Raw genomic sequence first — 57671 nt, forward strand, 5'->3', positions numbered from 1 at the left:
GCCCGCATGCTGGCCGGGCTCGGCTGGGAATTCGACGTGATCACCCCGGCGGCCCTGCGCGAGGAGGTCCTGGCCCTCGCGGACCGCCTCCGGGTCAGTGCCAGCCGCCACGTCCAGGAGTAGCACCGGCCGAGGCGTGCGGTGACCCCGTGGAGGCGGCGACCCGTGCTCCCCAGTCTGGTCCGGCCGGCCTAGCACCGCGATGGAAGGTGAGCTTGCCCCCAGGGAGGGTCTTGGTCTCGTAGGCGGGGTCGTGGGCTCTGGCGTGGTGTCGGGGGCAGAGGAGCCGGCCGTTGGCGACGCTGGTCGCACCGCCGCGGGACCAGGGCTGGTCGTGGTGTGCGTGGCACAGGCCCGGGGGCCAGTCGCAGCCCTCGGCGGTGCAGCCGCCATCGCGCAGGGCCATCGCCACCCGGTGAGTCTTGGTGTGCAGGCGGCGCTTACGCCCGACGTCGAGGGGGCGTCCTTCGCCGTCGAGGACGGCGGGGACGATCCCGGCCTGGCACGCCAGCCGCCGGGCCTCCGACGCGGAGATGGTCTCTCCTGTGTGCAGGTGGGCGGCGCGCAGCCCACCGAGGAGCGATTCGAGCGGCATGGTGATGACGATGGTCGCGGCGATGCCGCCGGCGTCGGGGAGCCGGTCGGCGGGATAGCGCTCGAGGTAGTCGCAGAACGCCTGACCGAGCCGCTCGGGCCCCGGCCTGCGCTCAACTGTGCCGGCACCGTTCACCGCGTGCTGGTGCTTCGGTGCGGCGATCGCCAGGAGTGCGGCGCGGAGCATGGCGGCGTGGTGGGTGGGGATGGTGAACCGGCCGTGGGTCTTGCCGTGCCCGTCGTCGCTCATGGTGAGCCGGGCGGCGGCGCGGGCCGCGGCTTCCTCGCGCTCCAACCGGGCGGCCTCGGCGGCGTCGGCCTGCTCAGGGGCGGCAACCTCGACGAGTCGCTTGGCCAGGCGGCGCAGGGTGATCGCGTCGTGCTCGCGGGCCTGATCGAGCAGGAACTCCTCGGCGCGGACTCGGATGCCGTCATCGACGAGGTCAGCCGGCAGGTCGTCGACCGCGTCGATGATGACCTGCGCCTGGTCGAGGTGGATCCGCCCCGCGGCCAGGGCCTCGCGGGTCGGGTCGTGGTGACCAGTGTCGAGGGTCCGGGCGATGCGCATCAGGCGGTGCGTCTCCGGGCGGGTGATCCGCGCCTGGTGGGCCCACCAGTTCGCGGTGCTGGTCGCACCCACGGCGTCGCCGACCTCGACCGTGTGGGCGTGGGCCGCGACCCGCAGCCGCAGCTCCTGCAGCCTCGCGATCTCAGCACCCAGCTCCAGCAGGACCGCCCCGGCCTCGGCGGCGCCCATTGCCAGCAGCGAGGAGTCGGCGACCTGATCCAGCGCCTCGTGCACGCACGCCACCGCCGCGCCCACCGGGTGAGCGGATCGGGGTGCGAAGGGTGCCTCCATGGATCTACTCAACCACCGACCACCGACAGTCTCGGATCACTCTCCTCGCAGGTCAGAGCCCCTGTGGACAACCCTGCGGCCGACCGTCGGTGCGGCGCGCTGGCCGGCGCCCTGACCCGTCCTCCCTCCCTGCCCGACCATGCCCTCGAGCTCAGCCCCGAGCCCGCCTCCGCGGCCGCGGTGGTGGCACAGTAGGAGGCGCTCAAGGCCGGGATCACCGGTCGATGACCAACGCGCCGCACGTCACCCTCGCGGCGGCCGTCGGCACCGACCAGGCGGTCGTGCGCGTGGCGCGCGAGACGGTCGTGCGCTGGTGCCGCACCTGCGTCATCCCCCTCTGGACCCCGCACGTCACCGTCGCGCGGCGCGTCCCGAGACGTCTGCTCCCGGAGGCGTTCGCGGTCCTCCAGGACACCGAGGGTCCCCGCGAGCTGGTCTGCGACCGTCTCCGCTGGTGGGACCCGGAGCTCGACCTCATCGAGGACGTCGTGGTCACGTGACTGCCATCGGACCCTTTGGCGACGTCGGACATCGAGCATGCCCTGTCGAGCCGGGTCAGTCCTGCGCGGAGGTGGTCAGCTCCATCATCTGCTGTGCGTAGGTCTGGGCGTCGATCTCGCCATCCTGGTACTGGCGCATCAGCTCGTCGATCTGTGCCTTCAGGTCCTGCCTGTCCGCCCGTTCCTCATCAGGTTCTGGCGCCGACTTAGAACGCTTGAGCCTGGACAGCGCCGCGCCTCGGATGTCGCGGAGAGCGGCCAGCGCGGCCGGGTCATCAGGTACGCCGTCGCCGTCGCGGTCGATCCGTCGGAACGCCCGAGCCGCGGTGGAACCAGCCCCGGACACGGCGCTCCCTGCGTTCTTCAGAGCGGTAACGGCCTGAGCCTCGTCGGGAATGCCGTCGCCGTCCAGGTCGACGTTCCGGAAGACTCGGGTCGCCCTGCCCGCGGTCGACGACATCCACGCTGCCGTCGACTTGGCCGCTTCCTCCAGCGCGGCGTACGCGGCGCTCGCCTCGTCCTCGTCATTGCTCGTGGCCGCCTCGAGGGCGAGGTGACGAGGAAAGTCCTGCGGAGGCGCAGGGAAGGCGACCCGCGTTGCGTTGACAACCTCTCGTCCGAAGACGAAGCGCGTCATCCCGCCCGCGACCGCGCCGACGCCGTGCTCGACGATGGACTTCTGGCCGTCGGAGAGGCCGCTGCGTATCGTCGCGAGCTGGCCGGTCTGCACGGTACGGACGAGATCGCGCGCGGCAGTTCCGGGCAGCTGCGAGGCCAGGGTGTCGGCCCAGTGCGTCCAATCATCTTGGGCGGATGCCAGTTGCTCCCCGAGGCCGCTCGCCGACCGGGTAGCGCGGGCCACGTCGTTCGCCATCGCCGAGATCTGCTTCTGGCTGACGCGGTCGTTCGACAGCCCGTAGACCAGCGCCTTCGCCTGGTCCTGGTCGAGACGCATGTCATGGATCTCCGCCAGCGCCAGCGCGAAGATCGCGGTGATCTCGAACTGCAGGCGCTCGTCGCCGGCGGGCACCATTCGCGCGACTCCGGTGCGTGCCATGTTCGCCGCGGCGGCCTTGGCGGCACTCTTCGCCGCAGCTCTGGCCGCCACCTTCTTGGCGGCGGCCTTCGCGCTCGCCTTACTGGCCTCCTTGCCTACGGAGGCCCCCGGAACGAGGGACAGACCGACGTTTGCGGCAATCGATCCAGCGGTGGTCACGCCTCCTGCGACGCTGATGGCAGTGATGTAGTGGCGCTCGAGGAGCGCGACCACCCCTGCGGGAGAGGTCTCCGGGTGGCGGCGCCGCACCCGTCCGACGTACTTGCGGGCGATCGAGTGACGCGCGCTCACCGCGTCTGCGATTTCCTGCTCGGCGGTCGCAGCATCGACATCGGCGCCCAACGTCGCTCCGTCAAGATCCGCCTCGGCCGTAGCTGGCCCGCCGATGCCCGGGTCGTCCTCGTTGTCCATGCGCGGATCCTGTCAGGGGGTGCCGACAGATGTACGGGGAATCCCGACGGCAGCGAACGAACGCCCCGGTGTTCCGACGGGGGGAGGACCTGAACGCCGGCATCCTGGTCAAGGGATGGATACAGACGCGTATGTGCGCGACCTCGGCGACTTCGAGATCGAGTCCGAGGTTGGCTGAGCGTGCGCGACGTCCACGGTCGTGAGCACGGGGCCACGAGCGTCGAGGCGGGCACCCACCGCGCACAGTGCTCGGCACCGACCTGTCCGAGCCCGACGACGTGGTCCTCGTGGTGGGGTGGGGTGAGTCACGTGACCCCGCGCTCGTTCGCCCGCGCGCGGCCGCCCGGCGGGCGACAATCGGTACGCCGCGGGGACCGCGGCGTTTCCTGCGGCACCGAAGGATGTGGACGATGGTGGACCAGGCGGCTGAGCACACGGATGCTCGTGCGGGGAGCGGCATCCGCTGGCGGCGGATCGCCATCGCCTCCGCCGTGATCGCCGTCGCGGTCACGGTGACCCAGCTGCTCCTCGTTGCCCTGACGGACGACAGCAGCGGCAAGGAGCTGCCGGTCCTCGCAGTGCACCCGAGCGAGGCTGTCATGACGCTCGTCGGCGTCCCGCTGGGATTGTTCGTGTCCGTCTTCGTGATCCTCACCGTCGTGAACTGGTTCCGCCTCCGGCCCCGCCGGTGAGATCGCCAGCGCTCGACCCGACGATCCTGCGGGGCAACCTCGTCTCCGGGGCGCTGTGGCTCCTGCTCCTCGCGTGCCTCGGCGCCTGGCCGCTCGCGCTCGCCCTCACGGCGTACGTCGTCGCGGCCGGCGTGTTCCTCGCGGCGGTCTATGCGCGCGACACGCTGACCCGGGTCCAGGAGGCGGCCGCGTGGGCGGCGCCGTGGCTGGTCGCGGTGGCGCTCGGCGCAGGCCTGGCCGCGACGATCGAGCCGGCCGACGCGCTGTCGCCGTCGTTGCTCTACTTCGGGCTCGTGATCGGCACCCCGGCGTACCTCGCCTGGCAGCTCTCGGCGCTGGCCGTGCGCCAGTTCCTGCTCTGGCGCAGCCCCCGTCCCGGCCTGGGCACTGCGCCGCCGCCTCGTGGGGGAGACCTCGCGCGCGGTCGACCTGGAGTAGCCGGCTGACCGGGTACGGTCCCACCAGCGTCGGTCGAGCAGAGGAGCCAGGCACATGAGCGTGGAAGCCGATGAGCCCGATCTGCCCGAGCCGGCGCCGGCGTTCGCGCGCCACTTCACCGACCGGCCTACGACGACGTCGGCGACGACCTGGCGCCGTTCGGCAGCGACGAGGGCTTCGACCTGATCTGGACGTGGGCGCCGCGTCGCGCGGAGCTCGACGAGACGAGCACCCTGGCCACGGTCCTGGAGTGCGAGCCCGACGAGGTCGCGGAGTACGAGGGCCCCATGACCGGCATCGACGGCGTGCAGACGGCCGGGACGATCATCGGCGCGGCGTTCACCCTGCTGCGCCTCGTCGGTCACGTGGACCAGGACGATCGCGACCTCGCCCTCCGCGCCGTGGAGCACGAGATCGAGATGCTGCCGGCGATCAACCCCGCGATCCAGGAAACGCCCGCGGTCCTGCTCACCCTGCGCGCCGACCTCGCGGCGTGGCGCAACCCGGTCGCCTGAGCGGAAGCGGCGACGTGCCTCGCTCCTGCAATTACCCATCGAGGTCGCGGCCGCCGTGCCTAGGCTGCGCGGGTGGCCGAGCCGATGGATCAGAGTGCAACCGCCAGCGCCGACGCCGGCAAGCGAATGAGACTTCGGTACGCGGGCGTGTGCCGCTGCTGCGGCACGGACCTCCCGCCCGGTGAGCACGCCGTGTACGAGCAGTCGACCAAGGCGGTGCGCTGTGTCGCGTGCCCGCCGAGCGCCTCGACCGGTACGACCACCGACCTCACCGCCGTCCCTCCGCCTGCGCCGGCCGAGGGCGGCGCGGCGGGCGCATCGGCCCGCCGCGAGTACGAGCGACGCAAGGCCAAGGACGAGGAGCGCCTGCGACAGAAGTGGGGCAGGTTCGGCGGGATCGCGGTCGCGCTCGCGGACGAGAAGCAGAGCACGAAGGCCTGGGCGACCGGCGCCGAGGGGGAGGAGCGGCTGGGGGCCCGCCTCGACTCCCTGGCCTCGGAGTCGGTCGGGGTCCTGCACGACCGGCGGATCCCGCGCTCCCGGGCCAACATCGACCACATCGCCGTGACGACGGCAGGCGTCTGGGTGATCGATGCCAAGCGCTACCAGGGGCGCCCGGAACTGCGGATCGAGGGCGGCATCTTCCGCCGCCGGGTCGAGAAGCTGTTCGTCGGCCGGCGCGACTGCACCGCCCTCGTCGACGGCGTGCTGGCTCAGGTCGGTCTGGTGGAGGAGGTCGTCGGCGACGTTCCGGTGACCGGTGCGCTCTGCTTCGTCGACGCCGACTGGCCGCTGATCGGCGGCGCGTTCACCACGCGGGGTGTCCACGCGCTGTGGCCCAAGCGCCTCGCCAAGCTGCTGGCAGGGGCCGAGGGCTCCGTCGACGTCCCGGCCGTCCGACAGGCCCTCGCCGCGCACTTCCCGCCGGCGTGATCCCGAATCAGCGGGCTACGGCGAGACGATGCTCGCGGAGCCGCGGCGCGCGGCCCCCGGCGGGATCGACGCCGCCGGTCGACACGGTCGGCCGCGACCTCGTCGCCCGGGGCGAGGAGGGCCTCCTCGCACCGCAGCGGGTCGTGACCACGGTCGACATCCTGGTGTCCGGACCCGGTGCGCGACGAGCACGTCCTGCGTTTCAGGCGACCACGGCAGGCCGCCCCAGCCGGACCCTCTGGACTCCGTCGGAGTAGTGCACGAGCGCAGGCTCGCCCAGCCCGGGCAGACCGACGGAGTCGGTGAGGTTCTGCTCCAGTGACCGCAGGGTCGCCTGGCGCAGTGGCCACGGCTCGTGCTCGACGGGCGTGACCAGGAGGCGGCCGAGGTGGTGGGTGTAGGCGCGCCAGCGACTGGTGAGCCAGATGTCGAGGTCCGAGGGCGTGATCGTCTCGGCTGGCTCGATCTGCAGCCGGTAGGCCTCGTGCGAGCGTCTTCTGGAGCCGGCGTAGGTGACCGTGCGCTCGTCGTGCTCGACCGACATCCGTGCGCCGTGGTACGGCGCTCCGACCGCCGCCCTGATGGCGGCCGAGAGCGCGGCGCTGCCGGCGTCGATGGTCAGGAACCAGAGGCCGTCACGTCCGTCGGGGCCCCGCACGTACGTCCTGAGGTTGGTCTCCGGAGTGCTCGACACGTCGGCCAGGCGGGGGAGCCGCCTCGCTCCCGGGACGCGGAGGCCACCCGGAAGGTCGGGAACACCCAGAGGACGCATGTTGCCCATCACGAACGGGGTCAGGCCGACCCACGCCGAGCCGCCGTGGACGTCGACCTCCAGCCCGGAGGGAAGCAGCGCCTGGACCCGCTCCGGCGCGACGCGCCAGTGGACGAAGGTCAGCGCGTCCCACGAGGCCCGCAGCAGCGGGACGGAGACGTGTTGCTCGGCGGTGACACTGACCATGAGGCGAGACCCCCTGTCGATGACGTCGGCGCCCCGTGGTCGCCGACCCGGACGCAGAGATCGCGGTGTGCCGGACGGGTCCATCTGCTCCGCTGGCACCGACCTCCTGGACCGAGGTACCGCGTGTACCCGAACCATGCCGATCGCCCACAGCCGGCGTCGACGATGATGCCGTGAACGCCTCTCTCCGCACCTTCGTGTCCGCGCTGGGGTGCCGGCCGGGGCTGCGGTTTCCTCGGGTACGGCTGGCTGTGCTGACCGCGTCCTGCTCCGTGCGTCCACTCGCCGAGTGTCGAGGACAACGACGTGTCGTTCGCCCCGTTGCCCGCGTGAACGACTCAAGGGCCACACCGACGAGCTCGTCCAGAGATTGCGCGCCCTCGACGATGTCATCGCGCCCACCGCCGCTGGCGTTGGGGTCGGCTCACGTCGGATGATCAGGTTTCGGCGGGCGCAGGACGCAGCGGTGCTCTGACGGTCACGGAGGTGCCGCGGCCAAGAGTGCTCGAGAGGAACACCTCGCCGCCGTGCGCGTCGACGATCTGTCGCGCGATCGACAATCCGACCCCCAAGCCTTGGATCGCGCGGTCGCGCGCCGCCGTCGTGCGGTAGAAGCGATCGAATGCACGCTCCTGCTCGGTGCGCGACATCCCGATGCCGGTGTCGACGACGTGCATCGCGAGCGCGTCGCCGACGTCCTCGAGGGCGACCTCGACCCTGCCTCCGGCAGGGGTGTACTTGATGGCGTTGGAGACCAGGTTGTCCACCAGCTGCTCCCAGGCCGCAGGGTCTAGGTGGGCACTCACCCCCGGCTCGACCTTCGCGGCCAATCGCAGACCGGCAGCTTCGGCGGCGACTCGGTGCTTGGCCAGCGCGTCCCGCAGCAGCGCGGAGACGTCCATCGGACGGCGCCTGATCTGCAGGTCATTGGCCCCGGCGACCTCCAGCAGCTGCATGACTCGTGACAGCAGCACCCTGGCGTTGCGCTGGGCGGTGGCGAGCATGGGCGCGATCCGTTGCTCCTGCGGGCCGAGCTCCTCGGCCATCAGCTCCTGGTAGCCGAGGATCGAGGTCAGTGGCGTCCGCAGCTCGTGGGACACGGTGGTGAGGAACTCCTCGCGTACCCGGACCGCCTCGAGGACCTCCGTGACGTCCCAGCCCACGACGACGGTCACGAAGGGGGCGCCGTCGCGGCGGCGGACCTGGCGTGCCGAGACCATGACAGCAACCTGATCCGCCGGAGGTCCGAACCAGTAGGTCTGCGGGTCCACCTCCTCGCCCCGTTTCGCCCGGGCGAGCACACGCTGGTCAGCCGGCACCAGCATCTCCCGGTCCTCGGAGTAGACGTGATGCCCTCGACCGTTGCCCGGCGCGGTCAGATCCACCCCCGCACGGGTGGCGAGCTCGTGCGCCGCTGAGTTCTCCAAGATCAGCTCGCCGTCGCGGTCGTAGCCGAGGATGGCCGCATCGACCGAGTCCAGGATGGCCTGCACCATGAGCAGCCGGTCGTGGGCCAGCTCGAGCGCGCTCTCCACCACCACCGACTGCTCATCGAGCACCTGACGCTTGTGCTGCAGGCGATCCGCGACGTGCCGCGCTCCCAGGCACAGGCCCACTGCGACGCCGGACACCATCACGAGCTGGGCCCACTCCGCACCTGAGGACGGGAGTGACGCATCGCCGAGGTAGGCAACGCACACGAGCGCGGCGACCGAGATGATGCCCAGAGCCGTACCGGTTCGGCCGAACTCGAAGACGAGCCACAGGACCGGGACCAGACCGACCAGCGCCACCGGCGGCATCACGGAGACTGTTCGGAGCTCGATGAGGGCCACGGCGCCCACGGAGACCAGAGGCAGGATCACCTGCCAGCGGTGCGGGAACCTGTCCCAGCGGATCACGGCGGCGACGACGGCAACGGCCGCGACCAGCACGACACCGGCGAGCGCCGACGCGGGCACGTTCGATGCGGGGTTCCCGAGGACGAGTCCGACCGTCACGACCGCCGTGAGGCACAGGGTGGGCAGCTGCCACAGCAGGTAGGGCCGGAACCGCGGGCCGGTTCTCCGTGCCCTCATGTTCAACGCCATTGCACTGCATCCCCACACGGACTCGACGAGTGCGACGTCGCCGGGTCGACGCGTGCTCGCTGCAGAGGGAACACTAGGCGCGGAGCCGGACCGCGCCGGTGCGCGAAGTCGCCCAAGCCGGTCGACATGCGCGCCTCGCACAGGACGGCGCGCGAATCGGATAGTCCCGGCGGATCACGGGACGTCGGTCGCCGGCAGCAGCTCGTGTCTGGCGTGGGGTCAGACGCGACTCAGGTGACCGGCCGTCGCAACGTCACCGACGGATGCTCTCCGTACTCTTTGTGGTAGACGGCCGAGAAGCGCCCCATGTGCAGGATTCCGTGCCGCAGCGCTACCTCGTGCACGGTCGTCTCTCCCGGCACTGCTGACGCCAAGGCTGCGTGGACTCTGCGGAGCCGGATGCGACGTAGGAACGTCATCGGCGGAGTGCCGTGGTGGCGCTTGAACCCGTCTTGGAGCGCGCGGACGCTGAGGTGCACCTCGGCTGCCAGGGAGGGCGTGGACCAGGGGTGCTCGGGGCGCTCCTCGAGCAGGTACGCGGCGCGCTCGATCGGTGCCCGGGGCACGGACGGTGTCGGTCGGACCAGCTCCTCGCTGTAGTTGTGCCGGTGCGCGAGCAGGAAGCTGTCCACGATGAGCGCCTCCACGTGACTCTGCACCGTGGCGATAGCCCTGGCAGGGATCGGGCGGGCGGCCTGGCTTCGAACCAGCTGAACGACAGGGGCAAGTGCCTCGGCCAACCCGTTGGCCCCGGTCTTGGCCTCGGGACGCAGGGGTGCGCGCAGACTGTGCCCGAGCAGCGCTTCCAGCTCGCGCTCGACGATGTCCCGTGCAAGGAGCAGCGTCAGCACCCGGCATCCGCCCAACCAGAACGCGTCGGTGACCACGCCGGGCTCGTAGACGAGTCCCTCACCCGCGACCGCCGTCTCCGCCTCGGCGCCGTTGCGCGCACCTGTGGCGCGCCCCTGGAGCGTGAGGTTGATGTGGAAGCCGCTCGTGGCGCCGGTGAGCACCCGGGTATCGGCTCCGAACGACAACAGCCCGACCTTGGAGGACCCGATCCGGACCTTGGTCATCTGCATGTCGAACTGCCCACGGTGCCGGGAGGGCACCGAGAGACGGTTGGAGATCTGGTACTTCGCAGCCACGGCTGCTTCGGCCGCGGCGGGGTCACTTGTTCGCAGCGTCGAGACCTGGTCGACCTCGCCCACCTCATGCGCCATCGCGACACTGTAGACCGGCGACGTGGTGCCTCCCCGGAGACCCGGCCTGCTCGACCTCTCTTCCACGGTCCTCAGCTCGGATCAACTGGGTCGCGTGCCGGCGTTGACCGTAGCTCGCGGTTCGTGCGGGAGATCGCTCGCCTTCACGTGACCCAGTAGTAGCGAACGCGGTGGCGACCACCGGGGTGCTGAGCCTGGGGCACGGCGTGCTCAACGGGGTGTCCTGAACCCACAGCCGAGCAGCACCCATCGCCGTTCGTCCTGAACCCGGCCACCGACCCGTACGGAGAAGGGACCTGGCCGCGCTCTCCACAGCCTCGACGACGGGCATTGCACGGCTCGTCGGGTGCCCGCAGCCTGGTCCGATGGGCTACCAGACCGACTTCATCGGATACCTCCAGATCGAGCCCCCGCTCGGGAGGCGCGAGATCTCCTTCATCAACCGGATCTCCGGATCGCTGTTCCTGCAGGAGTCCGGAGGCCCTCTCCGGGTGGCGGACGAGGACGACGACGTGCTTCGAGAGCTCCTGGCGCGCGCCCCGCGCGGCTGGTCCAACTGGGCGGTGTGCCCTCAGGGATGCTGTCTGAGCTACGACGGGGGCGACAAGGCGAACCACATGGTGCCGTGGCTCAAGTTCCTCATGGCGACCTTCCTTGTGCCGGGTGCGGCGGCGGAGGGCATCAGGGGGATCACGTGTGACCACGTCGTGACAGGCATGGTCGTCGGTTCTCGTCGCGACACTCGAGAGCTCTTCTCGATCACGGTTCGCGACAATGCGGTGAAGATCGAGCTGCTGTGGCCCGGAAACCCGACGTGGAGCGACTACCCACGCCTTGCCTATCAGATCGAGATCGACAAGGTCCGGGACTGGGTGGCGGAACAGACCGCCCGGACGGGACGTCAGAACCGGTCCCAGCCCACGACGAACCGATGGCCAGCCGAGTAGACGAGGCGTGCAGCAGATCCCGCAGTCGAGGCGTCGGTGATCTGCGCGGAGTCACCACGTCCTGGTCTGGGTGAGGAGGGAGCGGCCCAGGGCGAGCCCGAGGCGCGCGGTGACGCGCCCGTCGCCCAGGCCCAGCTCGACGAGGCCGTCGAAGGCGGCCGGGTCGCGGGCCGCCGCGCTGATCCCGGCGCGCACGACTCGGGGCCGGCGGGTGAGCTGGGAGGCGGTCCAGGTGTGCCGAAGGTGGCGGGACAAGCGGCGGTGCACCGAGGCCCGGTAGGCCGCGCCGGCAGCCGCGGGGGAGCCGTCGGCGATCGCGCCCGCGGCCGCGCGGCCGGCCAGCAGGCCGGTGAGGGTGGCGTAGAAGATGCCCTCGCCCGTCATCGGGTTGACCAGCCCCGCCGCGTCTCCGGCCAGCAGGACCCGGCCGTCAGGCTGGTCCCAGCGCCATCCCGACAGCGGCAGGTGGTGGCCGCGCCAGGCGGTGCCGCCCTCGACGTAGCCGGGGAGCAGCAGCTCGAGCTGGTCGAGCAGCAGCGCGCGCGTGGGCCGCTGCGCACCGTCGCGGTCGACGAGCTCGCCGTACCCCACGTTGGACCACCCGTCGCCCCGGTCGAAGGCCCAGGCGTACGACGGCTGCCGGCGCTCGCCGTACCGGATGAGCTGGCGGCCGGCGCCCTGCGGCAGGGTCGGGGCGTAGCCGCGCAGCGCAAGTGCCCGCCGCGGCGCCCGTGCAGGCCCGAGTGCGGAGCGGACGACCGACTCGGCACCGTCGGCGCCGACGAGCACCCGCGCGCGGAGGGTGCCGTCGAGGGTGACCGCGTCATCCCCGACCTTCACCTCACGCACCCGCTGCCGCCGCAGCGTGGCGCCGGCCGCGACCGCGTGCGCGACCAGGCGGGCGTCGAGGACCTCGCGGGGGATCACCCAGACCGAGCGCCGCATCCTGCCGCTGACCGCGTGGTCGCCGCGGGAGAGCCGCAACACGTCGACGGGCCGCCAGCCCGCGGTCACGGACTCCGCGCCGACCTCGCGCAGCACGTCGCCGACGTGGGGCGCGATCCCGTCGCCGCAGCACTTGTCGCGGGGGAAGTCAGCGCGATCGAGGAGCAGGACCCGCAGGTGCGGCGCCGCCCGCAGCGCCGAGAGCGCCGTCACCGAACCGGCCGGCCCCGCCCCGACGACCACGAGGTCCCAGGTGTCGTCGGAGCTCACCGCCCGCGCCATGACGACAACCTAGCCGGGGTGTCGCAAGTCTCGCTCCGCCCGCGGCCAGGACACTCCAGGCCCGGCTGGTGCCGTTGCCGTCGACGTAGGCGGCCAACCGGATCGCGGTGACCGCAGTTCCGACGGAAACCTACTGCCCGGTCCCGCATCCGCTCGCCTCTTCACGGTCGACATGCGAGCCTCAGACGCCTACATCGCTGTCAGCACTCTGGTGATCGGCGGCATCATCGGCTTGTTCTTGAAGAGCCCGGTGACCTGTGGCCACCCACATTCGGCGGGGCCACAGCCCGCCCCCCCTGCCCCATATCGCCGCGCGAGGCTCGCAGAATCGCCTGACCGCTCCAGCGCGAGGCGCGGCAGATTGGCTACTTCAAGGATCGGTCGTAGATCGCCAGCTCCCCTTAGCGCGACCGGGCAGTAGCGCGTCGTCTTGTCATCGATGGGGCGAGCCATCAGCACCGAGCGACGGTGGCCCTCAGGCCGCGTCGCGCCACCGGAGCATGTCGCCGAAGTCCGCACGAGCGGCGGCAACCACCGCGGGGTCGGCGACGCCGGTGGCGAACCACGGTTCGAGGTCGGGGGCGGTGACGAGGTAGCGGTCGGGGGCGATCTGGTCGATCACCCAGTTGCTGAGGTCACGGGCACGGTCGAGGTGGGCGCCGGTGAGGAGCTGGACGCCGTGGGCGTCGGGAACGGTGTCAATGAGGCGGTCGCGGTGGGTTCGGAACCAGGCGGGCGGGACGTCCATGGGTGGCCCGTTGGCCTCCATCGAGAACCAGTCGACCGCCCACAGCGGGCCGGGTCGGACCATGGCTAGGTCGATCGACTCCGTGTCCTCTCGGAGGAGGGGCAGCAGGTCGTCGAGTCGGTCGCGCCAGGAGAGGGCATCGTCGGCGTAGGAGTACACGCCCAGACCCGGGACGCTGAAGCTCACGACGCGTGCGCGCCGTGTGCGCCGGTGCAGTGCCCACAGGCCACCCTGCCCGTAAGCGGGCACGCCCGTGGCGAGTATGTCAGCGGTCCGGGAGATGTCGGGCGCCTTTCCCAGCCGGCTGGAGAAGGTGCCCAGCATCAGGTGGTGGGCCTGGTCGTCGGCGCGCACCGCCCAGGAAACGCTGGCCCGCATCAGACGGCGGGTCGATTCCGGCGGCACCGCCCACGGGATCGGCCCGCTGCTGGGGCCCTGGGTGTCGCCCTCGGTGCGGTAGGCGATGAACAGGGTCATCTGGTAGCGCTCTAGCTCGGCCGTCCATGAGGGGGGATAGGCCAGAGGTGCCGCCTTGATCTCGCCGGCGTACCCGTGCTGGGTGAGCAGGGTCGCGAAGCGCTGCAGCCAGCGGCGCAGGTTGTCGGTGTCACCGGTTCGGGCCAGGTAGACCGCGACACCGGTCGACAGGTCGATCGAGGAGCCGCCCACGGTGCCCTCGTCCGTGCCGTCGACATCGAGGTCGTCGGTTGCCTTCTCCGCCGCAGCCTCCACCACCGGTAGATCGAGCTCGACCCCCGGCGCCGGCTTGACGAGCAGCCACACATCGGTGAAGTCGCCTCGCCGCCACGCCGCCTGGATCGGCTTCCACACCACGACAACGTCCGACACACGAACCTCCGAACGCTAACGGGCGAGCACCATGCCGAACCCCGCGAACAAGCGAGGCCGCCGCGGGGAAGTTACTGCAGGACCCATCTGCCGGGCGCCGCCTTGACGCAGAGTGTCTGACCCGGACGAGGCAGGTCTGGACCATCGCCGCTCATTCATGTCAGCTCGACGTTCCCGATGACGGGTGCCTGCGTTTCCCGTCCTCCGTCCGGCCGCGGGTCGGAGCAATCGTTCTGGAACACGAGCGACTACCAACGGCAAACGCCGCCGAGCGACCAGCGGTCGCTCGGCGGCGTTCGTACAGATCGGGAGACCTGCCAATCAGATGTCGTAGTACAGCTCGAACTCGTGCGGGTGCGGGCGCAGCTGCACGGGCGCGATCTCGTTGGTGCGCTTGTAGTCGATCCACGTCTCGATGAGGTCGGGCGTGAAGACGTTGCCGACGGTCAGGTAGTCGTGGTCGGCCTCGAGCGCGTCGAGCACGGCGCCGAGCGAGGTCGGGACCTGGTCGATCTCGGCCATCTCCTCCGGCGGGAGCTCGTAGATGTCCTTGTCGATCGGCGAGGCCGGCTCGATCTTGTTCTTCACGCCGTCGATGCCGGCGAGCATCAGCGCGGAGAACGCGAGGTAGGGGTTCGCCGACGGGTCGGGGAAGCGGGTCTCGACGCGCTTGGCCTTCGGGTTGGAGCCCGTGAGCGGGATGCGGATCGAGGCCGAGCGGTTGCGCGAGGAGTACACGAGCGAGATCGGCGCCTCGAAGCCCGGCACCAGGCGGTGGTAGGAGTTCACCGTCGGGTTCGTGAAGGCCAGCAGCGACGGGGCGTGCTTCAGGATGCCGCCGATGTACCAGCGCGCCATGTCCGAGAGACCGCCGTAGCCGGTCTCGTCGTAGAACAGCGGCTCGCCGCCCTTCCACAGCGACTGGTGCACGTGCATGCCCGAGCCGTTGTCACCGAAGATCGGCTTCGGCATGAAGGTGACCGACTTGCCGGCCTCCCAGGCGGTGTTCTTGATGATGTACTTGAACTTCATCACGTCGTCCGCGGCCTTGAGCAGCGTGTCGAAGCGGTAGTTGATCTCCGCCTGACCCGCGGTGCCGACCTCGTGGTGGGCACGCTCGACCTGCAGGCCCGAGGCCTCGAGGTTCTTGACCATCACGTCGCGCAGGTCGGTGTAGTGGTCGTACGGCGCAACCGGGAAGTACCCGCCCTTGAGGCGCGTCTTGTAGCCCAGGTTGTCGCCCTCCTTGCCCGAGTTCCACCAGCCCTCGACCGAGTCGATGTGGTAGTAGCTCTCGTTGACACCCGTGGAGTAGCGCACGTTGTCGAAGATGTAGAACTCCGCCTCGGGGGCGAAGAACGCGGTGTCCGCGATACCCGTGGTGTCCAGGTAGGCCAGCGCCTTGCGGGCGATGTTGCGCGGGTCGCGGGAGTAGGCCTCACCGGTGATCGGGTCGTGGATGAAGAAGTTCACGACCAGCGTCTTCGCGGTGCGGAACGGGTCCAGGTACGCCGTGGTCACGTCGGGGAAGAGCGACATGTCCGACTCGTTGATGGCCTGGAAGCCGCGGATCGAGGAGCCGTCGAAGCCGAGGCCGTCGTCGAAGACCGACTGGTCGAAGGACGAGGCCGGCACCGTGAAGTGCTGCATGATGCCGGGCAGGTCGCAGAAGCGGACGTCGATCATCTCGACGCCCTCGTCCTTGATGTACTTGAGCAGCTCGTCGCTGTTCTGGAACATTCATCCTCCTTGGCTGCACCGAGTACGCAGCCGGCATGTGGGAAAAAGCCGGGCGGCGCGGGGCCCCGTTGCTCCGGCCTAGTGCCCACAATGTGTCGTGGGCCAGTTTCCAGACGGTACCCGGTGTGTTTCCGGCATGTAACAGGTGCTCCCGGTCTGCGGCGCCGAGGCGGTCGCGAGGCGCAGGAGCGCTGCATCTAGCCTAGAGCGGTGAGCATGACGAGTGTCGAGACGACCAGCTGGGCCCGGCGCATCCTCGCGCTGATCGTGGACTGGGCGGCCTCGACCCTCGCCGTGGTGCTCATCGTCGGCCCCACGCGGTACGCCGAGGACCCGAGCTCCAGCTTCTGGGTCCTCCTCGTCTTCGTGATCGAGTCCGCGGTGCTCACCGCCCTCTCCGGCGGCTCCTTCGGCCAGATCGCGACCCGCCTGCGCGTCGTACGCGTGAACGGCGACCCGCGCCCCATCGGCCTGATCCAGGCCTTCGTCCGCCAGGTCCTCGTGGCCCTGGTCATCCCGCCGCTGGTCTTCCGCCCCGACGGGCGCGGTCTGCACGACCTCGCGGTCGGCTCCGCGACCGTGACGTTGCAGACGTGGCGGGGGATGACGGGTCGCTGAGCCCGCTTCGGGGTAGGCCTACCGTTGAACACACCCGAGAAGCCCTCAGAAAGGCCCTACCGATGTCCCGACGCTCCCTGACCGTGCGCAGCGCCGCTGCCGCTGCCCTCATCCCGCTCGCCCTGGGCTCCCTGAGCGCCTGCGGCGAGGACGACGGCGAGCCGACCAAGGCCGCCGCGGCCGAGAGCGGCGAGTCCTCGGAGTCCAGCGCCGAACCCGCCGCGGAGACCGGCGACGGTCCGGACGCCGCCCCCGGCGAGACCGTGGACAAGGACGAGTTCATGGAGCTCTACCGCGCCTCGGTCGAGGACCTCTCCACCGCCGACTACACGATGGACGTCGACGGCGACGGGATGGACGTGACCGCCAAGGGCGTCATCGACTACAGCAGCGACCCCGCCGCGATGGAGATGTCCTTCACGGGCCTCGGCCCCGGCCAGAACATCGAGATGGTCATGGTCGACAACGTCATGTACATGAAGTCCCCCGACATGGGTGAGAAGTGGGTCACCTTCGACCTGGAGGACGCCGCGGAGGGCCTGGGCATGGACTTTGGCTCCCAGATGGACATGCGCCAGATGCTCGAGACCTTCGAGAAGGGCTTGACCAAGGTCGTGTACGTCGGGGAGACCGACGCCAACGGCGACGACGCCGACCAGTACCGCCTCACCGTTGACACCAAGGAGCTCCTCGGCGCGGCCAACCTCCAGGGCCTCGGCGCCCAGGCGAACCAGGTCCCGGCCACCATGGACGTCGAGATCGTCTTGGACGACGACGAGCGGTTCCGCCGCATGGACCTCGACATGGGCACGTCCGGCGCCGTGAGCATGTCGTTCGACAACTGGGGCACCGACGTGGACATCGAGGCGCCCCCGGCCGACGAGACCACCTCGATGGAGGAGCTGATGGGCGGCGGCTCCGCGGGCAGCTGAGGCTCGCTCACCCGCCCCACGACGTACGACGGGCGCCGACCGTGATGGTCGGCGCCCGTCGGCGTATCTGGGGGAGAAGGGGCTCAGCGGCCGCGCAGGTTGCCGCGCATGCCCTTCATGCTGGTCGGCACCGGACCCTTGGGGATCGGGATGGCAGAGCGGTTGGCGTCCATCGCCTTGAGTCGGTGGATGATGTCGGTCAGCTCGGGGCCCTTGACCTTGCGGCCGAGCTTCTGCACCTTGCGCACCAGCTTGGGCAGCGGGACCTCGCCCTCGCCGCGGCCGCACACGATCTCGTGGATCGGCGCCTCGGAGGCGACGCGCTCGTGCTTGCGGCGCTCGGAGGCAAGCAGCTGCCGCACCCGGGTCGGGTTGCCCTCGCCGATCAGCACGATGCCGGGCGGGCCGACGACGCGGTGCACGACGTCCTGCTGGCGGTTGAAGGCGATCGCGGGCTCGGTCACCCAGCCGCGCCGCAGCATGCCGAGGGCCGCCGCGGCGGCGCCGGGCTGGCCCTCCATCTGGGTGTACGCCGCGTTCTGCGCGCGCCGCCCGAAGATGATCATCGCGGCGAGCACGCCGGCGAGCAGGCCGCCGACGATCGAGAGGATCCACTCGATCACGCCGCTGCCGGGCAGGATCTTGAAGACCACGAAGCCGATCGCTCCGAAGACGAGGAACGAGCCGAGGATCCACAGACCGATCCGCGGATCGCTCTTCTTGGTCATCCGGTAGGTCTCGAGCATCTGCTGTCGACGGCTCATCTTGCTGGGGTCGGCCGGAGCCTTCTGCGCCTTCCCGGCCTTGCCGGGCTTGGGTGCCTTGGGAGCCTTCGGTGACTTCGCCATTGCGCTGGGTGTGCCTTGTCTGGTCGTGCGGTTCGGCCCTGGCCGACGGACGGGTGCCGCTCGGTCAGGCCGAGGCGCCCTGGCGGGCGTCCATCGCCTGACGGTACAGGCGTCCGGCGCGGTACGACGAACGCACCAGCGGGCCGGACAGCACGCCGGAGAAGCCGATCTCCTCGGCCTCCTCGCGCAGCTCCACGAACTCCTGGGGCTTCACCCAGCGCTCCACCGGGTGGTGGCGCAGCGAGGGCCGCAGGTACTGGGTGATCGTGATCAGCTCGCAGCCGGCGTCATGCAGGTCCTGCAGCGCCTGGCTGATCTCCTCGCGGGTCTCGCCCATGCCCAGGATCAGGTTGGACTTGGTGACCAGCCCGAAGTCGCGGGCCTGCGTGATCACGTCGAGGGAGCGCTCGTAGCGGAACGCGGGGCGGATCCGCTTGAAGATCCGGGGCACCGTCTCGACGTTGTGGGCCAGCACCTCGGGGCGCGACTCGAAGACCTCGCGCAGCAGGTCGGGCTTGCCGTTGAAGTCGGGGATCAGGTTCTCGACCCCGGTGCCGGGGTTGAGCTCGTGGATGGCGCGCACGGTCTCGGCGTACAGCCACGCACCGCCGTCGGGGAGGTCGTCGCGCGCGACGCCGGTGATGGTGGCGTAGCGCAGCTCCATCTTCTGCACCGACTCCGCCACGCGCCGCGGCTCGTCGCGGTCGAGGGGCTGGGGCTTGCCGGTGTCGATCTGGCAGAAGTCGCAGCGCCGGGTGCACTGGTCACCGCCGATGAGGAAGGTGGCCTCGCGGTCCTCCCAGCACTCGAAGATGTTGGGGCAGCCGGCCTCCTGGCACACGGTGTGCAGGCCCTCGGACTTCACCAGGCCCATGAGCTCGGTGTACTCCGGGCCCATCTTGGCGCGGGTCTTGATCCACTCGGGCTTGCGTTCGATCGGGGTCTCCGCGTTGCGGACCTCGAGTCGGAGGAGCTTCCTGCCTTCGGGTGCGGGCGCCTGAGTCACCCCCTTACTGTACGCCGCGGGCGGGCGCCGTCCGCGACCGGCGGGGCCCACGTCAGGGCACGTCGCGGCGCCGGTGCGAGCCGAGCGACGCCGCACCGATCCCGAGGGCCAGCACGCCGAGGTAGCCGGCGCCCTGGGCCATGCTCACGTGGCCCTCGCCGCTGCAGTCCAGGCCGGCCGGGGGCTCGCGGGGAGTGTCACACTCCGCGGGCGGGGGGTCCCAGTACGTCGAGCCGTTCTGCACCACCGCGGCCAGGTTGTTGTTCGGCATCCAGCGGCCCTCGCCGTCCAGGCCCAGGGCGGCGATCAGCAGCCCGCTGACCAGGCTCACCGCGAACACCACGCCCAGCGTCGCGACGGTGCTGCGGAACAGCATCGTCAGCGCGTAGCCGACCAGCGCCGCGACGGCCGCGACGGCGGCGCCGCGCAGACCCTGCTCGAGCCCGTCGCGCAGCAGGCCGTCGGGGATCGCGAGGTCGCGGCGGGTCGCGACGGCGTACATCGTGAGCCACCACCCGCTTGCCACGACAGCGGCGACGGCGAGCGCCGTGACACTGACGGCGATCGCCTTGGCCAGCCACACGCGGTGGCGGCGCGGCTCGAAGAGCAGCTGGTTGCTCATCGACCCGCTCGCCCAGTCGTGCCCGGCGAAGGTGGTACCGATGAGCATGGCGAGCAGGCCGAGGATCAAGATGACGCCCACGGCGCTGCCCTCGTGCTCCTCGGTGAGGTCGAGGACCGGCGGTCCGTACCACTCGGGCTGGGGGAGGACCCACTCCTCGCACGTCGCCACGGGGTCGTCGCCGGCCTCGACGCCCCAGTCCGCGGGGTTGGCGACACACTCGGCGAGCTGGCGCTGGGTGCCCTTGCGCTGGGTGTCCCTCTCGACCATCGCATCGATGCTGGCCTGCCGCTCCGCCGAGGGCGGGCGGGTGTCCCAGGCCCGGCTGAAGCCGAGGACCGCCGGGACCACGATCGCGAGCCCGAGCAGGGCGACGACCGCACGGCGCCAGCGCAGCCGGGTGAGCTCGACGCGGATCAGTCGCATCATCGGACGGTCTCCTGCGGGATCGTGACGTAGCCGGTCGTGGAGGTGTCGGGGCCGTCGAGGGAGGCGGCGGCCGTCAGGTCGAGGAAGAAGGTCTCCAGGTCCGGGCGCAGCGGGGTGAGCTCGGTGAGCCAGATGCCCGTCTCGGCGAGGGTGCGCGTGATCGTGGTCGGGTCGTCCGTCTCCACGCGCAGGGCGCCATGGCCCTCGGTGGTGACGCCCAGCCCGGCGGCCTCCAGCGCCCGGCCGGCGGCACCGGGGTCCGCGGCGGCGACTCGGTACGCCGTACCGCTGCCGAGCAGGTCGTCGACGGTCCCGGAGGCGAGCAGCCGGCCCTGGCCGATGATCGTGGCCGCGGTGCACACCTGCTGGACCTCGGCGAGGATGTGCGAGCTCAGCAGCACCGTCACGCCGGCGTCGCCGAGGGTGCGGATGGTCTCGCGGATCTCGCGGATACCGGCCGGGTCGAGGCCGTTGGTGGGCTCGTCGAGGATCAGCAGGTCGGGCTTCTTCAGCAGCGTCGCGGCGATCGCGAGGCGCTGCTTCATGCCGAGGGAGTAGGACTTGAACCGGTCGCCCTCGCGCCCGCTCAGCCCCACCGTCACGATGGCCTCGTCGACGTGGGTGTCGGGCACCCCGATCGAGCGGGAGAGCAGCAGCAGGTTGCGCCGCGCGCTGAGGTTGGGGGAGAACTTCGGGGACTCCACGACCGCACCGACCCGGTCGACGACGGCCGGCAGGCGCCGGGGCACCGGCTCGCCGAACAGGCGCATCTCCCCGCGGGTGGCCCGGGCCAGCCCGAGGAGCATCCGGATGGTGGTGGTCTTGCCGGACCCGTTGGGGCCCAGGAACCCGTGCACCCCGCCGGCGGGGACCGCCAGGTCCAGGTCGTGCACGGCGACACGCACCCCACCACGACCTCGGTACTCCTTGCGGAGGCCGGAGGTCTCGATCACCAGCTCACTCACCCGTGCTGCCCTTCGTCACCTGGGGCCGGATGGCCCCAAATGATCCAAGCAGCGGGTGCGGACGGCGTGCGGCGCCCACGCCGCAGGTCTGGACCGGCTCAGCGGTTGCCGGGGGTGAGCAGCTCGATGCGCGGTGCCTTGGCGGGATCGGGGCGCGGCTCGTAGTCCGGGGTGGCGTCGTACGGCGCCCAGGCGAGCAGCTCGGCGACGTGGCGGCGCACCAGCGGCAGCACCTCCGCGACCGGCACGTCGCGGCCCAGCTCGGCACTGAGCGAGGTGACGCCGGCGTCGGCGATCCCGCACGGCACGAAGCGGGAGTACCAGCCCAGGTCGACGTCGCAGTTGAGGGAGAACCCGTGCATGGTCACGCCGCGGCTGACCCGGATGCCGATGGCGGCGATCTTGCGCTCCGGGCCGCGGTCGTCGGCGCGCAGCCAGACCCCGCTGCGGCCGGGGACCCGCGCGGTGGTCACGCCCAGGTCGGCGCACACGCCGATGAGCGCCTCCTCGACCCGACGCACGTAGTCGACGACCTTGACGTGGTCGGGCAGCGCGACGATCGGGTAACCGACCAGCTGGCCGGGACCGTGGAAGGTGATCTTGCCGCCGCGGTCGACGTCGATGACGTCGGCGCCGCCCGGGTCGAGCGGGCGCTCCTCGGGCAGGGTGCGCTTGCCGGCGGTGAAGACCGGCGGGTGCTCGAGCAGCAGCACCGTGCCCGGCTGCTCGCCGGCCGCGACCCGCTCGTGGACCTCGCGCTGGAGCTCCCAGGCGGTCAGGTAGTCGATCGCGTCGGCCCCCAGGCCGACCTCCTCGAAGCGCAGCTCAGTCACGGCGTCGAGCCTACGCCGCGGCCCGGACCCCCCGGCTCCGCGGGCGGGGCTGTGGACGACGCGCCCGCGAGAGGCGCCGTCCCGGGTAGGAGTGGGGGATGAGGTCTGCGCGCTGGCTCCCGGTCCTGCTCGTGGCGGTGCTGCTGCCGCTGCTGGCCGGCACCGCGGTGGTCGTCGTCGCCGAGGCCCTCTCGGGGCGCGGGAGCGACCCGGACCGCCCGGCGTCGGCCGGGACCTCGGCTCCGCCCGTGGTCCCCGTGGCCCGTGAGGTCCTCGCCGAGTGGGACGCCCGACGCGCCGACGCGTGGGCCGCCGGCGACCTGCGCGCCCTGGGCGAGCTCTACGCCCCCGGGAGCGCGGCCGGACGCCGCGACGTCGCGATGCTGCGCGCCTGGACCCGGCGCGGGCTGATGGTGCGCGACCTGAGCACCCAGGTGCTGCGCCTCGACGTACGCCGCGCGCGGCCGGAACGCCTGGTGCTCGACGTGACCGACCGCGTGGTCGGTGGGGTCGCCGCGGGGCGCGGCACCCGGCTCGCGCTGCCCACGGACCGGGCCTCGCGGCGGGTGCTGGTGCTGCGCCGCGAGGAGGACCGGTGGCGCGTCGTGTCGGTCAGGCCCGTGGGTGCAGACGGTCCAGCCAGCCGGTGAGGGTCGGCACCACCACGCCGGGGTGCCGGGCCCAGCGCAGGTGGTCGACCTGGTCGTAGCCCAGGGCGACCGGGTCGAGGTGGACCCGCTCGACGCACCGACTCGGGAACCGCCCGGCCAGGTCGTCGACGGACGCCGGCGGCGCCAGCTCGTCGCCCTCCAGCGACACCGAGAGCACCGGCAGCGCGGTGCTCCCCATCGCCCGGCCGTGGTCGCGGCGCGGCCGGCCGAAGACGAAGCGGCCGGTGCGGGCCAAGCGCGCCCAGTCGGTCATCTGGGTGCGCGCCTCGCGCCCGGCGAAGCCGAACCGGTCGCCCGGGAAGTGGCCGAGCACCCGCGCGATCAGCGGCACGACCTGGGTCATCGCGAGCATCCGCGGCGAGAAGACCCGCCAGTACGGCGTCCCGGACGCCACGTGGATCAGCCCGGCGAGCCGCTCGGGGCGCGCCGCCGCCTCCACCGCGGCGAGCTGGCCGCCCAGGCTGTGGCCCAGCAGGTGGATCGGTGCGCCGGGGAGCCGAGCGGACAGAGCGGTGACCGCCCGGTCCAGGTCGTCGACCAGGTCGGCGTAGCCGAAGTCGCGGCGGCGACCGGCGGGCTCGCCGCCCTCCTCGTGCCCGCGCAGCTCGGTGGCGGCGCCGCTGACGCCGGCGGCCTCCAGCGCGGCGAGCAGCCGCAGGTAGTAGCGCGAGCCCAGCCCCATCGCCGGGACGACCAGCACGGCCGGGGCGTCCTCGGCGGCCGGGCGCAGGGTCAGGTGGAAGCTGGTGCCGTCGGGGCGCTCGACGCGCAGCCGCTCGGGGGTCGTGGTGGTGCTCACGGGCTCAGTTCTCCCACATCGCCTCGCTCAACGTGCGGGCGGTCCGCCGTCCGCACGCAGCGCGGTGCGCAGCACCGCCGCGACGTCGGGGTCGTGAAAGTCATAGCCGCTGTCGAGCAGCCGGGCCGGGCGCACGTTGAGCGAGCCGAGCAGCTCCGGCGCCATCTCGCCGGCGCCGACGCGCAGCAGCGGTCCCGGCACGAACGCGAACGCCGGGCGGTGCAGCTGCGCGGCGAGCTCGCGGGTGAACTCGGCGTTGGTGGGCGCCACAGGACAGGTGAGGTTGACCGGCCCCTCGAGGTCGGGGTGCTCGGCGGCGTGCACCACGCCGCCGACCCAGTCGCGCAGCGAGCACATCGCCATGTGCTGGCGACCGCTGCCCAGCCGCCCCCCGAGCCCGGCACGGAAGAGCGGCACCAGCTGCTTCAGCGGCGCCGCGCGACGGTCCATCACCGGCGCGGTGCGCAGCACGACCACCCGGGCCCCCGCGTCGACCGCCGGCTGCGCGGCCGCCTGCCAGACCCGGGTGACCCGCGTGAGCAGCGCCTGCCCGCGGCTGTCGGAGGCCTCGGTCAGCTCGTGGTCGCCGTGGTCGCCGTAGTAGGAGATGCCGTTGCCGGCGAGGTACGCCGGCCCCTGCCCGGAGCGGGCGGCCTCGGCGACCGCCCGCGCCAGCACCTCGGTGGAGCGCACCCGGCTCTGCTCCAGCTCCTGGGCCCAGCGTCGCGAGTGCGGGTTGCCCAGGGTGGGGGAGCCGGCCAGGTTGACCACCACGTCGGCGGACCCGATCACCTCGGGGTCCACGGTCCCGGCGGCGGGGTCCCAGGTGGACTCCCCGGGCGCCGCCGCGCCGCGGCGTACGAGCGCGGTGACCCGGTGGCCGCGCCGGTCGAGCTCGGCGCGCAGGTGGGTGCCCAGGAAGCCGGAGGAGCCGGCGATCACGACGTGCATGTCGTCAGCGTGCCACCCGGCACCCCCGAAATGCGCGAGTCGGCGCGAACCGCGGAGCCCTGCGCCGGCCGGAGCCGGGAGAGTTCCGCCGTTCGCGCCGACTCGGCGCGACCAGCGAGGGATCAGACGTCGAAGACGCCCGCCTCGAGACGCTTCTTGACGTCGGCGAGGAAGCGGCCGGCGTCCGCCCCGTCGACCAGGCGGTGGTCGTAGGTCAGCGCGAGGAAGACCATGTGACGCACCGCGATCGTCTCGCCCAGGTTCGGGTCGTCGATCACGACCGGGCGCTTGACGACCGCGCCCGGGCCGAGGATGGCGACCTGCGGCTGGTTGATGATCGGGGTGTCCCACAGCGCGCCGACGCTGCCGAGGTTGGTGATGGTGAAGGTGCCGCCACCGAGCTCGTCCGGGCCGATCTTGTTGGTGCGGGTGCGCTCCGCGACATCGGCGATCTTCTTCGCCAGACCGGCGATCGAGAGGTCGCCGGCGTCCTTCACGACGGGCGTCAGCAGGCCCTTCTCGGTGTCCACCGCGAACGCGACGTTCTCGCGGTCGTAGTAGGTCACCTCGCCGGCCTCGGCGTCGATCGTCGCGTTCAGCTTGGGGTGCTGCTTGAGCGCGTCGATCGCGGCCTTGGCGAAGAACGGCAGGTAGGACAGCTTCACGCCCTCGCGGGACAGGAAGTCGGCCTTCACCGCGTCGCGCAGGCGGGCGACGTTGGTGACGTCGACCTCCACGACCTGGGTCAGCTGCGCGGAGGTGTGCAGCGAGTCCAGCATCCGCTCGGAGATGATCTTGCGCAGGCGGCTGATCTTCTCCGTGGTGCCGCGCAGCGGCGAGGGGGTCACCGACGGGGCGGACGGCGCCGCGGCGGCGGCCGGGGCCGCAGCGGCGGGGGCGGCCTGCTGCTTGGCGGCAGCGGCGGCGTCGAGCACGTCCTGCTTGCGGACGCGGCCGCCGACACCGGTGCCGGAGATGCTGGCGAGGTCGACGCCGTGCTGCTGGGCCAGCTTGCGCACCAGCGGGGTCACGTAGCCGTGGCCGTCACCGGAACCGCTGGGCTTCTCGGCGGCGGGCTCGGGCTTCTTCTCCTCGGCCGCGGCCTTCGGCGCGGGCTCGGACTTCTTCTCGGCAACCGGCTCGGGCTTCTTCTCCGGCTCGGGCTCCGGCTCCGGCTCGGGCTCCGGCTCCGGCTCCGGCTCCGGCTCGGGCTCCGGCTCGGCGGCCTTCTCCTCGGCGGGTGCGGCACCGGCGTCGCCGATGATCGCGAGCTCGGCGCCGACCTCGACCGTCTCGTCCTCCTCGGCCTTGATCTCCAGCAGGGTGCCGGCGATCGGAGAGGGGATCTCGGTGTCGACCTTGTCGGTGGAGACCTCGAGCAGCGGCTCGTCGACGGCGACCTCGTCGCCGACCTGCTTGAGCCAGCGGGTGACGGTGCCCTCGGTGACCGACTCGCCCAGTGCGGGGAGGGTCACGGGGGTGCCGGAGCCGCCCGACTTCTTGGTCTCGGCGGCGGGCTTGGGGGCCTCCTCCGCGGCGGGAGCGGGCTCCTCGGCAGCCGCGGGCTCCTCGGCCTTCTCCTGCTCGGGCTCGGGCTCCTCGGCAGGCTCCTCGGACTCGGAGCCGCCGGCGGACTCGCCCTCGTCGCCGATGAGCGCCAGCACGGCGCCCACCTCGACGGTGTCGTCCTCCTGGGCCTTGATCTCCAGCAGGGTGCCGGCGATCGGGGAGGGGATCTCGGTGTCGACCTTGTCGGTGGAGACCTCGAGCAGCGGCTCGTCCACCGCAACGGTGTCACCGACCTGCTTGAGCCAACGGGTGACGGTGCCTTCGGTGACGGACTCCCCGAGTGCCGGGAGGTTGACTTCGGTGGCCAATGGAGGTTCCTTCGCTCGCGTTCTCTTCGATGTGGGTGGTGTCAGGAATGCGTGTGGAGCGGCTTGCCGGCCAGGGCGAGGTGTGCCTCGCCGAGCGCCTCGTGCTGCGTGGGATGCGCGTGGACGAGAGGGGCGACGTCTTCCGGGTACCCCTCCCAGCCGTGGATCAGCTGGGCCTGCCCCACGAGCTCGCCCACCCGGTCACCGACCAGGTGGATGCCGACGACGGGGCCGTCGGTGCGGCGGATGAGCTTCACGAACCCCTGGGTCTTCAGGATCTGGCTCTTGCCGTTGCCGCCGAGGTCGTAGGTGAGCGTCTCGATGCCGTCCTCGCCGTACGCCGCGCGGGCGGCCGTCTCGTCGAGCCCGACCGAGGCGACCTCGGGAGCGGTGTAGGTGACCCTCGGGATCCCGACCTCGTCGATCGGGCGGGGGTCGAGCCCTGCGATGTCCTCGGCCACGAAGATGCCCTGCGCGAACCCGCGGTGGGCGAGCTGGAGGCCGGGGACGATGTCGCCGACGGCGCGGACGCCGTCGAGGTTGGTGCGGCAGCGCTCGTCGGTGAGCACGAAGCCGCGCTCCATGGCGACGCCCTGCTCGTCGTACCCGAGGCCCTCGGTGCGGGGACCGCGCCCGACGGCGACGAGCAGCACCTCGGCCTCGAGGACCGAGCCGTCGGCGAGGGTGAGCGCGACGCCGTCCTCCGTGTGCTTGACGCTCTCGAAGGAGGTGTCGGTGCGCACGGTGATGCCGCGCTTGGTGAAGGCGCGCTGGAGGGCCTTGGAGGACGCCTCGTCCTCGCCGGCGATCAGCCGGGGGAGCGCCTCCACGATGGTGACGTCGGCGCCGAAGCTGCGCCACACGCTGGCGAACTCGCAGCCGATCACGCCGCCGCCGAGGACGGCGACCGACGCGGGGACGCGGTCCAGGCGCAGGGCGTGCTCGGAGGTGATGACCCGCTCGCCGTCGACCTCGAGGCCGGGCAGCATGCGCGGGTAGGAGCCGGAGGCGAGCACGACGTGGCGCGCGGAGTAGGTGGTGTCGCCGACCGCGACCTGGCGCGGGCCGGTGAGCCGGCCGCGTCCCTCGATCACGGTGACGCCGCGGCTGCGGACCAGGCCGGTGAGCCCGTTGAACAGGCGCTTCACGACGCCGTCCTTGTAGGCGTTGACGCCGGCCATGTCGACGCCCTCGAAGGTGGCGCGGACGCCGAACACCTCGGAGTCGCGGGCGGAGTCGGCCACCTCGGCGGCGTGCAGGAGGGCCTTGGTGGGGATGCAGCCCTGGTGCAGGCAGGTGCCGCCGACCTTCGACTCCTCCACGACGGCGACGCTCAGGTCCAGCTGCGCGGCCCGCAGGGCGCACGCATAGCCACCCGAGCCTCCGCCGAGGATGAGTACGTCGTAGTCGGTGTCGGCCACCGTGTTCCTTCCGTGAGTGCCGCGCGAGCGGGGCCCCATCTTCGCACCTTCTGCCACGCTGTCCACACCGGGTCGCGAGGCGTGAACTGCTCCGCAAGTGCGGTGCCAGCAGGCAGACTGTGCCCCATGGGTCTGATGGATCGCTTCCGCCGCCGCTCCGGTGGCCGGATGAGCAAGCCGGCAGCGGACGGGTTCCGCACCGGCTCCACGAGTGTCCGGGCGTCCAGCAAGGTCGACGAGGAGCACCTGCGCACGTGGGTCACCGAGCGCCGCGGCGTCGAGGGCTTCGTCGAGCCACGCACCGCCGTCAGCGACGTGACCCTGTTGCTGGTCGCCCACGACGGCGAGTGGACGCGCCGCCGCGTCCCCTCCGTCGAGTGGGCGCACCGCTTCTGCAACACCTTCCAGGTCCCCTCCTACGACGCCGCCGTCGTCGGCATCCCGCAGCGCATGCGCGACTACAACCGCCGCCGGAAGCAGCAGGGCCTCTGACGCAGAGGGCACTCGTCGGCGTCGGCGTCGGCGTCGGTCGAGCCTGTCGGGACCCAGCAGCCTGGGGAAGGACCCTTGTTCTCGAACGTGCGTTCGAGTAGAATGAGGCATGGCCGACCCCGAGCTCCCCGACTGCGACACCCCAGCCACCGTGCTGGCGTTCGCACAGGCGCAGCGGGCTGCGGCCCAGGCTGCCGAGGCGAGGCTCCTGGAGGCCGCTCTGGTGTGGGCGGCGATGCACCCGGAGGTGTCGGTGTCCACCAGCCCGACCACCGGGCTGGTGTTCGGGGAGCTGGCCGTCCCGCTGGCGGGTGAGGGCGCCCCGCTGGTGGCGGAGTTCGCGCCGATGGAGCTGGGTGCCGCGCTCGGCCTCTCGACCGACTCCGCCAAGTCGCTGATCGGCGAGGCCCTCGAGCTGGCCCACCGGCTGAAGCGGACCTGGGCCCTCGTGCGGGCCGGAAAGGTCCCTGCGTGGAAGGCGCGGCGGGTCGCGCAGCTGACGACCACGTTGCCGCTCTCCGGTGCGGAGTACGTCGACCGCCAGCTCGCCCCCGTCGTGGGCAAGGTCGGCTTCGCCGCGATCGGACGACTGGTCGAGCACGCCCGGGTGCTGTTCGACCCGGAGGGCGCCGAGAAGCAGCGTCGCCAGGCCGCGGACGGGCGCCGGTTCGACGTCCACACAGAGACAGCCGACTTCGACGGCACCGTGCAGGTCGAGGGCACCCTCGACCTCGCCGACGCACTCGACCTCGACGCCGCGATCCGCCAGGGCGCCCAACAGCTCGCGGCGCTCGGCTCCGAGGAGCCGCTGGACGTGCGCCGCTCCCGGGCCGCCGGCGAGCTCGCCCGCCGCCAGCTCACCCTCGACCTGATGACCGAGACCGGCGAGGGGGCAGGGTCGGTGGTGAAGCCGCGGCAGGTGGTCATCCACGTGCACCTCTCCGAGGCGGCCCTCGGTGGCGAGCCCGGCATCGCGCGCATCGAGGAGACCCGCTCCATCGTCTCCACCGACCAGGTCCGCGACTGGTGCACCAGCGACGCCCAGGTCGTCATCAAGCCCGTCATCGACCTCGACGCCCACCACCACACCGACGCCTACGCGGTCCCCGACCGGCTGGTCGAGCAGACCCGTCTGGCCCAGCCGACGTGCGCCTTCCCGTGGTGCGAACGCCCGGCCCGCCGCTGCGACACCGACCACGTCGTCGCCCACGGCTCAGGCGGCCCGACATGCAGCTGCAACCTGGCGCCGCTGTGCCGGCGACATCACCGCGCCAAGACACATACGGGCTGGACCTACGACCGGACCGATCCGGCGACGTACCTCTGGCGATCCCCGCACGGGCTCCACCTGGTCAAGGACCACGGCACCACCCGCCTCGTCGCCGTCCACCCGCCCGACGAGTAGATCTCGAGCGTCAGGACCCCGTCAGTCGCAGCCGGCGGGGCCGGACCTATGCCCGAAGGTCTCGTCAAGCTCGATCAACGACGGCCGTGCTCGACCAATGCAGGCCCTCGCCGACCGACGGAGCCCCGCTCGCAGCCGGTGCTCCGGACGCTCACGCGCAGGCGTGGCTGGCGTCGGGTGCGGGCCGGAAGACCAGTCTCGTGACCGGTAGGAGTGGGCTCGTGTAGATCGCGAGGTCGACTGCGGGACGGCTCAGGGTGCCGCGGAAGGCGCCGACCGGCCAGGTCTGTGGGTTGCCGCTCCCGGGCGGCACCGTTGTCCGCCAGAGCATGCCGTCGATGAGCGTGAACTCGACACCGCAGTGCGGGTAGATCCCGAAGGCACCGATGGCGCCGACCGGGAAGACGTCCTTCGGGGCGGCGCTGGGGGCCTCCGGGTCCGTTCGCGGACCGGACGCATCCTCCGACGCGCAGGCGACGGCGGCCGCGCACAGCGCCACCGCGACGAGCATCGACCGCAGACCCATGACCGGTGGACGGTGCCGGCGGCACGCCGGTTCCCTGGTCCGTCCACCGGTGGTTCTCGACGAGCTCGACCGACGACGGGGTCCCGCGCGGCCGAGGTGGCCGGGGTCAGCCCTTCGTGTCGGCCAGCGTGCGGGCGTAGTCGACGAGGGTGGCGACGGCGAAGCCGGTGCCGCCGGAGGTGACGTGGCCCGAGGGGCCGCCGGAGGTGTACGCCGGGCCCGCGATGTCGAGGTGGGCCCAGGGGAGTCCGGCGGTGAACTCGCGCAGGAAGGCCGCGGCGTACAGCCCGCCGCCCCAGCGGATCCAGTCGTGCTGGGCGAGGTCGGCGATCTTCGAGGAGTGGATGCGCTCCTCCATGACCTCGGGGATCGGCATCGGCCAGACGTCCTCGCCGGCGCTGGCGGCGGCGCTGCGCACGGCGTCCACGATCTCGGGGGAGCCCATCACGCCGGCGACCTTGTCGCCGAGGGCGACCACCATGTGCCCGGTCAGGGTCGCGACGTCGACGACCACGTCGGGCTTGAGCTCGGTGGCGCGCACCAGCGCGTCGGCCAGCACCAGGCGGCCCTCGGCGTCGGTGTTGAGGACCTCGACGGTGGTGCCGCCATACATCCGCAGCACGTCGCCGGGACGGGTCGCGGCGCCGGAGAGCATGTTCTCGGCCATCGGCACGAACGTGCTGACGCGCACCGGCAGCCCGAGGCGGGCGATGGCGACGGTGGCCTGCACGACGGCCGCCGCGCCGCCCATGTCGGACTTCATCTCGTGCATGTTCGCTGCGGGCTTGATGCTGAGGCCGCCGGAGTCGAAGGTGATGCCCTTGCCGACCAGCGCGAGGTGCGCCGTGGCGTGCTTGGGGGTGTAGCTGATCTCGACCAGGCGCGGGGGAGCGGCCGACCCGGCCCCGACCCCCAGGATGCCGCCGCAGCCGAGCTCGGCCAGGCGCTCCTCGTCGAGCACGGACACCGACAGCTTCGGGGCGCCGCGACCGCTGCCGGCCTCGTTGACGGCCGCCTCGACGGCGTCCGCGAACACCGGCGGCGTCAGGTCGCCGGGCGGGGTGTTGACCCAGTCGCGGCACGTGGCGACGGCCTCGGCCACCACCTGGGCGTCCTCGAAGGCCGTCTTGGCCGCGGAGTCGCGCGCCTCGGGGCTGAGGACGACCACCTCGCCGGGGTGCTCGGCGGAGTCCTCCTTCGCGGATGCCGACTTGTAGGTCGTGAACGTGTAGCCGCCGAGGATCCAGCCCTCGGTGACGGCGCGCACCAGCTCGACGGACTCCGCGGGCAGCGCGAGCGCGACGGAGGCGGAGTTGGGGACCGCGCGGGCGGCGGCACCGGCGGCGCGCCGCACCTGCACGGGGCCCGGGTCCTTGCCGAGGCCGACCAGCACGAGCAGCGGTGCGGTGATGGTGCCGCCGGTCGGGATCCGGGTGATCTCGCCCGCACCGCCCTTGACGCCCAGGCTGGACAGCAGCGGGCGCAGCTTGCGTCCCCAGGCGGCCGCGACGTCCTCGGCGCCGGCGGCCAGCTCCACCCCCTTCGGCGTCTGCACGACACCGACCACGACGGCGTCGCAGCGGGTCTTGGCGGGGCTGGCCTTGCGGAGCGTGTACGACGTCACGGTTGCAGGCTAACGCGTGGCCCCGGCGGTAGGTTGACGCCATGGTCGGATCCTCTGCACCGCTGCTCAGGTCCCCGCTGCACGAACGCCACGCCGAGCTCGGGGCCAAGTTCGCCGAGTTCGGCGGCTGGACGATGCCGCTGGAGTACCCCACCGGGGTCGTCAAGGAGCACCAGGCCGTCCGCGACGGCGTCGGCCTCTTCGACGTCAGCCACCTGGGCAAGGTCGTCGTGCGCGGCCCCGGCGCCGCGGCGTACGTCGACTCGGTCCTCACCAACGACCTCGGCCGGATCCGTCCCGGCCAGGCCCAGTACACGCTGTGCTGCGAGGACGAGACCGGCGGCATCGTCGACGACCTGATCGTCTACCTGCGCGACGACGACGAGGTGCTGCTGGTCCCCAACGCCGCCAACTCCGCCGAGGTCGCCCGCCGCCTCGCCGAGCACGCGCCGCCCGGGGTCGCCGTCGTCGACGAGCACCGCGAGCACGTCGTGCTCGCCGTGCAGGGCCCGGAGTCCGACGAGGTCCTCACCGAGCTCGGGATGCCGGTCGGCCACGACTACATGTCCTTCGCGCTCGCGCCGTTCCGCGGCGAGCGGGTCGTGGTGTGCCGCAGCGGCTACACCGGCGAGCGCGGCTACGAGCTCATCGCGCCGTACGCCGTGGCGGTGCCGCTCTGGGACGCGCTCCTCGACGCCGGCCACCGGCGGGGCATCGTCGCGTGCGGCCTGGGCGCCCGCGACACCCTGCGCACCGAGATGGGCTACCCGCTCCACGGCCAGGACATCACCACCGACACCACCCCCGTCCAGGCCCGCCTGGGCTGGGCCGTCGGGTGGGCCAAGCCGTCCTTCTGGGGGCGCGACGCGCTGCTCGCCGAGCGCGCCGCCGGGCCGAGCCGCCTGCTGCGCGGCCTCGTGGCGTCCGGCCGCGGCATCCCGCGCCCCGGCATGGCGGTCTCCCTCACGCCCGACGTGCGCCTCGGCGAGGTCACGTCCGGCACCTTCTCGCCGACGCTCCGCGCGGGGGTCGGCCTGGCCTACCTGCCGCCGTTCGTCGAGGTCGACACCGAGGTGGGTGTCGACGTCCGTGGTCGCCGCGAGGTCTTCGTGGTGACCAAGCCCCCGTTCGTCCAGCCGTCCGTGCGAGAGGTGTAGCCGTGAGTCTTCCCGACCAGCCCCCGACCTTCCGTCCGCCCCTGCCCGCGGAGCAGCCCTGGTGGTGGCGCCCCGAGGACGCCTCCGGTGTCGAGGTGAGCATCGAGGGCGAGCTCGCCGGGCAGCGCTTCGAGAGCCAGGCCGACGCCGAGTCGTGGGTCGGCGAGATCTGGGCCGACCTCGCCGCGGCGGGCGTCGACGCGGTCACGCTCTTCGAGCACGACCGGGTCGTCTACGGCCCGATGTCGCTGCACCCCTGAGCCCTCGCTGACCGGTCCCCCGGTGGGACGCGATGGGTACGGTGCCGGGCATGCACCGCTTCCGCCAGGTCGACGTCTTCTCCTCCGCCCCGCTGCTCGGGAACCCGGTCGCCGTGGTCCACGACGCCGACGACGTGTCGGACGCCGACATGGCCGCGTTCGCGCGGTGGACCAACCTGTCCGAGACCACGTTCCTGCTGCGCCCGACGGAGCCCGGAGCCGACTACCGGCTGCGGATCTGGACCCCGGGCGGCGAGCTGCCGTTCGCCGGGCACCCGACGCTCGGCAGCGCCCACGCCTGGCTCGAGGCCGGCGGGGTGCCGGCCGGCACCGACCTGGTGCAGGAGTGCGGGGCGGGGCTGGTGCGGATCCGGCGCACCGACCGGCTCGCGTTCGCCGCGCCGCCGCTGATGCGCTCCGGCCCGGTCGACGAGGCGGACCTGGCCCGCATCGCCCGTGCGCTGGGCATCGACGTCGCCGAGATCGCCGGCAGCGCCTGGATCGACAACGGCCCCGGCTGGGTCGGCGTCCAGCTCGGCGACGCCACCGCGGTGATCGGCCTCCAGCCCGACTTCGCCGCCTTCGGCGACCTCAAGATCGGCGTGGTCGGCATCTACCCGCCCGGCGCGAGCGACGCGGAGATCGAGGTGCGCGCGTTCTGCCCTGGCTACGGGATGCCCGAGGACCCGGTCACCGGCAGCCTCAACGCCGGGCTCGCGCAGTGGCTGGCCGGCACCCGCCTGCCCACGTCGTACGTCGCCTCGCAGGGCACCGCGCTGGGTCGGCGGGGCCGGGTGCACATCGAGACCGCCGCGGACGGCACCATCTGGGTCGGCGGCGACACCGCGACCACGGTGGACGGCAGCGTGCTCCTGCCCGGCGCCGACGGCTAGGCTCGCGCCGTGCGCGCCTACCTCGACCTCGTCCAGCGCATCCTCGACGAGGGTGTGGAGAAGTCCGACCGCACCGGGACCGGGACCCGGTCGGTGTTCGGCCACCAGATCCGCTTCGACCTGAGCGCCGGCTTCCCGCTGGTCACGACGAAGAAGGTGCACACCCGCTCGGTGTTCGGCGAGCTGCTGTGGTTCCTGCGCGGCGACACCAACGTGAAGTGGTTGCACGAGCGCGGCATCTCCATCTGGGACGAGTGGGCCGACGAGAACGGCGACCTCGGTCCGATCTACGGCCACCAGTGGCGCTCCTGGCCGACCCCCGACGGCGGCCATGTCGACCAGATCGCCCAGGTCGTCGCCCAGCTGCGCGCCGACCCCGACTCGCGCCGCCACATCGTGTCGGCCTGGAACGTCGCCGACGTCCCGTCGATGGCGCTGGCGCCGTGCCACACCATGTTCCAGTTCTATGTCGCGCCGCAGCCCGAGGGCCCCGGCCGGCTATCGTGCCAGCTCTACCAGCGCAGCGCCGACGTGTTCCTCGGCGTGCCGTTCAACATCGCCTCCTACGCCCTGCTGACCCACATGGTCGCCCAGGTGGCCGGCCTGGAGGTCGGCGACTTCGTGCACACCTTCGGCGACGCGCACCTGTACAGCAACCACCTCGAGCAGGCCCGCCTCCAGCTCACCCGCGAGCCGCGGCCGCTGCCGACACTGCACCTGGACCCCTCGGTCACCGAGCTCGACGCCTTCGAGCTCGAGCACATCACCCTCGAGGGCTACGACCCGCACCCGGCGATCAAGGCCCCCGTTGCCGTCTGAGGTCGGCGCCCGTCCCCGGGTCGTGCTGATCGCGGCCGTCGCCGAGAACGGCGTGATCGGCGCGGACGGCACCATCCCGTGGCACCTGCCCGAGGACTTCGCGCACTTCAAGCGCACCACGCTGGGCCACGTGCTGGTGATGGGACGCGCGACGTACGACTCGATCGGGCGCCCGCTGCCGGGTCGCACCACCGTCGTGCTGACCCGCGACCCGGCCTGGTCCGCGCCGGGGGTGCTCGTCGCCCACGACCTCGACGAGGCCCTGGCCATCGCCGCCGAGCACGGCGACACGGCGTACGTCGCCGGGGGAGCGGCGGTCTACGCCCTCGCGCTCCCGGTGGCCGACGAGCAGGTGCTCAGCGAGGTGCGCCTGCGCCCCGAGGGGGACACCTTCTACCCCGAGATCGACCCGGCCGAGTGGCGCGAGGTCGCCCGCGAGCCGCACGACGGGTTCGACGTGGTCCGCCTGGTGCGCGTGCAGGACTGAACCACCCGCCTGCCAGAGTGGGGGCATGAGCAACGGTGTGGAGCTGCGCGTGTTCACCGAGCCCCAGCAGGGCGCGACCTACGACGACCTGCTGCGGGTCGCCCAGGAGGCGGAGCGCCTCGGGTACGGCGCGTTCTTCCGCTCCGACCACTACCTGACGATGGGCGGCGACGGCCTGCCCGGGCCCACCGACGCGTGGACCACGCTGGCCGGGCTGGCCCGCGAGACCAGCACCATCCGGCTCGGCACCCTGATGACCTCCGCGACCTTCCGCCACCCCGGCCCGCTGGCGATCCAGGTCGCCCAGGTGGACCAGATGAGCGGCGGGCGCGTCGAGCTCGGCCTCGGTGCCGGGTGGTTCGCCGCCGAGCACGCGGCGTACGCCATCCCGTTCCCCGACACCCGTGAGCGCTTCGACCGCTTCGAGGAGCAGCTCGCCGTCATCACCGGGCTGTGGCGCACCCCGGCGGGCGAGCTCTTCGAGCACGCCGGCGCGCACTACCCGGTCGTCGACTCGCCGGCGCTGCCCAAGCCGGCGCAGACCCCGACGCCGCCGATCATCATCGGCGGGCGTGGCAAGCGGCGCACGCCCGCGCTCGCCGCCTTCTACGCCGCCGAGTTCAACCTGCCGTTCGTCGGCCTCGAGGAGACCGGCGAGCAGGTCGCCCGGGTCTCGCGGGCCTGCGAGGACATTGGGCGCGACCCCGCCACGATGACCTGGTCCAGCGCGCTGGTGCTGTGCGTGGGGAAGGACGAGGCGGAGATCGCGCGCCGCGCCGCCGCCATCGGCCGCGACGTCGCCGAGCTCCGCGAGAACGGCCTGGCCGGCACGCCCGAGGAGGTCGTGGCCAAGATCCACGCCTACCGCGAGGCCGGCCCGCAGCGCTTCTACCTGCAGGTCCTCGACCTCGCCGACCTCGACCACCTGCGTCTGGTGGCGGCCGAGGTCGCGCCGCACCTGTGACCGGGCACGCGGTCGCCGGCCGCGGGGGGATAGCCTTGCCCGCATGACCTCGGCTGCACCCTTCGGCACCGTCCTCACCGCGATGGCCACCGCGTTCCACGCCGACGGCTCCCTCGACCTCGACGGCACCGCGCGCATCGCGCGCCACCTCGTCGACAACGGCCACGACGGCCTCGTCGTCTCCGGCACGACCGGTGAGTCGCCCACGACCACCCCCGCGGAGGACGGCGAGATCCTCGCTGCCGTGAAGGACGCGGTCGGCGACCGCGCCACCCTGGTCGCCGGTGTCGGCACCAACGACACCCGCACCTCCATCGCGCTGGCCCAGCAGGCGCGTCGCAACGGCGCCGACGGCGTGCTGCTGGTGACGCCGTACTACAACAAGCCCGGGCAGCGCGGCATCCTCCAGCACTTCCGCCAGGTCGTCGACGCCGCCGAGCTGCCGGTCATGCTCTACGACATCCCCGGTCGCACCGGCAGCCAGCTCTCCCTGGAGACCTACGCCGCGATGGCCGACTGGGAGAGCGTCGTGGCGGTCAAGGACGCCGTCGGCGACCTGCCGCGCGGCGTGCGCATCATGCAGATGGGCTACGCCGTCTACTCCGGCGACGACATCGCCAACCTCGGCTGGTTGGCGCACGGCGCCGTCGGCTTCGTGTCCGTGTGCGGACACGTGATGGGCAACGAGCTGCGTGCCCTGCACGACGCCTACCGGGCCGGCGACGCCGTCAAGGCCCTCGAGATCTTCACGCGGATGCTCCCCGCGATCGACGCCGTCATGGGCGTCCCCAACTACGGAGCCACCACCGCCAAGGCAGCGCTCCAGCTCCTCGGCGTACTCGACAACCGGCGCGTCCGCTCCCCGCTGGTGGAGCTGGACGACGACGAGGTCGCCGCGCTGCGCGCGGCCCTGGTCGCGGCCGACCTACTGCAGTAAGGACCGCATCTTGAGCCACTCCCACCCCGAGCTGTCCACTCCGCCCGCACTGCCCAAGGGGGGCCTCCGGGTGACCCCGCTCGGTGGCCTGGGCGACGTCGGGCGCAACATGACCGTCTTCGAGTACGACGGCCGACTGCTGATCGTCGACTGTGGCGTGCTGTTCCCCGAGGACCACCAGCCCGGCGTCGACCTGATCCTCCCGGACTTCTCCTCGATCCGTGAGCGCCTCGAGGACATCGAGGCGCTGGTCCTGACCCACGGGCACGAGGACCACATCGGCGCCACGCCGTACCTCCTGCGCGAGCGCCAGGACATCCCGCTGGTCGGCTCCGAGCTGACCCTGGCGCTGCTGGACTCCAAGCTGCGCGAGCACCGTCTGCGCCACACCGTGCACCACCAGGTGCGCGAGGGCGACAAGATCACCTTCGGGCCCTTCGAGCTCGAGTTCGTCGCGGTCAACCACTCCATCCCGGACGCGCTCGCCGTGGCGATCCGCACCGGTGCCGGCCTGGTGCTGCACACCGGCGACTTCAAGATGGACCAGCTGCCCCTGGACGGCCGGATCACCGACCTGCGTGCCTTCGCCCGGCTCGGCGAGGAGGGGGTCGACCTGTTCCTCACCGACTCCACCAACGCCGAGACCCCCGGCTTCACGCCGGCGGAGAAGAACATCACCCCGGTCATCGACCAGGTGTTCCGCGAGTCCACCCAGCGCATCATCGTGGCCTGCTTCGCCTCCCACGTGCACCGCGTCCAGCAGGTCCTCGACGCCGCGGTGGCGCACAACCGCAAGGTCGCCTACGTCGGCCGCTCGATGGTGCGCAACATGGCCATCGCCCGCGACCTGGGCTACCTGACCGTGCCGGAGGGCGTGCTGGTCGAGGCCAAGGAGCTCGCGCACCTCGCGCCCGAGCGCCAGGTGCTGATCTCGACCGGGTCGCAGGGCGAGCCGATGAGCGCCCTGAGCCGGATCGCGCAGCGCAACCACAACTTCGTGCACATCGAGGAGGGCGACACCGTCCTGCTCGCCTCCAGCCTGATCCCGGGCAACGAGAACGCCGTGTACCGCGTCATCAACGGCCTGGCCCGCTGGGGCGCGCGGGTGGTGCACAAGGGCAACGCCATGGTGCACGTGTCCGGGCACGCCAGCGCCGGTGAGCTGCTGTACTGCTACAACATCGTCCAGCCGCGCAACGTGATGCCGGTGCACGGCGAGATCCGGCACCTGCTGGCCAACGGCGAGCTCGCCAAGGCCACCGGTGTGGAGAACGTCGTCATCGCCGAGGACGGCGTCGTGGTCGACCTCATCGACGGGGTCGCCAAGGTCACCGGCAAGGTCGACTGCGGCTACGTCTTCGTTGACGGCTCCTCGGTCGGCGACATCACCGAGTCCGACCTGAAGGACCGTCGGATCCTCGGCGAGGAGGGGTTCGTCTCGGTCATCGTCGTGGTCGACTCGGTCAGCGGCAAGGTCGCGTCCGGACCGGAGATCCACGCGCGGGGCAACACCTTCTCCGACGCGGACTTCGAGGACATCAAGCAGCCGATCATCGACGCGCTCGACCGCGCGATCGCCGAGGGCAACACCGACACCTACCAGCTCCAGCAGACCGTGCGCCGCACGATCGGGCGCTGGGTCAGCAACGCCCACCGCCGCCGTCCGATGATCATCCCGGTGGTCATCGAGGCCTGAGCGGCCCGCCCCACGCAGGGCACGGAGGACGGAAACGGGCCCCGCCGGACCATGTCCGGCGGGGCCCGTTCGCATCTGGACCGCGGGGAGCGGGGGAGCGGCGGCACCGCAGGCCCGGTGCCGCCGCGTCCGCTACTTCTTCTTCGCGACCACCCGGACCTTGAACGTGGCCCGGCTGGCCTTCACCGTGTCGCTGCCGAGGTACTTCACGACCAGGGTGTGCTTGCCGGGCTTGAACTTCGGCCCGGTCGCCTTGACCGTGATCCGGGCCTTGCCGTTCGGGCCGAGCGTGGCGCGGGCGACGTTCTTGCCCTTGGCCAGCACCTGCACGGTGCCGGTCGGGGTGGTGCCCGGGGCCTTCACCGTGACGACGGCCCGGAAGGACCCGCCGCGTGCGACCTGCGCCGGCTTGGCGACCGCGGTGGTGGTGGAGCGCACCGCGGCCGGCGGGACGGTCCCGTCGGAGCAGACGACCACCTGGATGTCGTCGACGTACCAGCCGTCGATGCCGTTGCAGCCGTCGCGGCCCATGTCGAAGCGGAACCGCAGCTCGTCGCCCGGCTTGCCGAGCTCGCTCAGGTCGACCTGGGTCTGACCCCACGAGCCGCGGATCTCCCCGCCGTCGGTGCCGGTCCAGGCCGGCTCGCCGGCCATCGGGTTGGTGTTGTCGGACGTGCCGTCCAGCTCGGCGTTGGGGCCGTTGAAGAGGAACGCCTCCTCGGGCAGCAGCTCGAAGTCGCCGCCGTTGACGCTGACCTTCACGTTGCCGCCGTCCCACGCCGCCTCGGTGGCGACGTAGTGGTCGAACGACATCCGCGGCGAGGTGCCCGCGGGCAGCTCGATGACCGGGCTGATCAGCCCGTTGCGGCTCGAGATGTCGGCGGCGTCACCGGCACAGCTGCCGTCGGTGGGGTCCGGGGCGAACGCGACCTGCGAGGTGTGCCCGCCGGGTGCGTCGTCCACGGCAGTCCACTCGTAGCCCTGGCTGCCCTCGAAGACGGTCTCCTCGTCCTGGGTCCAGCCGGCGAGCCCGTCCTCGAAGTCCTCGGACCACACGACCTCGGTCTCCAGGCCGTCACCGCACTCGAACGCCGGGGCGTCGGGGGAGAGGAGCGGCTGGAAGTCGCACTGGGTCGGCTCCTGGTCCAGCTCGACGGCCTCGGCGACCGCCGCGACCGCGGCGCAGTCCTCGGCGGCGATGACCTCGTCGGAGGCCTGCTGGTCACGCGCCTGGGTGGAGAGCGCGTTGATCCCGCGTCCGGTCAGGTCGGCGCACGAGGCGGCCAGCCCGTCGGCGAGGTCGGAGAAGTCCGACGTCGGGGTCAGGTAGTTGGCCTGGGTGCGCCAGAAGACGTGCGCGGCCTTGGTCAGCCCGATGCTCGGGACCGTGACGTCGTTGTAGGTGCCACCGTCGACCAGCAGGGCGAAGGCGTGGTTGGGGACGCCGGAGTTGCTGTGCACGCCGCCGGCGTCGTCGGTGCTGCAGTGGTACTCGGCGTCCGAGACCTTGCCCGGGTCGCCGTAGCAGGTCGGGTTCCACATGTCGCGGATCGCGCCGCCGAAGGCGGGGTCGCCCTCACCGGAGAGCCAGCGGTAGGAGTTGTCGGTCGGGTCCTCGCCGGCCGGGCCGACGGTGATGTTGACCGGCTCGGTGGCCGCCTTGATCTTGGCGCCGTCCGCGGTGCGGATCATCAGGCCGTAGATGTCGGCGCTGCCGGACATCGAGATCGGGGCGCCCGCGGGGTCGTTGTTGCCGACCACGATGCCGGTGGCACCGGCCGACTCCGCGTTGGCCGCCTTGATGGCGAAGGAGCAGGTGCCGCGGTCGACGTAGGCGAAGACCCCGTCGACCTCGTCGGCGTTGGTGAACTCGGTGCAGCCGTCGGTGGCGGTCGTGCCGTCGGTGGCGTCGTCGATCGCGACGACGACGTCGGTGGTGACCGGCTCGGAGAAGACGGGGCCGAACGAGGCCGGCGCGGCGTCGCACGGGCCGGCGATCGAGGCGGGGGAGTTGATCGTCATCTCGATCGGGCCGCGGGTGTACGCCGAGCACTGCCCGTCGGTGCGGCGGGTGTTGGGCGTCTCGTTGAAGCGGTCGTTGATCTGGTCGACGGTCTCGCCCCAGATGTCGGAGAACGACTCGTTCATCGCGCCGGCCTGCCACTGGTAGATCAACCCGGAGGTGTACTCCGTGTAGGCGTGGCCCCACTCGTGCGCCACGGTGTCGTCACTGGTGACGCCGTTGCAGTAGTTGGTGGTCACGCCGTTCCAGTTGGCGTTGGGGCAGCTGATGCGCGGGTCGTTGTTGACGGTGCGCATGATCGCGCCGCGGTCGTCGTAGGAGTCACGACCGAAGGCGTTGTAGAAGAACCAGTACGCGTCGCCGGTGCCGTCGACGAGGTCGAGCTGGGAGGAGTTCAGGCCGGTGCGCGGGTTGCCCTCGCGCCACACCCGGTCGAGCTTGACGGTGTCGTCGCTGTCGTCGTCGGGGGTGCCGCCGTTGTTGACCGAGGCCTCGTAGAGCTCGCGCTCGAGGCTGTGGATCATCGACCAGCGGTTGACTGGCTTGCCGCTGGCGGCGTCGATGATCACGGTGTCGCGCACGTCGCGCTCGTTGGTCACCTCGACCTCGTAGGCGAGCACGGCGTCGCCGGCCTCGCCCTTGATCGCGCCGAGGCGGTAGATCACCAGGTCGGCGGAGGCCGCCTCCACTCCGGCGGCCCGTGAGCCCTCCGGCGGGTCGGCCTTCACGGTGGTGACCGCGCGCTCGCCCGCCTCGGCGGGGGTGAGACGCGGGGACGTGGCGAGGTCGAGGTCGGGGGCGACGTAGCCGTTCACGGCCGTCAGGTCGCCCTCGCGGTCGAGGTGCGCGCGCAGCCGGGACCCGAAGACCTCCACGCCGCGGTAGCGCTGGACGTAGTCGACGGTCCAGCCGTGCTCGTCGGCGGTGACGCCGCTCTGCACGAGCTGGCCGCGGGGGGCGCCGAAGGCGCGGCTGTAGCGGTCGAGGTAGGCGGAGGCCTTCTCGACCGAGCCCTTGCGGGAACCGCCCTCCACCGAGGGGAGCAGGTCCTCGTCGGCGCGGGCGAAGCCGACCGCGCCGGTCGCGTCCTCGCGCGAGAGCTGCACCTTGCCGTCGGCGGCGCTGCGCATCTTGGCGACGAGTCCGTCGTCGGGGGCGGTGGTCTGGGGAGCGGGCCCCGCGGCCGAGGCCTGGAGCCCCGGTGCGGCCGCGAGGCCGGCTGCTACGAGTGCAAGGCTCAATCCCTGCATGGAGAACTTCACGAGATGGCTTCCCCTCCGAGTGTGGGTGACGCCGGCGCCTCCTGCAGGCGACCGTGCAGGAACAGTAAGGACCGGCAGGGACAGCGGTCCAGAGACACGCCGGAAATCGTCCGCCACGGGGCGCTCGAGGCGGCAAGCCTGTGGTCGGCCGCGCCGCTGGCGAGGCAGGGTTGCGGTCACCGTCGGCGGGCCGAGGAGATGCTCCGGCCTCCCGGTCCCGGCGCTCGACAGGGCTCCAGCCGCCGGTGCCACCGCCCCTGCGACACACCCCCTGTGCAACGGCTGTGGTCCCTGTGACGGGTGGTGCATTGGCCTAGTGTCGTCACCATGGCGACCCGTACGTCTTCCCCGCCGGGGTCGCGGAGCAAGAGCACGTCCTCGTCCGGATCCCGTGGATCCGCGAAGACGGGTTCGAGCACCCGACCCCGGAGTACCAGCTCCTCGACCCGCTCCAGCACGGCCCAGCGCAAGCCGGCCAGCCGGTCGCGCTCCGCGTCCGCGCGCCCCGCGCCACGCGCCGTGCGCACCGGCCCGGGTCCGGTCGCCCGGATGTTCACGGCGCTCGGCCGCGGCCTGGTCGCCGTCTGGCTGGGGCTGGCGCACGCGATCGGCGCCACCGCTCGCAGCATCGGCCGCAGCGCGCGTGACCTCGAGCCCGAGCACCGTCGCGACGGTGCCGGCCTGCTGCTGATCGGCCTCTCGGTCGTCGTCGCGGCGGCGGTCTGGTTCCAGGTCGGCGGCTCCGCCATGGACCTGTCGCGCACGATGGTCGCCGGCACGGTCGGCAAGGTCGCCTGGCTGGTCCCGCTCGGCCTGGTGTGGATGGGCTGGCGCACCATGCGCGACCCGGTCAGCAACGGCCCGGTCGGTCGCCAGGTCGTCGGCTGGGCGGCGCTGGCCTTCGGCGTCCTCGGCATCGTGCACATCGCCAACGGCAGCCCCGAGCCCGTGCAGGGCGACGCCAGCCCGCTGCAGGACGCCGGTGGCGCGGTCGGCTTCGTGGTCTCCTCGCTGCTGCTGGACCTGCTGCGCTCGGCGTACGTCGTGGTCCCGCTGCTCGGCCTGCTCTCCTTCTTCGGCGTCCTGGTCATCACCGCGACGCCGCTCTACCAGGTCCCGGACAAGCTGCGGGACCTCACCGACAAGCTCACCGGTCGTGCCCTGCCCGAGGACGGCGAGGAGCGCCCCTCGCGCTCCCGCTCGCGCCACGCGGACGACGAGATCGACCCCGACATGGGCGACCCGGCGTACGACACCCCGGTCCTGGAGGACCGCGAGGTCGCGAAGCGGCGCCGCAAGCGCGAGCGCGACGCCATCGACGTCGCGCTCGAGCAGGACGCCGAGCGCGCCGGTGCACGACGTGCCGCCGAGGCTGCCGCGGACGACGGCGACGACGCCGAGGACGCCGGGATCGACCTGTTCGCCGAGGCGCCGACCCAGCTCACCCCGGTCGTCTCGCCGGTCGTCCCCGACCCCGATGTCGCCCGCTCCGCGAAGGGCGACCTCGAGCCGCCGCCGCACTCGCCGATCCCGGCCCGCGTCGAGCAGCTCGCGCTGTCCGGCGACGTGGTCTACTCGCTGCCGGCCGACGACGTGCTCAAGCCCGGCTCGCCGCACAAACTGCGCTCCAAGGCCAGCGACGACGTGGTGCTGCGCCTGCAGAGCGTGCTCGACGAGTTCAGCATCGACGCCCAGGTCACGGGTTACACCCGGGGCCCGACGGTCACCCGCTACGAGGTCGAGCTCGGCCCCGGGGTGAAGGTCGAGAAGATCACCAACATCCAGAAGAACATCGCCTACGCGGTCGCCTCCGCCGATGTCCGGATCCTCTCGCCGATCCCCGGCAAGTCGGCGGTCGGCGTCGAGATCCCCAACCTGGACAAGGAGATCGTCACCCTCGGTGACGTGCTGCGCTCCAACGCCGCGCGTGCCGCGCACCACCCGATGATCGCCGGGCTCGGCAAGGACGTCGAGGGCGGCTTCGTGGTCGCCAACCTCGCCAAGATGCCGCACCTGCTCGTCGCCGGGGCGACCGGCTCGGGCAAGTCGTCGTTCATCAACTCGATGATCACCTCGGTGCTCATGCGGGCCACGCCCGACGAGGTCCGGATGATCATGGTCGACCCCAAGCGGGTGGAGCTGAACGCCTACGAGGGCGTCCCGCACCTGATCACCCCGATCATCACCAACCCCAAGAAGGCCGCCGAGGCGCTCCAGTGGGTCGTGCGCGAGATGGACCAGCGCTACGACGACCTGGCCAACTTCGGCTTCCGCCACATCGACGACTTCAACAAGGCGGTGCGTGCCGGCAAGGTCGAGGTCCCGCTGGGCTCGGAGCGCACGCTCTCGCCCTACCCCTACCTGCTGGTCATCGTCGACGAGCTCGCGGACCTGATGATGGTCTCGCCGCGCGACGTCGAGGACTCGGTCGTGCGCATCACCCAGCTGGCCCGCGCGGCCGGCATCCACCTGGTGCTCGCGACGCAGCGTCCCTCGGTCGACGTGGTCACCGGCCTGATCAAGGCCAACGTGCCCTCGCGCCTGGCCTTCGCGACCTCCTCGCTCGCCGACAGCCGGGTCATCCTGGACCAGCCGGGGGCGGAGAAGCTGGTCGGCCAGGGCGACGGACTGTTCCTCCCGATGGGCGCCTCCAAGCCGGTCCGCGTGCAGGGTTCCTGGGTCAGCGAGGCCGAGATCGCCAAGGTCGTGGCGTTCTGCAAGACCCAGCTGGAGCCGGAGTATCGCGAGGACGTCACGGCGCCGGCCGCCTCGAAGAAGGACCTCGACGACGACATCGGCGACGACCTCGACCTGGTGATCCAGGCCGTGGAGCTCGTCGTCTCGACGCAGTTCGGCTCGACCTCGATGCTCCAGCGCAAGCTGCGCGTGGGCTTCGCCAAGGCCGGGCGCCTGATGGACATCATGGAGAGCCGTGGTGTGGTCGGTCCCAGCGAGGGATCCAAGGCCCGCGACGTGCTCGTCAAGCCCGACGAGATCGACGGTGTGATCGCAACCTTGCAGGGGGAGATGTGAGCAGCCAGCCCACGTACGACGACCTGACCACCCACGACGAGCAGCACGACCCGCTCGACGCCTCGGTCCTTCCCGAGGGCGTGGTCGAGGTCCGCCGCAACGGCGGCCTGGCCGCGGTGATCGGCGGCCTGGCCGCGGTCGTCGCGATCCTCTACCTGTCGCGCGCCAGCGGCACCGGCGCGTGGGTCGACTGGACCCTGACGGCCGTGATGGGCCTGTTGGCCGCCACCTGGCTGCAGGCGTTCGTCGACGCGCGCACCCCGCTGCTCGTCGCCGACCAGCACGGCATCCGGGTGCGCCAAGGCCGCTCGTGGCACGGCATGCCGTGGAACGACATCGACGCCGTCGAGCACCTGCCCCGCCACGGGCTGCTGCGTGACGGCCAGCTCGAGGTCTTCACCCACGACGGCGCGGCCGTCGCCGTCCCGCTGGCACTCTCGACCTCGGTCGTGGGCGACGGCGGCGACCTGAGCGACGCCCTGGACCGGCTCGCGGCCGGCACCACCGAGATCGTCGAGCTGGACCGCTTCGCGTCCGAGGACGCCGAGGACGAGCAGGCCGAGGACGAGCAGGTCGAGGACGTCGTGGACGTCGAGCCCGCCGAGGAGTCCGCCGTGGTCGCCGACCCGGTGACGGAGCCCGTCACCGAGCCGATCATCGAGCCGACCACCGAGCCCACCGCCGGCCCGACCACCGACGAGGGCCCGCACGACGCGCCCCGGCTGCCGGACCCGCGTCCGGCGATCGCGCGCGGGATCGGCGCGATGGCCTCCCGGCTGCGCCGCAGCCCCGGCGGCGCCTCCGTCGAGTCGCCCGGCGCGGCGCCGGTGGGCCCCTCCGGTTCGCCGGCCGGATTGCCGATGGTGGCCAGCGCGACGCCGAGCCCGCTGCGCGAGCCGCTCTCGGCAACGCGCATCGAGATCCGCAGCGACCTCACCCTGGGGGCCAACGCGCTGCGCCTGGACCCCTCCGAGCACGACGACGGCACGGCGGGCGAGCTGCCCGAGGCGCGCGAGCTGCGCCGTCCGGGCAGCGTCAGCCTGGTCGAGGACACCATGCTGTGGGGCGAGCGGGTCTCGCCGATCGCGAAGGCCGGGGAGGCGGTCGAGCCGATCGTCATCGAGGACTTCTCGGCCGTCCCGGCGGCCGACCCGGTCATCGGCCCGGAGCTCGCGGCCGCCCGCACCCGCCTCGGCCTGAGCGTCGACCAGCTCGCCGAGCGCACCCGCATCCGCCCGCACGTCATCGAGTCGATCGAGGTCGACGACTTCACCCCCTGCGGTGGCGACTTCTACGCCCGCGGCCACCTGCGCACGCTGGCCCGGGTCCTGGGCACCGACGCGGCCCCGCTGCTCGCCGAGTACGACGCGAAGTACGCCGATGCGCCGATCAGCCCGCGCCGGGTCTTCGAGGCCGAGCTGGCGACCGGCGTCCACGGCGGCATCCGCGGCACCCGCGGTGGCCCGAACTGGTCGGTGCTCGTCGCGGCCGTGATGGTCCTCGTGCTGGCCTGGTCGGTCGCCCGCCTGGTGATGGACAGCCCCTCGACGCTCAACGAGGCCCCGACCCTCAACGGCTCCGGCGGCCTGGCCGCGCCCGGCGACCCGGTGCCGGTCCTGCTCGACGCCGCCGGCGGCGGTGCGACCGTCAAGGTCGTCGACGGCACCGGCAAGACGGTCTTCGACGGCGACCTCGCCTTCGGCCAGACCAAGAGCCTGGCCAAGGTCGTCCAGCCGGTGCAGGTGATCACCTCCGACGGGTCCCTCGAGGTCTCCGTCGACGGGCTCGACGCCGAGCCGGTCGGGGACACCGGGTCCCGCTCGACGCGGACCTACGGGAGCCGCTGAGCGGACCTGCGGATCCCTGCTCCACCGACCCTCCCGGGCGGGTGACGTGTGCGTGAGCACCGTCACCCGCCCGGTGTCGCATTGCGGTGCATCGCCATCGAGGCGTCATACTCGGTAACGCCATGACCCTCCCTGACACAGCGCGCCCTGACGCCACGCCCACGCCCCTGTCGGTCGCCCTGGTGACGCTCGGCTGCGCCCGCAACGAGGTCGACTCCGAGGAGCTCGCCGGCCGCCTCGAGGCCGGCGGCTTCACCCTCGTCGAGGACCCCGAGGACGCCGACACCGTCGTGGTCAACACGTGCGGGTTCGTCGAGGCCGCCAAGAAGGACTCGGTGGACACCCTGCTGCAGGCCGCCGACCTCAAGGGCACCGGCCGTACCCAGGCCGTCGTCGCCGTCGGGTGCCTCGCCGAGCGTTACGGCAAGGACCTGGCCGAGTCGCTGCCCGAGGCCGACGCGGTCCTCGGCTTCGACGACTACCCCGACATCGCCTCGCGGCTGCGCGCGATCGTGGCGGGGGAGACCCACCACCCGCACACGCCCCAGGACCGGCGCCGCCTGCTCCCGATCTCGCCGACCGAGCGGTCCGCGGAGACCGTCAGCGTGCCCGGCCACGCGGTCGCCACCACCGGCGACCTCGGTGTCGGGGGCCCGGCGAGCGGCCCGCGCGGCCTGCGCCGCCGCCTCGACGGGGGCCCGATGGCCCCGCTCAAGCTGGCCAGCGGCTGCGACCGCCGCTGTTCCTTCTGCGCCATCCCCAGCTTCCGCGGCTCCTTCGTGAGCCGCCGCCCCTCCGACGTGCTGTCCGAGGCGCAGTGGCTCGCCGAGCAGGGCGTGCGCGAGCTGTTCCTCGTCAGCGAGAACTCCACGTCGTACGGCAAGGACCTCGGCGACCTGCGCCTGCTGGAGACGATGCTCCCCGAGCTCGCCGCCATCGACGGGGTCGACCGGGTGCGCGTCTCCTACCTCCAGCCGGCCGAGACCCGGCCCGGGCTGGTCGAGGCGATCGCCAACACCCCGGGCGTCGTGCCCTACTTCGACCTCTCCTTCCAGCACGCCAGCGCTGCGGTGCTGCGCCGGATGCGTCGCTTCGGCGACCCCGAGAGCTTCCTCGGGCTGCTGGACCGGGTGCGCACGCTCGCGCCGACCGCCGGGGTGCGCTCCAACGTCATCGTCGGGTTCCCCGGCGAGACCGAGGACGACCTCGAGACCCTCTGCGACTTCCTGGTCGCCGCGCGCATGGACGTCACCGGCGTCTTCGGCTACTCCGACGAGGACGGCACGGAGGCCGCCGGCTACGACGGCAAGCTGGACGAGGACGAGGTCCGCGCCCGCACCGAGCACGTGACCGCCCTGGTCGAGGAGCTCAACGCCCAGCGGGCCGAGGAGCGCATCGACGAGGAGGTCGAGGTGCTCGTGGAGTCCGTCGAGGACGGCGAGGTAGCCGGCCGCGCGGCCCACCAGGGCCCCGAGGTCGACGGTACGACGTACCTCGAGGACCTCCCGTTCGTCGCCCGCGTCGGCGACCTGGTCCGGGCCCGCGTGGTCTCGACCGACGGCGTCGACCTGGTCGCCGTCCCGGTGACCGGAGCCGGCCGATGACCGAGGTCGGGGCACGCCCGAGCAACCTCAACGTGCCGAACGTGCTGACCACCCTGCGCATCGTGATGGTGCCGTTCTTCGGGTGGGCGCTGCTCATGGACGGCGGCGACTCGATCACCTGGCGTCTCGTGGCCTGGGCGCTGTTCGTGGTCGCGATGATCACCGACAAGATCGACGGCGACCTGGCGCGCAAGCACAACCTGGTCACCGACTTCGGCAAGGTGGCCGACCCGATCGCGGACAAGGCGATCACCGGCATGGCGTTCATCGGTCTCTCGATCGTGGGCGACGTCTGGTGGTGGGTCACGATCGTGGTGCTGCTGCGCGAGTGGAGCGTCACCCTGCTGCGGCTCTCGGTGCTGAAGCGCGTCGTGATCGCCGCGGCCGACCTCGGCAAGCTGAAGACGACCTTCCAGGCATTGGCCCTCGGCGGTCTGGTGCTGCCGCTGCGCGACCCGGACCTGCCCTCCTGGGCCGAGGCGCCCGGCGAGGTCCTCTTCTACGCCTTCCAGGCCTGCCTGGCCGTCGCGGTCGTCCTCACGCTCTGGTCCGGCTTCGAGTTCTTCCGCGGCGTGTGGCGCCAGCGCCACGAGCTGCGCGGGGCCGCTAGGTAAAATTTCCGCTCGACTGGAACGACGACGGCGCCGTCCGGCAAGAGCGAGACCTGACGACAAAAGGCGCGTCCTTTGGGGGCGCGCTGCCGATCACCGCAGATCCCGTGGGCATCGCCCACGGGATCTGCTGCGCTGCACGTCCTCGGCGTCGCACGAGCGTCGTCCCGCGTTCATCGCCACGACACACCGGGATGTCTGGACCGGGTTAGGTTGCTGCCTCCCAGTCCCCAGAAAGGTTCATCGTGGCCTCATCCGCACGGTCTCTGAACGCGCGTCGCAGCCTCGCGACACTCTCGGTGCTCGCCGTCTCCGCCTCCTCCCTCGCGCTCGTCGCGCCGGCTGCCCACGCGGCCGACCCGGTCGACATCACGCTGCTCAACATCAACGACTTCCACGGCCGCATCGACGCCGACACGGTGAAGTTCGCGACCACCGTCGAGCAGGTCCGTGCCCAGGCAGGGGAGGACAACACCCTCCTGCTGTCCGCCGGTGACAACATCGGCGCCTCGCTGTTCGCCTCGAGCCTCGCCCAGGACCAGCCGACGATCGAGGTGCTCAACGCCCTCGAGCTGGCGACCACGGCGGTCGGCAACCACGAGTTCGACCGCGGGTTCGCCGACCTGACCGGCCGCGTCGCGGACGCCGCCGACTTCACCCACCTCGGCGCCAACGTCTACGAGCAGGGCACCGAGACCCCGGCCCTGCAGCAGTACGACGTCTTCGAGGTCGCGGGCGTCAGCGTCGGCGTCATCGGCGTGGTCACCGAGGAGACCCCCGCACTGGTCACCCCGACCGGCATCGCCGACCTCACCTTCGGCGACCCCGTCGAGGCAGTGAACCGGGTGGCCGCCGAGCTCAGCGACGGCGACGAGAGCAACGGCGAGGCCGACGTGCTCGTCGCGGAGTTCCACGAGGGCGCCGGGGCGGGCACCCCCGACGGCGCCACGCTGGAGGAGGAGATCGCCGCGGGCGGCGCCTTCGCCGCGATCGTGGAGGACACCAGCCCCGAGGTGGACGCGATCTTCACCGGGCACACCCACAAGGAGTACGCCTGGACCGCGCCGGTCCCCGGCACCGACCGCACCCGCCCAATCGTCCAGACCGGCTCCTACGGTGCCAACATCGGTCGCATCGAGCTGAGCGTCGACCCCGAGACCGGTGAGGTCACCGCCCACGAGGCCACCAACGTGGCCCGGGTCGCCGCGGAGGACCTCACCCTGCCCCGCGTGGCCGAGGTGAAGAGGATCGTCGACGCCGCCCTGGCGCGGGCCGCCGAGGTCGGCAACGAGCCGGTCGCGGAGATCACCGCCGACATCACCACCGCGTTCGCCAACGGCGTGCGTGACGACCGTGCATCGGAGTCCACCCTCGGTGGGCTGGTCGCCAACGCGCTGTGGGAGGGGATGTCCGGCATCACCGAGGTCGACCTCGGCATCACCAACCCCGGCGGCCTGCGTGCCGACCTGCTCTTCGCGGGCGACACCTCCGCCAACCCCGCCAACGCCGACGGCGTGGTGACCTTCGCCGAGGCCAACGCGGTGCTCCCGTTCAGCAACACCGTGGCCACCGTCGACCTGACCGGCGCCGAGCTCGACGAGGTGCTCGAGCAGCAGTGGCAGCGCAACCCCGACGGCACCGTCCCGTCGCGGCCCTACCTCCAGCTCGGCCTGTCCGAGAACGTCCGCGTGACCACCGACCCCGCTCGCGAGGAGGGGGACCGGGTCACCTCGATCCGCATCGACGGCAAGCTCGTCGAGCCGAGCGCGACGTACACCGTCTCGACGCTGTCGTTCCTCGCCGCCGGTGGCGACAACTTCCGCGCCTTCACGCAGGGCGACATGACCGACACCGGCCTGCTCGACGCCGAGCTGTGGCGCGACTACCTCTCCGCGCAGTCGCCGATCACGCCCGACTACGCCCGCCAGCAGGTCGTCGTCTCGGGCGACGCGGTCGCCGGCCGCTCCGGCGCGCTGGACGTCGCGAACCTCGACCTCACCTCGCTCGGCAGCCCCGCCAACACGACGCTCAGCGTGAGCTGGACCAAGGGCACCGAGACCGGCGACGCCGGTGAGGTGCCGGTCGTCGACGGCGCCGCGCGCGTCCCGCTCGACCTGCCGGTCCGCGCGGCCGGGGGGACCCTGACCCTCGTCGCCCAGCCCAGCGGGACCACCGTCGAGGTCGCGATCGCGCGGGCCCCGAAGACGGCCGCCCGCCTCACCGTGAGCGCGACGCCGCGCAAGGCCTTCGCGACCCGCACCCGCGTGCTGGTGAAGGTCAAGGTCGCCACCGCCGGGCGTCCCGCCGCCGGGACCGTCAAGGTCCGCGCCGGTGGCCGGGGCTACGACGTGAAGCTCAACGCCCGCGGCCAGGGCAAGGTCCGCATCGCGCCGTTCCGCAACGCCGGCACCCGGCAGGTCAAGGTCGTCTACACCGGCGACGAGCTGACCAAGCGCGCCACCCGGACCGTCAAGGTCCAGGTCGCACGCCGCCGCTGATCCTCCGCGTCCGTCGAGGGGTCCGTCCGCGTGGGCGGGCCCCTCGTCGCACACCCACACCCTCTTCCCTCCCCATGGAAGGTCCCCCCATGACCCCAGCACGACGCGGCCCCCGCCGCGCGGTCGCCGCGACCGCGGCCCTCGCGGTCGCCGTCACCGGCCTCGCGGCGTACGCCGTCAGCCCCGCCAGCGCCACCACGGCCAGCTCCGGTCTGGTGATCAGTGAGGCGTACGGCGGCGGCGGCAACAGCGGCGCCACCTACACCCACGACTTCATCGAGCTGCACAACCCCACCGACGCCCCGATCTCGGTCGACGGGCTCTCCGTGCAGTACCGCAGCAACGCCTCGGTCGCGGCCGCCAGTGGCGTGACCCCGCTGAGCGGCACCGTCCCGGCGGGCGGGCGTTACCTGGTCCAGCAGGCCGCCGGCACCGGCGGCACCCAGGCGCTGCCCACCCCGGACGCGACCGGCAGCATCGCGATGAGCGGCAGCCGGTTCACCGTCTGGCTGGCACAGGGCACCGAGCCGCTGAACCCGCCGGCGGGCGATGTCGTCGGCACCCCCGGCGTCCTCGACCTGGTGGGCGTCGACAGCAACACCTTCGAGACCCGGGCGACGTCCGCGATCTCCAACACCACGTCGGCGACCCGCACGGGCACCGACACCGACGACAACTCCGTCGACCACGCCCCGGCCGCCCCGTCGCCCGAGGGCACCGCCGGCGTCCCGGACCCCGAGCCGGAGCCGGAGCCGGAGCCGGAGACGCTCACCATCTCCGCCATCCAGGGCGACGGTGCGACCTCCCCGGTCGCGGGCCGTCGGGTGACGACGTCCGGCGTCGTGACCGCCGCCTACCCGTCGGGCCTCTTCGGCTTCTTCGTCCAGGAGGAGGGCAGCGGGGGAGCGCAGAGCGGCCCGGCCACGGCCTCGCAGGGCGTCTTCGTCTACTACCCGCGCGGCGCGGGCACGGTCGAGGTGCGGCCCGGCGACCGCGTGGAGGTCACCGGCACCGTCGAGGAGTACGCCGGGGCGACCCAGGTGCGCATCGGCGACGCGAGCTCCGACGTCACGGTCGTGGGCCAAGGGGCCCCGCTCGCGCCGGTGACCGGCGAGTGGCCGGCGTCCGCCGCCGCCAAGGAGGCGCTGGAGGGCATGCTCGTGCTGCCCACCGGCCCGTTCACCGTCTCCGACACCTACTCCACCAACCGCTACGGCGAGGTCGGCCTGGCCCGGGGCACGACCCCGCTGGTGCAGCCGACCCAGGTCGCGGACGCGCAGGACACCGCCGCGGTCGCCGCCGTGGTCGCGGACAACGCGGCGCGGGCGATCGTCCTCGACGACGCCTCCTCGGTGGACTACACGTCGGCGGGCGGGTCCGCGCTCAGCCCGGCCTACGTCGACGCGGAGGCCCCGGTGCGGGTCGGCGCGGCGACCGCGTTCGTGGCGCCGGTGATCCTCACCGAGGGCGGCTCGCCGTCCGCCCCGACGTACCGCTTCCAGCCGACGGCGCCGGTCGGGCCCGGCGTGGCCGGCTCGCCGGCGACGTTCGAGAACACCCGCACCGACGCCCCGGACGAGAAGCTGCTCTCCGCCGACGGCACGCCGGACGTGAAGGTCGCGGCGTTCAACGTGCTGAACTACTTCACCACGCTCGGGGACGCCGACGACGACAACGTCGGCGACGGCACGCCCCCGTGCGAGGCCTACCTGGACCGCGACGGCGACGGCAACAACGTGCGCGGCGGCTGCGCCCAGCGCGGCGCCTGGGACCCCGCCGACCTGGCCCGCCAGCAGGAGAAGATCGTCGCCGCGATCAACGCCCTCGACGCCGACGTGGTCGGCCTGATGGAGATCGAGAACTCCGCCGTCCTGGGCGAGGAGCCCGACGAGGCCACCGAGAGCCTGGTGGCCGCTCTCAACGAGGCGCTGGGCGAGGACGTCTGGGCGGCGAACCCGTCCTCGAGCGACCTGCCGGCGCTCGAGGAGCAGGACGTGATCACCAACGCCGTCATCTACCGCACCGACGCCGTGCGCCGGGTCGGCCCGTCGCGGGCGCTCGGGGCGCTCAGCGGTGACGGGGAGGCGTTCGGCAACGCCCGCGAGCCGCTCGCGCAGGCGTTCCGTCTGCGTGCTGGCGGCAAGCCGGTGCTCGTCGTGGTGAACCACTTCAAGTCCAAGGGCTCCGGCGTCGACGACGGCACCGGCCAGGGCTCGGCGAACCCCGACCGGGTCGCGCAGGCCGAGGCGCTCGCCGCCTGGTTGCCGGGCGTCCAGGAGGCGACCGGGGTCGAGGCGACGCTGCTGCTCGGCGACTTCAACTCCTACGCCATGGAGGACCCGCTGCAGGTGCTGTACGACGCCGGCTGGACCAACGTCGAGACGGCGTCGGGCAACGAGGAGTACTCCTACTCCTTCTCCGGTCTCGTGGGCTCGCTGGACCACGTGCTCGCCAACGACGCGGCGCTCGCCAGCACCACCGGCGTCGACGTGTGGAACATCAACGCGCCGGAGTCGATCGCCTTCGAGTACAGCCGGTTCAACACCCACCCGACCGACTTCCACGAGGCGTCGCCGTACCGCTCCTCCGACCACGACCCGGTCGTGGTCGGCCTGGACCTGGTCGCCGACCGGGTCGTGAAGGTGACGCCGCGGGTCAACGTGAAGCACACGCCCCGCAAGGCCGTCGCCGGTCGCTCCGTGGTGCGCCTGCAGGTCCGGGTCCGCGCGGGGCAGGTCTCGCCGAAGGGCACCGTGACCGTGCGCCTGCGCGGCCGCACGCTCGAGGCGAAGGTCAACCGGGGCGGTGTCGCGAAGGTCAGGCTGGGCCGGCTCGCGCCGGGCACCGTGCGCGTCGTGGTCCGCTACTCCGGCAACGACCGGGTCCGCGCGGCCCGCGCCGTCCACCAGGTCCGGGTCGTGCGTGCCCCGCGGTCCCAGGGCGGCCGCGGCTGAGGGTCGTCCTCGGTGCGTGAGGGGGCCGGCTCGCAGGGATGCCCTGCGAGCCGGCCCTCGGCGTTGTGGGCGCCCCCTACGATGCGGGCATGGCACGCGACGAGCTGACTCTCTCCCAGAAGGTGCACCTGCTGCTGCGGGCCGGCGGGCACACCGTGGCCACCGCCGAGTCGCTGACCGGGGGCCAGCTCGCCGTCCGCTTCACCGAGACGCCGGGGGCCTCCGAGACCTACCTGGGCGGGGTGGTCACCTACGCGACCGCGCTCAAGCAGACGCTGCTCGACGTCGACGACCGGATCGTGGAGGAGCACGGCGTCGTCTCGGCCGAGTGCGCCCGCGCGATGGCGTCCGGGGTCAAGGCGCTCACCGGGGCGTCGTACGGCGTGGCGACCACGGGCGTCGCCGGGCCGGCCGAGCAGGAGGGCAAGGAGCCGGGCACGGTCTTCGTCGGCATCGCCGGGCCCGGCCTGGTGGAGGCCGTCGCGCTGGACCTGCCGGGCGAGCGCGGAGAGGTGACCGAGCGCACCTGCGACGAGGCACTGTCGGCGCTTGCCGACATCCTCGGCAGGGAAGAAGAGAGGCTCGGGTAGCGTTGGGCCACACAGCAACGGAAAGGGGATCCCACATGGTGCTGTTTCGACGGCTCCTCGGCGACGTGCTCCGCGACCAGCGGATGCAGCGTGGGATGACCCTGCGCGAGGTCTCCGCCGAGGCCCGGGTCAGTCTCGGCTACATCTCCGAGATCGAGCGCGGCCAGAAGGAGGCCTCCTCCGAGCTGCTCGCCTCGCTGTGCACCGCGCTCGAGGTCCCGCTGTCCGCGGTCCTGCGCGAGGTCTCCGATGCCGTGGCCCTCGAGGAGGCCGCCATGGCCGCGCCTCGCATCCCGGTCGCACCCACCCGCGTCGCCGCGCACGGCGACGTCGTCGCCTCCGCGGCCTGACACCCGCTCGCCGCTCAGCCGGCGTCCGGCTCCGGCTGGCAGCGCGGGCACCAGTACGTCGCGCGCTCGCGCCCGGCGGGGCCGGTCATCGCCACCACGATCGGCGTGCCGCAGCGCCGGCACAATGACCGGTCGCGGCGGAAGACCCACATCCGCTCCCGCTCGGCCAGGTTGCCGGTCGTCGACTGGGTCGCGCGCTCCTTGTTGAGCTCCAGCATCTGCTTCGCGCGCCGTACCAGCCGCGGCAGCGCGGTGACCTCGCCGACGGGCGTGCGCGGGTGCATGCCGGAGACGAAGCACAGCTCGGCGGCGTACATGTTGCCGATGCCCGCGAGGTTGCGCTGGTCCAGCAGCGCGGAGACGAGCGGCTGCCCGGGGTCCGCGAGCAGCCGGCGCAACGCCTCGTCCTCGTCCCAGTCCGGGCCCAGCAGGTCCGGGCCGAGGTGGCCGACCAGCTCCTCCTCGCGGTCGGTCTCCACCAGGTCGACCACGCCGAGGGAGAAGCCGACGGCGACCGTGCGGTCGGTGCGCAGCACGACGCGCGCCTGGTGGGCGGAGCGGCGCCAGGGCTGGCCGGGGGAGTAGACCCGCCAGGCGCCCTCCATCTTCAGGTGGGTGTGCAGCGTCCAGCGCTCCCCGGGGCCGGGCCCGCTGACCCGGGTGAGCAGGTGCTTGCCCCGCGAGACGGTCTCCACGACCTCCCCGCCGGCGAGGTCCGCGGTGGCGTGGCGGGGAACCCGCAGGTCGCTCGCGGTCAGCAGCTGGCCGCTGAGCGAGCGGTCCAGCAGCCGGGCGGCGCGGTAGACGGTGTCGCCCTCGGGCACGTCAGCGACCCCCGGCCCGCGAGTCGAGGCGCAGCCCGCGCGGCGTGGCCACGAAGCCCGCGGCTTGGAGGGCCTCGCGCAGCGGGGTCGGCCCGGATCCCAGCAGCTGGGTGCCGTCGGCCCTCTCCACGGTGAGGCGCCCGAGCGCGCCGCGCTGGGCGGCGCCCGCGAGTGCCTGGGCGGCCGGGCCGAGGTCGTCGGGGTCCTCGCTCCAGGTGAGCAGGGTGCGCCCGCCGCGCTCGACGTAGAGGACCAGGCGGCCCTCGACGGTGACGATCAGCGCGCCCGCCTTGCGCCCGGGCCGGTGGCCGCGCTCGGTGGCGGACTCGGGCGCCTCGGGCCAGGCGAGCGCGGCGCCGTAGGGGTTGGCGGGGTCGGTCGCGGCGAGCGCGAGGGCGGTGCGGGACGGTGCGGATCCGTCCTCGGAGGAGGAGAACGTGCGCAGCCGGTCGACCGCGCCTGCGGTGCCGAACTGGGCGGCGCCGAGCCCCTCGACGAAGTAGCCGCGGCGACAGCGCCCGGAGTCCTCGAACGCGGAGAGCACCTTGTAGACCGCCGCGAAGCCGCCCGGCAACCGCTCGGCGACCACCGCCCCGCGGATCACCACGCCGTGACGCTCCAGCAGCCCCTCGGCCGCGGCGTGGGCGCGCCGGGTCGGGTCGGGGTCGAGCTCGGGCAGCAACGCCCAGCGTCCGGCCGCCTGGGGCGGTCCGGTGCGCGCCGGCATCCGGGAGCGGCCTCCGGTCGTGCTCGCCATCCGCAGCCGCGGCGGGGGCCGGCGGGTGCGGTGTGCGGGGGTGCCGCCGCGCACCAGCGCGCGCAGCGGGGTCAGGGTGTCGTTGCTGATCCGCCCGGCCCACACGAGGTCCCACAGGGCGGCGCTCAGCGCCGCGTCGTCGGTGGAGCCGACCGCGTCGGCGAGCTGGCGGAAGAACCACGCGCCGCCCGGCGCGAGGGCGTCGAGCACTGCCTGGTGCAGCTCGGCGTGCTCGAACGGCGTCGGCTCGGGCAGCGTCAGGTGGGCCCGGTCGGCGAGGTGGAGGGAGACCCAGCCGTCGGAGC

51 protein-coding genes (2 of these 51 cut by a window edge) are annotated in these 57671 nt (G+C 72.4%); 29 read left to right on the forward strand and 22 right to left on the reverse strand.

Annotation, left to right across the window (positions count from 1 at the left end; translation table 11 throughout):
• A protein-coding gene (locus HOQ23_RS08070; RefSeq protein ID WP_172213580.1) for a YafY family protein crosses the window boundary here: on the forward strand, positions 1–123 show its final stretch. Its footprint begins 846 nt before the window's first position; the window shows 123 of its 969 coding nt (coding positions 847–969); the start codon falls outside the window, past its left edge; its stop codon occupies positions 121–123.
• Here HOQ23_RS08070 and HOQ23_RS08075 read toward each other — a convergent pair.
• Entirely contained in the window at positions 95–1453 is a 1359-nt protein-coding gene (locus tag HOQ23_RS08075; RefSeq protein ID WP_172213582.1) for an HNH endonuclease signature motif containing protein, read from the reverse strand. The genes HOQ23_RS08070 and HOQ23_RS08075 overlap by 29 nt on opposite strands.
• A gap of 224 nt (positions 1454–1677) precedes the next feature.
• Between HOQ23_RS08075 and HOQ23_RS08080 the strand changes: the two genes are divergently transcribed.
• Positions 1678–1953 carry a hypothetical protein gene (locus tag HOQ23_RS08080; protein WP_172213584.1) on the forward strand — a complete coding sequence of 92 codons (276 nt, stop codon included), beginning with the start codon at positions 1678–1680 and terminating at the stop codon, positions 1951–1953.
• Positions 1954–2008: 55 nt separating this feature from the next.
• Here HOQ23_RS08080 and HOQ23_RS08085 read toward each other — a convergent pair whose 3' ends face one another.
• The gene (locus HOQ23_RS08085) at positions 2009–3421 is read right to left on the reverse strand and encodes a hypothetical protein (protein ID WP_216653910.1); all 1413 of its coding nucleotides are present in this window, start codon (positions 3419–3421) and stop codon (positions 2009–2011) included.
• 410 nt (positions 3422–3831) lie between these two features.
• On the opposite strand from HOQ23_RS08085, the gene HOQ23_RS08090 reads away from it, so the two are divergent.
• The 5 genes from HOQ23_RS08090 to HOQ23_RS08105 all read left to right on the forward strand — a co-directional run bounded on the left by HOQ23_RS08090 (position 3832) and on the right by HOQ23_RS08105 (position 5999).
• Complete coding sequence (locus HOQ23_RS08090) at positions 3832–4113, forward strand: hypothetical protein (RefSeq protein WP_172213586.1); 282 nt, start codon at positions 3832–3834, stop codon at positions 4111–4113.
• Positions 4110–4559, forward strand: a complete 450-nt coding sequence (locus tag HOQ23_RS08095; protein WP_172213588.1) for a hypothetical protein — start codon at positions 4110–4112, stop codon at positions 4557–4559. Before HOQ23_RS08090 ends, HOQ23_RS08095 begins: the two co-directional genes overlap by 4 nt.
• Before the next feature lie 46 nt (positions 4560–4605).
• Positions 4606–4737, forward strand: coding sequence for a hypothetical protein (locus tag HOQ23_RS21195; RefSeq protein WP_301539727.1), 132 nt, complete (start codon positions 4606–4608; stop codon positions 4735–4737).
• A gap of 101 nt (positions 4738–4838) precedes the next feature.
• Positions 4839–5066, forward strand: coding sequence for a hypothetical protein (locus tag HOQ23_RS08100; protein ID WP_172213590.1), 228 nt, complete (start codon positions 4839–4841; stop codon positions 5064–5066).
• A 72-nt stretch (positions 5067–5138) separates the two neighbouring features.
• Positions 5139–5999: a nuclease-related domain-containing protein gene (locus HOQ23_RS08105; protein ID WP_367650424.1), complete on the forward strand. Its 861-nt coding sequence runs from the start codon at positions 5139–5141 to the stop codon at positions 5997–5999.
• Positions 6000–6201: 202 nt separating this feature from the next.
• Here the strand turns inward: HOQ23_RS08105 and HOQ23_RS08110 are convergent, their stop codons facing one another.
• The 3 genes from HOQ23_RS08110 to HOQ23_RS08120 all read right to left on the reverse strand — a co-directional run bounded on the left by HOQ23_RS08110 (position 6202) and on the right by HOQ23_RS08120 (position 10270).
• Positions 6202–6957 carry a YqjF family protein gene (locus tag HOQ23_RS08110; RefSeq protein WP_172213592.1) on the reverse strand — a complete coding sequence of 252 codons (756 nt, stop codon included), beginning with the start codon at positions 6955–6957 and terminating at the stop codon, positions 6202–6204.
• 437 nt (positions 6958–7394) lie between these two features.
• Positions 7395–9047 carry a cell wall metabolism sensor histidine kinase WalK gene (locus HOQ23_RS08115; protein WP_172213594.1) on the reverse strand — a complete coding sequence of 551 codons (1653 nt, stop codon included), beginning with the start codon at positions 9045–9047 and terminating at the stop codon, positions 7395–7397.
• A 230-nt stretch (positions 9048–9277) separates the two neighbouring features.
• Positions 9278–10270: an AraC family transcriptional regulator gene (locus tag HOQ23_RS08120; protein WP_172213596.1), complete on the reverse strand. Its 993-nt coding sequence runs from the start codon at positions 10268–10270 to the stop codon at positions 9278–9280.
• A gap of 365 nt (positions 10271–10635) precedes the next feature.
• Between HOQ23_RS08120 and HOQ23_RS08125 the strand changes: the two genes are divergently transcribed.
• Entirely contained in the window at positions 10636–11217 is a 582-nt protein-coding gene (locus HOQ23_RS08125) for a hypothetical protein (RefSeq protein WP_172213598.1), read from the forward strand.
• A gap of 51 nt (positions 11218–11268) precedes the next feature.
• Here the strand turns inward: HOQ23_RS08125 and HOQ23_RS08130 are convergent, their stop codons facing one another.
• The 3 genes from HOQ23_RS08130 to glnA all read right to left on the reverse strand — a co-directional run bounded on the left by HOQ23_RS08130 (position 11269) and on the right by glnA (position 15781).
• Positions 11269–12444, reverse strand: a complete 1176-nt coding sequence (locus HOQ23_RS08130; protein WP_172213600.1) for a geranylgeranyl reductase family protein — start codon at positions 12442–12444, stop codon at positions 11269–11271.
• Between the two features lie 475 nt (positions 12445–12919).
• Positions 12920–14041 carry a hypothetical protein gene (locus tag HOQ23_RS08135; RefSeq protein WP_172213602.1) on the reverse strand — a complete coding sequence of 374 codons (1122 nt, stop codon included), beginning with the start codon at positions 14039–14041 and terminating at the stop codon, positions 12920–12922.
• A 321-nt stretch (positions 14042–14362) separates the two neighbouring features.
• Positions 14363–15781 (reverse strand): type I glutamate--ammonia ligase, encoded by a 1419-nt coding sequence (gene glnA / locus HOQ23_RS08140; RefSeq protein WP_172213604.1) that lies wholly within the window; start codon positions 15779–15781, stop codon positions 14363–14365.
• 216 nt (positions 15782–15997) lie between these two features.
• Between glnA and HOQ23_RS08145 the strand changes: the two genes are divergently transcribed.
• Together HOQ23_RS08145 and HOQ23_RS08150 are read left to right on the forward strand one after the other, a co-directional pair.
• Complete coding sequence (locus HOQ23_RS08145) at positions 15998–16399, forward strand: RDD family protein (protein WP_172213880.1); 402 nt, start codon at positions 15998–16000, stop codon at positions 16397–16399.
• Positions 16400–16461: 62 nt separating this feature from the next.
• On the forward strand, positions 16462–17331 hold the full coding sequence (locus HOQ23_RS08150; protein WP_172213606.1) for a DUF6612 family protein: 870 nt from the start codon (positions 16462–16464) through the stop codon (positions 17329–17331).
• Between the two features lie 83 nt (positions 17332–17414).
• Here HOQ23_RS08150 and HOQ23_RS08155 read toward each other — a convergent pair whose 3' ends face one another.
• The 5 genes from HOQ23_RS08155 to lipB all read right to left on the reverse strand — a co-directional run bounded on the left by HOQ23_RS08155 (position 17415) and on the right by lipB (position 22034).
• Complete coding sequence (locus HOQ23_RS08155; protein WP_172213608.1) at positions 17415–18179, reverse strand: DUF4191 domain-containing protein; 765 nt, start codon at positions 18177–18179, stop codon at positions 17415–17417.
• A gap of 64 nt (positions 18180–18243) precedes the next feature.
• Entirely contained in the window at positions 18244–19185 is a 942-nt protein-coding gene (gene lipA / locus HOQ23_RS08160) for a lipoyl synthase (protein ID WP_172213610.1), read from the reverse strand.
• A gap of 52 nt (positions 19186–19237) precedes the next feature.
• The gene (locus HOQ23_RS08165) at positions 19238–20233 is read right to left on the reverse strand and encodes a hypothetical protein (protein WP_172213612.1); all 996 of its coding nucleotides are present in this window, start codon (positions 20231–20233) and stop codon (positions 19238–19240) included.
• On the reverse strand, positions 20233–21201 hold the full coding sequence (locus tag HOQ23_RS08170) for an ATP-binding cassette domain-containing protein (protein ID WP_172213614.1): 969 nt from the start codon (positions 21199–21201) through the stop codon (positions 20233–20235). Before HOQ23_RS08170 ends, HOQ23_RS08165 begins: the two co-directional genes overlap by 1 nt.
• A 98-nt stretch (positions 21202–21299) precedes the next feature.
• Positions 21300–22034 (reverse strand): lipoyl(octanoyl) transferase LipB, encoded by a 735-nt coding sequence (lipB, locus tag HOQ23_RS08175; RefSeq protein ID WP_172213616.1) that lies wholly within the window; start codon positions 22032–22034, stop codon positions 21300–21302.
• Positions 22035–22132: 98 nt separating this feature from the next.
• On the opposite strand from lipB, the gene HOQ23_RS08180 reads away from it, so the two are divergent.
• Positions 22133–22684, forward strand: a complete 552-nt coding sequence (locus HOQ23_RS08180) for a hypothetical protein (protein ID WP_172213618.1) — start codon at positions 22133–22135, stop codon at positions 22682–22684.
• On the opposite strand, the gene HOQ23_RS08185 is transcribed toward HOQ23_RS08180, so the two are convergent.
• From HOQ23_RS08185 to lpdA, 4 genes are all read right to left on the reverse strand, one after another.
• Complete coding sequence (locus HOQ23_RS08185; protein ID WP_172213620.1) at positions 22647–23504, reverse strand: alpha/beta fold hydrolase; 858 nt, start codon at positions 23502–23504, stop codon at positions 22647–22649. The two genes, HOQ23_RS08180 and HOQ23_RS08185, sit on opposite strands and share 38 nt — an antisense overlap.
• A 27-nt stretch (positions 23505–23531) precedes the next feature.
• Complete coding sequence (locus tag HOQ23_RS08190) at positions 23532–24455, reverse strand: TIGR01777 family oxidoreductase (protein WP_172213622.1); 924 nt, start codon at positions 24453–24455, stop codon at positions 23532–23534.
• 122 nt (positions 24456–24577) lie between these two features.
• On the reverse strand, positions 24578–26332 hold the full coding sequence (sucB, locus tag HOQ23_RS08195) for a 2-oxoglutarate dehydrogenase, E2 component, dihydrolipoamide succinyltransferase (RefSeq protein WP_172213624.1): 1755 nt from the start codon (positions 26330–26332) through the stop codon (positions 24578–24580).
• 41 nt (positions 26333–26373) lie between these two features.
• On the reverse strand, positions 26374–27753 hold the full coding sequence (gene lpdA / locus HOQ23_RS08200; protein ID WP_367650425.1) for a dihydrolipoyl dehydrogenase: 1380 nt from the start codon (positions 27751–27753) through the stop codon (positions 26374–26376).
• Positions 27754–27879: 126 nt separating this feature from the next.
• Between lpdA and HOQ23_RS08205 the strand changes: the two genes are divergently transcribed.
• Positions 27880–28245 (forward strand): hypothetical protein, encoded by a 366-nt coding sequence (locus HOQ23_RS08205; RefSeq protein WP_253945276.1) that lies wholly within the window; start codon positions 27880–27882, stop codon positions 28243–28245.
• A 109-nt stretch (positions 28246–28354) separates the two neighbouring features.
• Positions 28355–29650 carry an HNH endonuclease signature motif containing protein gene (locus tag HOQ23_RS08210; protein ID WP_172213628.1) on the forward strand — a complete coding sequence of 432 codons (1296 nt, stop codon included), beginning with the start codon at positions 28355–28357 and terminating at the stop codon, positions 29648–29650.
• 151 nt (positions 29651–29801) lie between these two features.
• Here HOQ23_RS08210 and HOQ23_RS08215 read toward each other — a convergent pair whose 3' ends face one another.
• Positions 29802–30176 (reverse strand): hypothetical protein, encoded by a 375-nt coding sequence (locus tag HOQ23_RS08215; RefSeq protein ID WP_172213630.1) that lies wholly within the window; start codon positions 30174–30176, stop codon positions 29802–29804.
• A 106-nt stretch (positions 30177–30282) separates the two neighbouring features.
• Positions 30283–31800, reverse strand: coding sequence for a leucyl aminopeptidase (locus tag HOQ23_RS08220; protein ID WP_172213632.1), 1518 nt, complete (start codon positions 31798–31800; stop codon positions 30283–30285).
• A 41-nt stretch (positions 31801–31841) separates the two neighbouring features.
• On the opposite strand from HOQ23_RS08220, the gene gcvT reads away from it, so the two are divergent.
• From gcvT to HOQ23_RS08260, 8 genes are read left to right on the forward strand one after another with little or no spacing between them, the layout of a single operon-like run.
• Positions 31842–32957: a glycine cleavage system aminomethyltransferase GcvT gene (gene gcvT / locus HOQ23_RS08225; protein ID WP_172213634.1), complete on the forward strand. Its 1116-nt coding sequence runs from the start codon at positions 31842–31844 to the stop codon at positions 32955–32957.
• 2 nt (positions 32958–32959) lie between these two features.
• Positions 32960–33217: a hypothetical protein gene (locus HOQ23_RS08230; protein WP_172213636.1), complete on the forward strand. Its 258-nt coding sequence runs from the start codon at positions 32960–32962 to the stop codon at positions 33215–33217.
• A 50-nt stretch (positions 33218–33267) separates the two neighbouring features.
• On the forward strand, positions 33268–34110 hold the full coding sequence (locus HOQ23_RS08235; RefSeq protein ID WP_172213638.1) for a PhzF family phenazine biosynthesis protein: 843 nt from the start codon (positions 33268–33270) through the stop codon (positions 34108–34110).
• Positions 34111–34119: 9 nt separating this feature from the next.
• Positions 34120–34929: a thymidylate synthase gene (locus tag HOQ23_RS08240; RefSeq protein ID WP_172213640.1), complete on the forward strand. Its 810-nt coding sequence runs from the start codon at positions 34120–34122 to the stop codon at positions 34927–34929.
• Complete coding sequence (locus tag HOQ23_RS08245; RefSeq protein ID WP_172213642.1) at positions 34919–35416, forward strand: dihydrofolate reductase; 498 nt, start codon at positions 34919–34921, stop codon at positions 35414–35416. Before HOQ23_RS08240 ends, HOQ23_RS08245 begins: the two co-directional genes overlap by 11 nt.
• A 37-nt stretch (positions 35417–35453) precedes the next feature.
• Complete coding sequence (locus tag HOQ23_RS08250; RefSeq protein ID WP_172213884.1) at positions 35454–36380, forward strand: LLM class F420-dependent oxidoreductase; 927 nt, start codon at positions 35454–35456, stop codon at positions 36378–36380.
• A gap of 43 nt (positions 36381–36423) precedes the next feature.
• Positions 36424–37317 carry a 4-hydroxy-tetrahydrodipicolinate synthase gene (gene dapA, locus HOQ23_RS08255; RefSeq protein ID WP_172213644.1) on the forward strand — a complete coding sequence of 298 codons (894 nt, stop codon included), beginning with the start codon at positions 36424–36426 and terminating at the stop codon, positions 37315–37317.
• A 10-nt stretch (positions 37318–37327) separates the two neighbouring features.
• Positions 37328–39013, forward strand: coding sequence for a ribonuclease J (locus HOQ23_RS08260; RefSeq protein WP_172213646.1), 1686 nt, complete (start codon positions 37328–37330; stop codon positions 39011–39013).
• A gap of 132 nt (positions 39014–39145) precedes the next feature.
• On the opposite strand, the gene HOQ23_RS21200 is transcribed toward HOQ23_RS08260, so the two are convergent.
• On the reverse strand, positions 39146–42277 hold the full coding sequence (locus HOQ23_RS21200; RefSeq protein WP_172213648.1) for a M4 family metallopeptidase: 3132 nt from the start codon (positions 42275–42277) through the stop codon (positions 39146–39148).
• Between the two features lie 348 nt (positions 42278–42625).
• Here HOQ23_RS21200 and HOQ23_RS08270 point away from each other — a divergent pair, with 348 nt between their 5' ends.
• From HOQ23_RS08270 to HOQ23_RS08305, 8 genes are all read left to right on the forward strand, one after another.
• Positions 42626–45331, forward strand: coding sequence for a DNA translocase FtsK (locus tag HOQ23_RS08270; RefSeq protein ID WP_172213650.1), 2706 nt, complete (start codon positions 42626–42628; stop codon positions 45329–45331).
• Positions 45328–47178 carry a helix-turn-helix domain-containing protein gene (locus tag HOQ23_RS21495; RefSeq protein WP_172213652.1) on the forward strand — a complete coding sequence of 617 codons (1851 nt, stop codon included), beginning with the start codon at positions 45328–45330 and terminating at the stop codon, positions 47176–47178. Before HOQ23_RS08270 ends, HOQ23_RS21495 begins: the two co-directional genes overlap by 4 nt.
• Before the next feature lie 167 nt (positions 47179–47345).
• Positions 47346–48782 carry a 30S ribosomal protein S12 methylthiotransferase RimO gene (gene rimO / locus HOQ23_RS08280; RefSeq protein ID WP_216653947.1) on the forward strand — a complete coding sequence of 479 codons (1437 nt, stop codon included), beginning with the start codon at positions 47346–47348 and terminating at the stop codon, positions 48780–48782.
• Positions 48779–49396, forward strand: coding sequence for a CDP-diacylglycerol--glycerol-3-phosphate 3-phosphatidyltransferase (gene pgsA, locus HOQ23_RS08285; protein ID WP_172213656.1), 618 nt, complete (start codon positions 48779–48781; stop codon positions 49394–49396). Before rimO ends, pgsA begins: the two co-directional genes overlap by 4 nt.
• A gap of 296 nt (positions 49397–49692) precedes the next feature.
• Entirely contained in the window at positions 49693–51891 is a 2199-nt protein-coding gene (locus tag HOQ23_RS08290; protein ID WP_216653913.1) for a 5'-nucleotidase C-terminal domain-containing protein, read from the forward strand.
• A gap of 89 nt (positions 51892–51980) precedes the next feature.
• A complete protein-coding gene (locus HOQ23_RS08295) occupies positions 51981–54845 on the forward strand; it encodes an ExeM/NucH family extracellular endonuclease (RefSeq protein WP_172213658.1) in 2865 nt (954 codons plus the stop codon).
• Positions 54846–54934: 89 nt separating this feature from the next.
• A complete protein-coding gene (locus tag HOQ23_RS08300) occupies positions 54935–55435 on the forward strand; it encodes a CinA family protein (protein ID WP_172213660.1) in 501 nt (166 codons plus the stop codon).
• A gap of 35 nt (positions 55436–55470) precedes the next feature.
• Positions 55471–55785: a helix-turn-helix domain-containing protein gene (locus HOQ23_RS08305; protein ID WP_172213662.1), complete on the forward strand. Its 315-nt coding sequence runs from the start codon at positions 55471–55473 to the stop codon at positions 55783–55785.
• A gap of 14 nt (positions 55786–55799) precedes the next feature.
• Here HOQ23_RS08305 and HOQ23_RS08310 read toward each other — a convergent pair whose 3' ends face one another.
• Entirely contained in the window at positions 55800–56609 is an 810-nt protein-coding gene (locus HOQ23_RS08310; protein ID WP_172213664.1) for an Fpg/Nei family DNA glycosylase, read from the reverse strand.
• A 1-nt stretch (position 56610) separates the two neighbouring features.
• Positions 56611–57671, reverse strand: partial view of an ATP-dependent helicase gene (locus HOQ23_RS08315; protein ID WP_172213666.1) — the 3' portion only. 3574 nt of this gene lie beyond the right edge of the window; 1061 of the gene's 4635 nt are visible here — the last part of the coding sequence; its start codon lies beyond the right edge, outside the window — the gene reads right to left on this strand; it ends in the stop codon at positions 56611–56613.

The sequence above is a fragment of the Nocardioides sp. zg-DK7169 genome, from assembly GCF_013155365.1.
Classification (GTDB): domain Bacteria; phylum Actinomycetota; class Actinomycetes; order Propionibacteriales; family Nocardioidaceae; genus Nocardioides.

Coding starts and splice junctions, on each gene's coding strand:
- HOQ23_RS08090 (WP_172213586.1), top strand. CDS start 3,832: ATGGTGGACCAGGCGGCTGAGCACACGGATGCTCGTGCGGGGAGCGGC.
- HOQ23_RS08145 (WP_172213880.1), top strand. CDS start 15,998: ATGACGAGTGTCGAGACGACCAGCTGGGCCCGGCGCATCCTCGCGCTG.
- glnA (WP_172213604.1), bottom strand. CDS start 15,781: ATGTTCCAGAACAGCGACGAGCTGCTCAAGTACATCAAGGACGAGGGC.
- HOQ23_RS08190 (WP_172213622.1), bottom strand. CDS start 24,455: ATGCACGTCGTGATCGCCGGCTCCTCCGGCTTCCTGGGCACCCACCTG.
- HOQ23_RS21195 (WP_301539727.1), top strand. CDS start 4,606: ATGAGCGTGGAAGCCGATGAGCCCGATCTGCCCGAGCCGGCGCCGGCG.
- HOQ23_RS08210 (WP_172213628.1), top strand. CDS start 28,355: ATGGCCGACCCCGAGCTCCCCGACTGCGACACCCCAGCCACCGTGCTG.
- HOQ23_RS08180 (WP_172213618.1), top strand. CDS start 22,133: ATGAGGTCTGCGCGCTGGCTCCCGGTCCTGCTCGTGGCGGTGCTGCTG.
- HOQ23_RS08080 (WP_172213584.1), top strand. CDS start 1,678: ATGACCAACGCGCCGCACGTCACCCTCGCGGCGGCCGTCGGCACCGAC.
- pgsA (WP_172213656.1), top strand. CDS start 48,779: ATGACCGAGGTCGGGGCACGCCCGAGCAACCTCAACGTGCCGAACGTG.
- gcvT (WP_172213634.1), top strand. CDS start 31,842: ATGGTCGGATCCTCTGCACCGCTGCTCAGGTCCCCGCTGCACGAACGC.
- HOQ23_RS08165 (WP_172213612.1), bottom strand. CDS start 20,233: ATGCGACTGATCCGCGTCGAGCTCACCCGGCTGCGCTGGCGCCGTGCG.
- HOQ23_RS08155 (WP_172213608.1), bottom strand. CDS start 18,179: ATGGCGAAGTCACCGAAGGCTCCCAAGGCACCCAAGCCCGGCAAGGCC.
- HOQ23_RS08085 (WP_216653910.1), bottom strand. CDS start 3,421: ATGGACAACGAGGACGACCCGGGCATCGGCGGGCCAGCTACGGCCGAG.
- HOQ23_RS08115 (WP_172213594.1), bottom strand. CDS start 9,047: ATGGCGTTGAACATGAGGGCACGGAGAACCGGCCCGCGGTTCCGGCCC.
- HOQ23_RS08235 (WP_172213638.1), top strand. CDS start 33,268: ATGCACCGCTTCCGCCAGGTCGACGTCTTCTCCTCCGCCCCGCTGCTC.
- HOQ23_RS08305 (WP_172213662.1), top strand. CDS start 55,471: ATGGTGCTGTTTCGACGGCTCCTCGGCGACGTGCTCCGCGACCAGCGG.
- HOQ23_RS08150 (WP_172213606.1), top strand. CDS start 16,462: ATGTCCCGACGCTCCCTGACCGTGCGCAGCGCCGCTGCCGCTGCCCTC.
- HOQ23_RS08110 (WP_172213592.1), bottom strand. CDS start 6,957: ATGGTCAGTGTCACCGCCGAGCAACACGTCTCCGTCCCGCTGCTGCGG.
- HOQ23_RS08270 (WP_172213650.1), top strand. CDS start 42,626: ATGGCGACCCGTACGTCTTCCCCGCCGGGGTCGCGGAGCAAGAGCACG.
- HOQ23_RS08300 (WP_172213660.1), top strand. CDS start 54,935: ATGGCACGCGACGAGCTGACTCTCTCCCAGAAGGTGCACCTGCTGCTG.
- HOQ23_RS08120 (WP_172213596.1), bottom strand. CDS start 10,270: ATGGCGCATGAGGTGGGCGAGGTCGACCAGGTCTCGACGCTGCGAACA.
- HOQ23_RS08100 (WP_172213590.1), top strand. CDS start 4,839: ATGACCGGCATCGACGGCGTGCAGACGGCCGGGACGATCATCGGCGCG.
- HOQ23_RS08295 (WP_172213658.1), top strand. CDS start 51,981: ATGACCCCAGCACGACGCGGCCCCCGCCGCGCGGTCGCCGCGACCGCG.
- HOQ23_RS08130 (WP_172213600.1), bottom strand. CDS start 12,444: ATGGCGCGGGCGGTGAGCTCCGACGACACCTGGGACCTCGTGGTCGTC.
- dapA (WP_172213644.1), top strand. CDS start 36,424: ATGACCTCGGCTGCACCCTTCGGCACCGTCCTCACCGCGATGGCCACC.
- HOQ23_RS08215 (WP_172213630.1), bottom strand. CDS start 30,176: ATGGGTCTGCGGTCGATGCTCGTCGCGGTGGCGCTGTGCGCGGCCGCC.
- HOQ23_RS08205 (WP_253945276.1), top strand. CDS start 27,880: ATGGGTCTGATGGATCGCTTCCGCCGCCGCTCCGGTGGCCGGATGAGC.
- HOQ23_RS08125 (WP_172213598.1), top strand. CDS start 10,636: ATGGGCTACCAGACCGACTTCATCGGATACCTCCAGATCGAGCCCCCG.
- HOQ23_RS08075 (WP_172213582.1), bottom strand. CDS start 1,453: ATGGAGGCACCCTTCGCACCCCGATCCGCTCACCCGGTGGGCGCGGCG.